The sequence below is a fragment of the Photobacterium aquimaris genome (assembly GCF_002954455.1).
In the GTDB taxonomy this organism is placed as follows: Bacteria; Pseudomonadota; Gammaproteobacteria; order Enterobacterales; family Vibrionaceae; genus Photobacterium; species Photobacterium aquimaris.
The window spans coordinates 60,986-118,656 of sequence record NZ_MSCC01000002.1 but is presented as its reverse complement, the minus strand read 5'-3'; the positions used below and the strand labels follow the sequence as shown (position 1 = coordinate 118,656).

51 protein-coding genes, 1 tRNA gene and 1 pseudogene (1 of these 53 cut by a window edge) are annotated in these 57,671 nt (G+C 37.3%); 30 read left to right on the top strand and 23 right to left on the bottom strand.

The features are described from left to right. Positions 1–783 carry the 5' portion of an argininosuccinate synthase-related protein gene (locus BTN98_RS11590; protein WP_060996740.1) on the bottom strand. The gene continues 438 nt to the left of window position 1, outside the view, so only the first 783 of its 1,221 coding nucleotides appear in the window; it begins with the start codon at positions 781–783; its stop codon lies beyond the left edge, outside the window. 117 nt (positions 784–900) lie between these two features. On the opposite strand from BTN98_RS11590, the gene BTN98_RS11585 reads away from it, so the two are divergent. Continuing rightward, positions 901–1,839, top strand: a complete 939-nt coding sequence (locus BTN98_RS11585; RefSeq protein WP_060996739.1) for a LysR family transcriptional regulator — start codon at positions 901–903, stop codon at positions 1,837–1,839. Positions 1,840–2,582: 743 nt separating this feature from the next. On the opposite strand, the gene BTN98_RS11580 is transcribed toward BTN98_RS11585, so the two are convergent. Further along, the gene (locus BTN98_RS11580) at positions 2,583–3,089 is read right to left on the bottom strand and encodes a M48 metallopeptidase family protein (RefSeq protein ID WP_060996738.1); all 507 of its coding nucleotides are present in this window, start codon (positions 3,087–3,089) and stop codon (positions 2,583–2,585) included. 121 nt (positions 3,090–3,210) lie between these two features. Between BTN98_RS11580 and BTN98_RS11575 the strand changes: the two genes are divergently transcribed. The 3 genes from BTN98_RS11575 to BTN98_RS11565 all read left to right on the top strand — a co-directional run bounded on the left by BTN98_RS11575 (position 3,211) and on the right by BTN98_RS11565 (position 4,935). Beyond that, on the top strand, positions 3,211–3,660 hold the full coding sequence (locus tag BTN98_RS11575) for a methyltransferase family protein (protein ID WP_060996737.1): 450 nt from the start codon (positions 3,211–3,213) through the stop codon (positions 3,658–3,660). Positions 3,661–3,777: 117 nt separating this feature from the next. Continuing rightward, positions 3,778–4,311, top strand: a complete 534-nt coding sequence (gene mog, locus BTN98_RS11570; RefSeq protein ID WP_060996736.1) for a molybdopterin adenylyltransferase — start codon at positions 3,778–3,780, stop codon at positions 4,309–4,311. Between the two features lie 348 nt (positions 4,312–4,659). Further along, positions 4,660–4,935, top strand: coding sequence for a hypothetical protein (locus BTN98_RS11565; RefSeq protein ID WP_060996735.1), 276 nt, complete (start codon positions 4,660–4,662; stop codon positions 4,933–4,935). Between the two features lie 424 nt (positions 4,936–5,359). Here BTN98_RS11565 and BTN98_RS11560 read toward each other — a convergent pair whose 3' ends face one another. Then, a complete protein-coding gene (locus BTN98_RS11560) occupies positions 5,360–5,851 on the bottom strand; it encodes a CreA family protein (RefSeq protein ID WP_060996734.1) in 492 nt (163 codons plus the stop codon). 389 nt (positions 5,852–6,240) lie between these two features. Between BTN98_RS11560 and BTN98_RS11555 the strand changes: the two genes are divergently transcribed. Beyond that, entirely contained in the window at positions 6,241–6,576 is a 336-nt protein-coding gene (locus tag BTN98_RS11555; RefSeq protein ID WP_060996733.1) for a hypothetical protein, read from the top strand. Between the two features lie 104 nt (positions 6,577–6,680). Here BTN98_RS11555 and BTN98_RS11550 read toward each other — a convergent pair whose 3' ends face one another. The 4 genes from BTN98_RS11550 to BTN98_RS11535 form a co-directional block, all read right to left on the bottom strand. Next, on the bottom strand, positions 6,681–7,706 hold the full coding sequence (locus tag BTN98_RS11550) for a hypothetical protein (protein WP_105030013.1): 1,026 nt from the start codon (positions 7,704–7,706) through the stop codon (positions 6,681–6,683). 143 nt (positions 7,707–7,849) lie between these two features. Continuing rightward, a complete protein-coding gene (locus BTN98_RS11545; protein WP_060996731.1) occupies positions 7,850–8,155 on the bottom strand; it encodes a DUF1289 domain-containing protein in 306 nt (101 codons plus the stop codon). 126 nt (positions 8,156–8,281) lie between these two features. After that, complete coding sequence (locus BTN98_RS11540) at positions 8,282–8,821, bottom strand: GNAT family N-acetyltransferase (RefSeq protein ID WP_060996730.1); 540 nt, start codon at positions 8,819–8,821, stop codon at positions 8,282–8,284. Between the two features lie 963 nt (positions 8,822–9,784). Beyond that, positions 9,785–10,345, bottom strand: coding sequence for a hypothetical protein (locus BTN98_RS11535; RefSeq protein WP_060996729.1), 561 nt, complete (start codon positions 10,343–10,345; stop codon positions 9,785–9,787). Between the two features lie 140 nt (positions 10,346–10,485). Here BTN98_RS11535 and BTN98_RS11530 point away from each other — a divergent pair, with 140 nt between their 5' ends. The 7 genes from BTN98_RS11530 to cspE all read left to right on the top strand — a co-directional run bounded on the left by BTN98_RS11530 (position 10,486) and on the right by cspE (position 18,245). Beyond that, on the top strand, positions 10,486–10,968 hold the full coding sequence (locus BTN98_RS11530; RefSeq protein ID WP_060996728.1) for a transcription elongation factor: 483 nt from the start codon (positions 10,486–10,488) through the stop codon (positions 10,966–10,968). A gap of 148 nt (positions 10,969–11,116) precedes the next feature. Then, entirely contained in the window at positions 11,117–13,942 is a 2,826-nt protein-coding gene (locus BTN98_RS11525) for an FAD-binding and (Fe-S)-binding domain-containing protein (protein WP_060996935.1), read from the top strand. A 500-nt stretch (positions 13,943–14,442) separates the two neighbouring features. Next, positions 14,443–15,489 carry an HlyD family secretion protein gene (locus tag BTN98_RS11520; protein ID WP_060996727.1) on the top strand — a complete coding sequence of 349 codons (1,047 nt, stop codon included), beginning with the start codon at positions 14,443–14,445 and terminating at the stop codon, positions 15,487–15,489. Beyond that, positions 15,489–17,009, top strand: coding sequence for a DHA2 family efflux MFS transporter permease subunit (locus BTN98_RS11515; protein WP_060996726.1), 1,521 nt, complete (start codon positions 15,489–15,491; stop codon positions 17,007–17,009). The genes BTN98_RS11520 and BTN98_RS11515 overlap by 1 nt, the downstream gene beginning before the upstream one ends. Positions 17,010–17,237: 228 nt before the next feature. Beyond that, positions 17,238–17,328 (top strand) — tRNA-Ser (locus tag BTN98_RS11510). Between the two features lie 167 nt (positions 17,329–17,495). Next, entirely contained in the window at positions 17,496–17,723 is a 228-nt protein-coding gene (locus BTN98_RS11505) for a hypothetical protein (protein ID WP_060996725.1), read from the top strand. A 309-nt stretch (positions 17,724–18,032) separates the two neighbouring features. Next, positions 18,033–18,245 carry a transcription antiterminator/RNA stability regulator CspE gene (cspE, locus tag BTN98_RS11500; protein WP_036791338.1) on the top strand — a complete coding sequence of 71 codons (213 nt, stop codon included), beginning with the start codon at positions 18,033–18,035 and terminating at the stop codon, positions 18,243–18,245. Between the two features lie 654 nt (positions 18,246–18,899). Here the strand turns inward: cspE and BTN98_RS11495 are convergent. After that, positions 18,900–19,454, bottom strand: a complete 555-nt coding sequence (locus BTN98_RS11495; RefSeq protein WP_174545310.1) for a YbhB/YbcL family Raf kinase inhibitor-like protein — start codon at positions 19,452–19,454, stop codon at positions 18,900–18,902. Positions 19,455–19,616: 162 nt separating this feature from the next. Here BTN98_RS11495 and BTN98_RS11490 point away from each other — a divergent pair, with 162 nt between their 5' ends. Further along, a complete protein-coding gene (locus tag BTN98_RS11490) occupies positions 19,617–20,534 on the top strand; it encodes a LysR family transcriptional regulator (RefSeq protein ID WP_060996724.1) in 918 nt (305 codons plus the stop codon). A 13-nt stretch (positions 20,535–20,547) separates the two neighbouring features. On the opposite strand, the gene BTN98_RS20320 is transcribed toward BTN98_RS11490, so the two are convergent. After that, positions 20,548–20,700 carry a hypothetical protein gene (locus tag BTN98_RS20320; RefSeq protein WP_156451824.1) on the bottom strand — a complete coding sequence of 51 codons (153 nt, stop codon included), beginning with the start codon at positions 20,698–20,700 and terminating at the stop codon, positions 20,548–20,550. Beyond that, the gene (locus BTN98_RS11485; RefSeq protein WP_105030011.1) at positions 20,700–21,092 is read right to left on the bottom strand and encodes a hypothetical protein; all 393 of its coding nucleotides are present in this window, start codon (positions 21,090–21,092) and stop codon (positions 20,700–20,702) included. The genes BTN98_RS20320 and BTN98_RS11485 overlap by 1 nt, the downstream gene beginning before the upstream one ends. 226 nt (positions 21,093–21,318) lie before the next feature. On the opposite strand from BTN98_RS11485, the gene rpoS reads away from it, so the two are divergent. The 3 genes from rpoS (at position 21,319) to BTN98_RS11470 (ending at position 23,749) form a co-directional block, all read left to right on the top strand. Further along, on the top strand, positions 21,319–22,173 hold the full coding sequence (gene rpoS / locus BTN98_RS11480; protein WP_060996722.1) for an RNA polymerase sigma factor RpoS: 855 nt from the start codon (positions 21,319–21,321) through the stop codon (positions 22,171–22,173). 187 nt (positions 22,174–22,360) lie between these two features. Beyond that, entirely contained in the window at positions 22,361–22,873 is a 513-nt protein-coding gene (locus tag BTN98_RS11475) for a hypothetical protein (RefSeq protein ID WP_060996721.1), read from the top strand. A 324-nt stretch (positions 22,874–23,197) separates the two neighbouring features. Continuing rightward, entirely contained in the window at positions 23,198–23,749 is a 552-nt protein-coding gene (locus BTN98_RS11470; protein WP_174545311.1) for a hypothetical protein, read from the top strand. Positions 23,750–23,889: 140 nt separating this feature from the next. On the opposite strand, the gene BTN98_RS11465 is transcribed toward BTN98_RS11470, so the two are convergent. Further along, the gene (locus BTN98_RS11465; RefSeq protein WP_036791321.1) at positions 23,890–24,291 is read right to left on the bottom strand and encodes an H-NS family histone-like protein; all 402 of its coding nucleotides are present in this window, start codon (positions 24,289–24,291) and stop codon (positions 23,890–23,892) included. Positions 24,292–24,892: 601 nt separating this feature from the next. Between BTN98_RS11465 and BTN98_RS11460 the strand changes: the two genes are divergently transcribed. Then, positions 24,893–26,806, top strand: coding sequence for a BCCT family transporter (locus BTN98_RS11460; RefSeq protein WP_082732090.1), 1,914 nt, complete (start codon positions 24,893–24,895; stop codon positions 26,804–26,806). Positions 26,807–26,898: 92 nt separating this feature from the next. On the opposite strand, the gene BTN98_RS11455 is transcribed toward BTN98_RS11460, so the two are convergent. Together BTN98_RS11455 and BTN98_RS11450 are read right to left on the bottom strand one after the other, a co-directional pair. Next, positions 26,899–27,537 carry a helix-turn-helix domain-containing protein gene (locus BTN98_RS11455; protein WP_060996719.1) on the bottom strand — a complete coding sequence of 213 codons (639 nt, stop codon included), beginning with the start codon at positions 27,535–27,537 and terminating at the stop codon, positions 26,899–26,901. Between the two features lie 403 nt (positions 27,538–27,940). After that, entirely contained in the window at positions 27,941–28,189 is a 249-nt protein-coding gene (locus BTN98_RS11450; protein ID WP_060996932.1) for an Ogr/Delta-like zinc finger protein, read from the bottom strand. A gap of 656 nt (positions 28,190–28,845) precedes the next feature. Between BTN98_RS11450 and BTN98_RS11440 the strand changes: the two genes are divergently transcribed. The 8 genes from BTN98_RS11440 to BTN98_RS11405 all read left to right on the top strand — a co-directional run bounded on the left by BTN98_RS11440 (position 28,846) and on the right by BTN98_RS11405 (position 42,072). Beyond that, a complete protein-coding gene (locus BTN98_RS11440) occupies positions 28,846–29,415 on the top strand; it encodes a lysozyme (protein WP_060996717.1) in 570 nt (189 codons plus the stop codon). An 11-nt stretch (positions 29,416–29,426) separates the two neighbouring features. After that, positions 29,427–29,744 (top strand): hypothetical protein, encoded by a 318-nt coding sequence (locus tag BTN98_RS11435; RefSeq protein WP_060996716.1) that lies wholly within the window; start codon positions 29,427–29,429, stop codon positions 29,742–29,744. Further along, a complete protein-coding gene (gene lysC, locus BTN98_RS11430; protein ID WP_197432869.1) occupies positions 29,719–29,946 on the top strand; it encodes an Rz1-like lysis system protein LysC in 228 nt (75 codons plus the stop codon). The genes BTN98_RS11435 and lysC overlap by 26 nt, the downstream gene beginning before the upstream one ends. Positions 29,947–29,962: 16 nt before the next feature. Next, the gene (locus BTN98_RS11425; protein ID WP_060996714.1) at positions 29,963–32,707 is read left to right on the top strand and encodes a hypothetical protein; all 2,745 of its coding nucleotides are present in this window, start codon (positions 29,963–29,965) and stop codon (positions 32,705–32,707) included. Positions 32,708–33,031: 324 nt separating this feature from the next. Further along, a complete protein-coding gene (locus BTN98_RS11420; protein ID WP_060996713.1) occupies positions 33,032–35,968 on the top strand; it encodes a phage tail-collar fiber domain-containing protein in 2,937 nt (978 codons plus the stop codon). A 734-nt stretch (positions 35,969–36,702) separates the two neighbouring features. Next, positions 36,703–39,963, top strand: coding sequence for a M66 family metalloprotease (locus tag BTN98_RS11415; protein WP_060996712.1), 3,261 nt, complete (start codon positions 36,703–36,705; stop codon positions 39,961–39,963). 152 nt (positions 39,964–40,115) lie between these two features. Further along, positions 40,116–40,367 carry a DUF2999 family protein gene (locus tag BTN98_RS11410; RefSeq protein WP_036791291.1) on the top strand — a complete coding sequence of 84 codons (252 nt, stop codon included), beginning with the start codon at positions 40,116–40,118 and terminating at the stop codon, positions 40,365–40,367. A 106-nt stretch (positions 40,368–40,473) separates the two neighbouring features. Further along, a complete protein-coding gene (locus BTN98_RS11405) occupies positions 40,474–42,072 on the top strand; it encodes an MOSC domain-containing protein (RefSeq protein WP_060996711.1) in 1,599 nt (532 codons plus the stop codon). A gap of 30 nt (positions 42,073–42,102) precedes the next feature. On the opposite strand, the gene BTN98_RS11400 is transcribed toward BTN98_RS11405, so the two are convergent. Genes BTN98_RS11400 through BTN98_RS11390 form a run of 3 tightly spaced genes read right to left on the bottom strand, consistent with a single transcriptional unit; the run spans position 42,103 to position 46,111 of the window. Next, complete coding sequence (locus BTN98_RS11400; protein WP_060996710.1) at positions 42,103–42,777, bottom strand: polyphosphate polymerase domain-containing protein; 675 nt, start codon at positions 42,775–42,777, stop codon at positions 42,103–42,105. Beyond that, positions 42,774–45,386 carry a CotH kinase family protein gene (locus BTN98_RS11395; protein ID WP_060996709.1) on the bottom strand — a complete coding sequence of 871 codons (2,613 nt, stop codon included), beginning with the start codon at positions 45,384–45,386 and terminating at the stop codon, positions 42,774–42,776. Before BTN98_RS11395 ends, BTN98_RS11400 begins: the two co-directional genes overlap by 4 nt. A gap of 2 nt (positions 45,387–45,388) precedes the next feature. Further along, a complete protein-coding gene (locus BTN98_RS11390) occupies positions 45,389–46,111 on the bottom strand; it encodes a DUF4956 domain-containing protein (protein WP_060996708.1) in 723 nt (240 codons plus the stop codon). 342 nt (positions 46,112–46,453) lie between these two features. Here BTN98_RS11390 and BTN98_RS20315 point away from each other — a divergent pair, with 342 nt between their 5' ends. Then, positions 46,454–46,591, top strand: a complete 138-nt coding sequence (locus tag BTN98_RS20315) for a hypothetical protein (protein WP_156451823.1) — start codon at positions 46,454–46,456, stop codon at positions 46,589–46,591. A gap of 318 nt (positions 46,592–46,909) precedes the next feature. On the opposite strand, the gene BTN98_RS11385 is transcribed toward BTN98_RS20315, so the two are convergent. Next, entirely contained in the window at positions 46,910–47,953 is a 1,044-nt protein-coding gene (locus BTN98_RS11385) for a GMP reductase (RefSeq protein ID WP_060996707.1), read from the bottom strand. A 469-nt stretch (positions 47,954–48,422) separates the two neighbouring features. Here BTN98_RS11385 and BTN98_RS11380 point away from each other — a divergent pair, with 469 nt between their 5' ends. Next, positions 48,423–48,725: a hypothetical protein gene (locus BTN98_RS11380; protein WP_240616118.1), complete on the top strand. Its 303-nt coding sequence runs from the start codon at positions 48,423–48,425 to the stop codon at positions 48,723–48,725. Positions 48,726–48,805: 80 nt separating this feature from the next. Here BTN98_RS11380 and BTN98_RS11375 read toward each other — a convergent pair whose 3' ends face one another. Then, entirely contained in the window at positions 48,806–49,843 is a 1,038-nt protein-coding gene (locus BTN98_RS11375; protein ID WP_060996706.1) for an AraC family transcriptional regulator, read from the bottom strand. Between the two features lie 190 nt (positions 49,844–50,033). Here BTN98_RS11375 and BTN98_RS11370 point away from each other — a divergent pair, with 190 nt between their 5' ends. After that, entirely contained in the window at positions 50,034–50,372 is a 339-nt protein-coding gene (locus BTN98_RS11370) for a hypothetical protein (RefSeq protein ID WP_060996705.1), read from the top strand. 1 nt (position 50,373) lies between these two features. Then, entirely contained in the window at positions 50,374–51,597 is a 1,224-nt protein-coding gene (locus tag BTN98_RS11365; RefSeq protein ID WP_060996704.1) for an HlyD family secretion protein, read from the top strand. A 104-nt stretch (positions 51,598–51,701) separates the two neighbouring features. Here the strand turns inward: BTN98_RS11365 and BTN98_RS11360 are convergent, their stop codons facing one another. Both BTN98_RS11360 and BTN98_RS11355 read right to left on the bottom strand, forming a co-directional pair. Continuing rightward, positions 51,702–52,874, bottom strand: coding sequence for a cation:proton antiporter (locus BTN98_RS11360; protein WP_060996703.1), 1,173 nt, complete (start codon positions 52,872–52,874; stop codon positions 51,702–51,704). Between the two features lie 29 nt (positions 52,875–52,903). Further along, a complete protein-coding gene (locus tag BTN98_RS11355; RefSeq protein WP_060996702.1) occupies positions 52,904–53,227 on the bottom strand; it encodes a hypothetical protein in 324 nt (107 codons plus the stop codon). A gap of 309 nt (positions 53,228–53,536) precedes the next feature. On the opposite strand from BTN98_RS11355, the gene BTN98_RS11350 reads away from it, so the two are divergent. Beyond that, positions 53,537–53,842 (top strand): hypothetical protein, encoded by a 306-nt coding sequence (locus BTN98_RS11350; protein ID WP_065190261.1) that lies wholly within the window; start codon positions 53,537–53,539, stop codon positions 53,840–53,842. Positions 53,843–53,924: 82 nt separating this feature from the next. On the opposite strand, the gene sstT is transcribed toward BTN98_RS11350, so the two are convergent. The 3 genes and pseudogenes from sstT to BTN98_RS11335 form a co-directional block, all read right to left on the bottom strand. Then, the gene (gene sstT, locus BTN98_RS11345) at positions 53,925–55,166 is read right to left on the bottom strand and encodes a serine/threonine transporter SstT (protein WP_060996700.1); all 1,242 of its coding nucleotides are present in this window, start codon (positions 55,164–55,166) and stop codon (positions 53,925–53,927) included. 400 nt (positions 55,167–55,566) lie between these two features. Continuing rightward, positions 55,567–57,243 carry a BatD family protein gene (locus BTN98_RS11340; protein WP_060996699.1) on the bottom strand — a complete coding sequence of 559 codons (1,677 nt, stop codon included), beginning with the start codon at positions 57,241–57,243 and terminating at the stop codon, positions 55,567–55,569. A 14-nt stretch (positions 57,244–57,257) separates the two neighbouring features. Further along, positions 57,258–57,671 (bottom strand): annotated as a pseudogene (locus BTN98_RS11335) (hypothetical protein); the annotation flags it as partial.

The window sequence follows — 57,671 nt, the reverse complement described above, 5'->3', positions numbered from 1 at the left end:
AATGTGCTTGTTGAGGTATTCCACCATCTTAATTAATGGCATCACAGTGCCATTAACTCGGGTCGGCATGCCCTTTTGAAATGTAATTGAGACGGAGTGATTGCTGTCTGCCAATTGAAAGTCTGGATTCCAGACTGCCCAATGAAACAATGATTCATACAATATGAAATTCTCTGGGTTATCTAAAACACCTGACTCAAACTCACGGCACCAGAGGTTGGAATCACCACTGACGTTTCGCCCTGAAAATTCAAACAACCCTGACATAGAAAGGTTGGCTATTTTTTCTTCTCGGGAGATCGCAGAGTACTCATAAGGGGAGCCGTAAAAGCCCTCAAACCCACTACGTTCAATGGCCCCATTTAGCCTGCGCAGGCTGTTCTGTGATTGATTGGCGGTATGAATAATCGCGCCACAATTCAGTTTATTTGCAATCTCAACGGCATGCTTGATAATGACTGGTCGAGAAAGAGAAGAGCTGACCGGATAATCACCCAGGTACATCGCCTGAGCTTGAATTGCTGACACAATGGAGTGCTCCACAAAACTTTGCCTTCCGTCTTCAATGATCAGGTCCACACCATAATGATCGGCTATATGAGAGAGCGACTTTGAATCAATACCGTCGCCCATATCGACCGCCAATGCGGTTACTTTTACATTAGAATCCTTCAGAAGTTCCAATAAGTAAGTGCTGTCTAAACTACCGCTGAACAGGGTTAATATATGTTCTACTTGTCCGTTGAGAGCTGAAATATCAGCAATACTTCTGATTTTCTTCATCGTTTATCCTTAAACTTTTTAGTGTTTGGAAATGAATCCCTATCAAATTGACAATGATGATTATAATTAGATACATTTAAGGAACAATACACCCCAAAAGCAAAGGATATTTGCACAGTGAACAATAATGAGGTAATTCCCCTTCTGCCCGAAATGGCTGTATTTGTTGTCGTTGTTGAAGAAGGCGGTTTCTCAAAAGCAGGTAAAAAACTGGGACTCGCGCCTTCCTCAATCAGCCGATCGGTCAATCGACTGGAAAAAGGTCTTCATACAAAGCTGCTGGAGCGTACTACTCGACAGGTGAAAATGAGCACTGCCGGGACGGAGGTATATACACAGTGCAAATCCATGCTGGAATCCGCCAAGCTAGCCGTCAAAACGGTTCAAAGCACCCAGGATGAAGCTATTGGCGTACTCAGAGTGGCGGCACCGAAGGCATTCGCCAAGCAAATCCTGTCACCATTGCTACTGGATTTTATGGCTGAGTATCCAAAGATCACGATTCACTTCAAGGTATCGGACCTCTATATCGATCTGATTGGAGAGGAAATTGATGTCATTTTCAGGCTGACGGATCAGCCAATCGAAGGGCTTATTTCAAAATCACTAACGCGTACCCAATTGATGATGTGCGCCAGCCCAGACTATATAGAGCAATTTGGAGAACCTGGTCATCCCGATGATCTTGAACACCATCAATGCATTGCGCTGGGTGAACAGGCTGGTGATAACGAATGGCGGCTGACAAGCGCAAACCAAACCACCATCGTTAAAGCAAACAATCGCATGTCGGTGAATCACACTGAAATCCGAAAAGAAGCCGTGCTGCGGAATCTAGGGATCGCCATCTTCCCAGATTTCACTGTTCAACCAGAATTACGAAGAGGCACATTGGTCCAGATTCTGCCCGACTGGCACATAGCTGGGAATTATTCAGGAGAGGTAATCCTTCAATATGCTCAATCCCGCTATATTCCTTATCAACTGCGATTATTTGTTGACTATATGTCTGAGCGATTATCAAAGCTCAGTTTTAATAAGATTGTGCCAGAGTAGACCATCTGTTTTAAAAGGGGGTAGTGATAAAGAGCCGATAGAAGCTTGCGGTTCACTAGGGCCCGCTTCGTCTAACGTATGAGATGATTTACTAGTGAGAGCGACGGGCCGGTTGTCGAAGGACATTAAACATTGCTCGCTTCAACTAAACTGTAATCATTTACAAGAAAGCTTGTTCGTTATCGAAGTGTCAAAGTACGCACACAAAACAAAGGTATCACTATGTAGTGGATGAGTTGATTTGGGTAAAGGATATGAGGATTTGCCATACCTCTGATTATCCATTAAATACTAATTTAGCAAAAATCACTGACTCATTTGTGTCCAAAAATGAGCTAACTTAAATGCCAAGCCCCAACCCCGTCATTCCCTACAGTGAATGCCCGCGAGGGCGATAGGGAATCTATTGTCCATGCGTTGTAGAATTTATATTTAGCCGTAAACGTAATGTGTTTCACTGGCGTCTTTAGGGCTCGATCACGGGTTGAGTAGATCACGGATAGTTTCGTTCCTCAACTTCCGAGATGACGGACATTGGGCAGAGTACATGCCAAGCCCCAATCCGTCATTCCCTACAGTGAATGCCCGCGAGGGCGATAGGGAATCTATTGTCCACGCGTTGTAGGGTTTATATTTAGCCATAAAACGTAATGTGTTTCATCGGCGTCTTTAAGGCTCGAGTAGATCACGGACATTGGGCTGAGTAAATACCAAACCCAACGATCGTGATGTTCTACAATAGACTAATCATATATTGGCCCAATCAGATCTAAATGGGTGAGATATAAACGCATATCTAGCTCCAACTGATGATAATTAGGCTCCATATGACAGCAAAGTTGGTAAAAAGCTTTGTTGTGATCTTTTTCCCTCAAGTGCGCCAGCTCATGCACCACAATCATTCGTAAAAAAGGCAGGGGAGCTTGCTTAAATACCGTCGCAATTCTAATTTCATGCTTGGCTTTAAGTTTATTGCCATGGACACGTGAAATGAATGTGTGTAGGCCGAGTGCATGATTGATCACATTAATTTTATTGTCGTAACCAACTTTACTGATGGGGGCTGATTTTTTTAAATATTGGTTTTTCAGCTCAATCACATAATCGTATAACGCTTTTTCAGTTTTAATCGTGTGCGGTGTCGGATAACGGTTAAGCAATAATGTCTTAAGTTGATCTTTTTCTATTAACTGTTGAACTTGATCAACAAGGTGAGACGGATAACCTTGAATGTACTTGAGCTGTTGCATAACCAATATGACTCTTAACCAAAAGGGTTATGCTATAAGCTGGCAACTATCGAGGCAACCTTATTATTAGGTAATATGAGCTCAATCGCCGTTAAATTCAGGCGATAAGTAAGGATAAATTATGCTGTCTTTAAAAATCCCTCCTCCAGTACTGGCTGCTATAGCGTTATTGATGATATATGGCTGCGTATTATTTATGCCGGTGTGGCAATTTAAGCCACTTTGGAGTGTCGCGGTACTGTTAATGATTATTGCCATCATTATTGGATTGTTATCAATGTCAGTATTTGCCAGAGTTAACACTACTATCAGTCCTTTTACACCACAAGCAACCACTCAGTTAGTGACTACAGGAATATACCAATATAGCCGTAACCCTATGTATTTAAGTTTGTTGTTATTACTTATTGCTGCAGTATTTATTGGGGGCGAATTATCAGCAGCTATGGTGGTGATTGTTTTTATTGCAACGGTAAATCAGCTTCAGATTAAGCCAGAGGAAAAGGTATTACTGAATTTGTTTGGGAATGATTATCGCCGCTATTGTCAGCACGTTAGGCGCTGGTTATGAATATAGGTATTATTAATGATTACCATCTTACTGATTTGCATACACTGTTTAGCCATTAATAATGCTATAAATGTTATGCTTAGCAGTAAGATTGCGTTTAAACAAATGAGGTAACACATGAGTAAGGCAAAAATTGGTATTGTAACTGTGAGCGATCGTGCAAGTGCCGGTGTTTACGAAGATATTTCAGGACAAGCAATCATTGATACATTAAATGATTATCTTACATCAGAGTGGGAGCCTGTTTATCAAGTTATTCCTGATGAGCAAGACGTGATTGAGAGTACGTTGATTGACTTGGCTGATAATCAAAACTGTAGCCTGATCGTTACTACTGGCGGAACAGGGCCAGCTAAGCGTGATGTTACGCCTGAAGCAACAGAAGCTGTTTGTGATCGTATGATGCCAGGTTTTGGTGAGTTAATGCGTGCAGAATCGCTAAAATTTGTACCTACAGCTATTTTATCTCGTCAAACAGCAGGACTTCGTGGTGATAGTTTAATTATCAATTTACCGGGTAAGCCAAAATCTATTCGTGAATGTTTAGATGCAGTATTCCCTGCTGTACCTTACTGTCTTGATTTGATGGATGGCCCATTTCTTGTGTGTGATGAAAGTGTAATTAAACCATTTCGTCCAAAGCAAAAATAAAATAGGCCACAATAAAAAAGCGACAATATTTTGTCGCTTTTTTATATCCGTTATATTACGTGATCTTTATTTAGAACGGATAATTTGAATCAATGTCACAAAATAGGAAATAAATTATTAATATATACAGTGTTCAATAATTATAATTTAGCAATAGTTAGCTGTTATTTGTTTTTTTTATTTATTTTCAAATGCTTATATTATTATAAAAAATAAACCCATATATTTGGTGAATTATTGAGTCATCTATTTACACCCTTGGTGAATTGTTTTTTTCCGTTATTTGTAATATTCTCATGCGAAGTTTTACTTTTAGTCACAGATAAGTGTTATAGCGTGAGTTTGAATATGGATGTTAAACAAAGTTGGGGTTTTATTTCTATCTCTCTAGGTGTGATTTCTCTTTTATGGGGAATGGTTTCATTGAGTGGTATGGTTGGTCAAGAACATGTTTTTACTGAAATGGGCTCATTTCTGACCATGACAGGATCTGATTTGTACAATAATACTTATGCTGAAAATATATTAGCAGCCGAGCGCCACAAAAACTTTGTTGTGTTATTAGTCGGTATTACGATGGCAATTATTGGCTCTTTGTTAATGAAAAATCGTTTGTTTAAGTAATAAATAATATTTCAGTCATATTTATTGTTTAATAAATGTGGCTGATAATCATAATAAATGTAAGATTATCGTTATTCCTCTGTGCTAACATATCCTTTCTTTTGATATAAAAAATCTACCAACACAATATTATAAATATCTTAATTTTTATTATTTATATTTCAGTTATCGATTTTATAACGAATAAATATTCTTTTGTAGATAATGTTGATTACAATAATAAACATGATCCGAAGTTAACGTCAAAAGTTTCATGTACAGTTATTCATTCGTAAAAGATTAAATAAACAGAGTTAATCTTTATCGATTGGATTGCACTATATAAAAAATAAATTGAGAATCTTGGATTTGTTTTTTATATGGGCATGGTGGATTTTTGAAAAATCGCTTCTTAATCAAATGGTTAAGAAGCGGTAATGTGCTATTATTGAATATCTGTTGTCGTCGCTGGTGTATGGGCAACGTATGCTTTTGTACCCCAAAGAGGCACGGTTGATAAACTGTGTTTATAACTACCTGTTGTTGTTTTGGTTGAATATGATAAATACATTAAGGTTTCTGATTTAGGATCATAAATTCGACGTATCTTCATTGTTTTAAAGAAAATACTTTTAGATTTCTTAAAGACAACCTCGCCAGATTTTGATTTATCAATTTTCGCTATCATCTCTGGTGTTATTTCTCCGGTTTGACGGCATGAAATAGATGAGTCTGAAGGATCCGCTAAACTCAAATCTGCTTCGATGCTAGCAATATGACAAGTAACACCAGGTACAACAGGATCGACCAATGTGTTTAACTTGATATCCTTAGTTGTAAACATACCTAAAGAAACATCGCCAACCTCATTATCAGAACAACCACTCAGTGTTAATGCGATAGCAATCGAACTGGCAATCAATAAACTTTTTTGCATATAAGCTCCCTGTTAAATGAACGGTATCATTTAAAAATATTTAAATATGATTTGTTATTATGACGCTAAGTTATACGCGAAAAAGCGCTGTTTTTCATCATTCTCTTTCAAATATGATATTTGTCAGTAATAAATTGCGGTGTGGATATACTTTATTTCAAATAAATATAAAATAATTAAAAAAAGACAATAACGGTTTAAGTTATTGATAATAATTGTTTTTTGTGTGTCTTGATGGTTTTTTTATGCGATGAATTAATAGGGTTTAAATGATTTTTATTAAAAATGGTCTTTTCAATAGCAACAATAACACATAGGATGAATGTAACAGCAATGTTACTATTAATAATTATCAACGGATGATTATTACTGATTATGAGGAGGATATGATGTCAAATATTCTTGCGTTTCCAGTAAAAGAACAGCCTCGAGATCGTACGCCGTTAGAATTAATTGTTGAACAAGAACTGTTGGATTTAGGTGCTGATATCTACATGATTAATGTTGTCATTCAACGAATGGAAAAATTTTTAGCGCTTGCTTCATTTGAGTTTGATTTAAAAATGCAAGTGTCTAAAAACTGTTTAGATGAAATGAATCAAAATGTATTCCCAGTGATTTCTGATATGCAAGCGTCAATGAGGGATACGATGAATGAAATGTTAACTGAACGTGTATTGCATGAGATTCGTTTATATAATTTAGAAAGGCACGCAGTTAAATAATACATGGCTTATTTTTTTAGTTTTACAATATGTGCAACAAATAATCAAAAACGCCGCTGTTTAATATTTATTATTATAGCGGCTTTTTTATTAGTTTTTATGGCCTAATTGCCAAATTTTTCTGCTCGACTACCTATTATCCAGAAGCTTAACGCTAATATCGCAAAAAATACGGCTTTATGAAGTGTGCCCCAAAAATACTCAAAATAACGGCTATATAAACATAACAATAAAAAGATGATGCCAAAGGCTCTTATGAGTGGATTATTATTTTTAATGCCATAATAAATAGCACTTAAGGTGACCAATAGCATCGTTACGCTCCAGCCCCATAATTCAATCTGTTTAATGTGTGACCAAGCACTTAAACTATCATAATTACCAAAAATAGTTAGCATCCACAACGCATTGAAAAAATACAGCAATCCCATAAATAGCGTAGATTCTTGAAGAAATAACAATCGAGAGTGACGTTTTAAGGCAACACTCGCAGATATAATGAACATGCCAACAATGGTAAATCGTGAGGGAATATTCATTCCCCAAAAGAGGTAGTGATTCTGAGCGAGATAAGAGGTTTCAGTTAACACCAATAATCCAATACCAATTAGTGCAAATAACCACACTAATACCGAGCGTAGTTGGATACCGACGATAAGGTAGATGATAGTAGGCAGAAGAATAAAAATACTCTCACGCCAATGAAGTGCTATTGTGATATGGCTTAAAAATACACTCGTTACAGCTGTTATCAGCACACCAAAAAAGAACACCGCTTCATTACTAACGGTTTTTTGTGGATAACGCTGTCGCCGTTTGACGCCGAAATAAAACAGACCAGCTGCAATTATGGCGCTAATAAAGGCGAGCACACTTGCAGGCGTATTGATAATACGCGATATCAGTGCAATTAAATAATCGTCAGCAATGAGTAATATAACGGATAAAATAAAACATGCTATAGCGACCCAAAATGAATAAACAGCCAGTAGCTTCCAATCAAAACTAATCACATCATAGCTGTGACGTAGTTTCTGAGCTTGTTGGTTATCAATCAGTTGTTGTTGCTGCCATTGAGTAATGGTGTCGTTAAGGAATTGTCCTTGCCGTTTATTAACTTTCATATCCATGTGAATTCCAGATAACATCAATCGCATATATACGTTGTGTCATCTTATTGGTATCGTTAAAAAGTAGAGCAGATAATTGTAACTGATTAGTATGATATTTTTAGCGTAAACATTGTAAGTAAAAGAAGATTAATAACTCAATATTATAGTATTGGTTGTGATGATAAACAGTGTCGACATAAGCAAGTAGCCACGGAACCTGGTAATGTTTGGCGCGGTTCAATATTAAAACACCAGCATGTGGCTTTGCCAGCCTTGATATCACATTGCGCTGGTTGTTGGCATTGTGGGCACTGGTGAGTTGCTTTAATCGCTTTAATGTCAGCCATGATCGCCAGTTGTTGCTGTTCTGGATAGGCTATCCAGTGGCTGATTTCTGACATTGTTCGTAAGCAGCCACCGCATATTCCTGCATTATTTTTACATTTAGCGACACATGGTGATTTCACAATAATTACCTATTAACGACTCGATGAATAAAGGTAATATGCTAACGGTTTATAGTGATAAATGCTACTTTGCTTATCTAATGACATTCATAGTGATCAATCACATTTTATGTGTTGCTATAACAACTATGAAGCTGTTTGTTTAAGTAATTCATAAATCGCAATATCATCTTGTAATAAGTGATGACTTGGAAATGTTAGCGCAGTAACATTTTTCATGCCGATTTTTAGCATCACATTTTCAGGGCCTGAAACAGTCTTTAAATGTCGGCCATACAGATGCTCTAAATTAAGTTTATTGAAGCCATAGTCTTTAATCCGTTCTACCGCCTCAGTACAGTAACCGTTACCCCAATATGGCACGCCAATCCAATAGCCAAGCTGGGCACTATTTTCATTAATATTTTCTAATCCTGCGCAGCCGATAAGTTGATGATTACTTTTTAGGGTAATAGCGAAAATAGCTGATTGTTTGCTATACCATCCAGCTAAATGTTTGCCTATCCACTTTCCAGCCATACCATCAGAATAGGGATGTGGAACGCTGATGGTACCGTTAGCAATATCAACACTACCAGCAAGTCGCTGTATCTTGGTTGCATCTGATAACTCTAATGGGCGAAGAATTAAGCGTTCTGTTGTTAACAGTGGTTGCATTTTATTCATAATAATATACTCACAAGCATAGCTAAATATTGCTATTAACCAATAAATTTGAATTAATTTATAGGACTACGATCAATGATTTGATGACTAGTGTGGTGAAATAGTGAAATCTGTGCAGTCACGCTTAATTATTAGAGCGATGTGATCTGTTATCTTTACTAGCACAAAAGCGACAACTGATCTGAGTGAGGATTCTGACATATCGCTCAATTAGTTGTTTTTTCTTATATAGCAATATGTTAAGTTAAACTAAACGCAACAATTAAAAAATAAATACTCATATCATTAAAAAAAAGACTTACAGTAGTTGTCAAATAGCAAAAACATAATTATATTAACTATGTTGATATAAATCGTTAGGTGAAATTAGCTTTAAAAAAATTAGAAAGTCTTTGTTTATATTCTTTTCTTAATTATCCTCCACGAAAATTATCATCATTATATTTATTCACAACGGAACTTATTAATAGAAGTTGTTGTCATAAATAAAAAAATTGTTCATCATAATTCAATTAATATGTCATTGTAATGTCATACCAAATTGGTTAACTAGAACACGAATAGTCGAGTAAGAAGGGTATTAATATATAGTGATATCAACCTTACTCATTGGGAAATATATGAGAGGTTTATAATGAAAACACGTAGTCGCAGACAGTGGTTTTACCATAAAAATCAAACAACTAAAGTTGTTAAAGCTTAAAAGCTGGAAAACATTTCTTTATCGATGATAAAGCAATGAATACATTTAATTATCCTCTAATTAAATGTTTGTTGAAAATTGTTCATAACAAATATCAACCGCAAAGTGGCCAGGGATAAACATTCGTATTGTAAAATTTCTGGCTAACTTATACTCCTTTTTTATAATCAATTATTAAGTTTATTTACCTATCAAAAAGCAAACGTTTGCCTTGGTGTTGAGTTTTTAGTTATTAATGGTATTTAATGCATGTTTATTAATTATCTATATATATTGCCACCAATAATCAGATCGCTTGGAATCGACGTAAGTGGAATATTACCTATATAAATATTACCGTCGACAACCAGTTTATTTGGAAGCGCATTAAGCTGACTGTTTTGGATAAATAAATCACCTTTAACATATAAGTTGTCGGGTAGTTTTTTGAGCTGAGTATGGGCAACGCTAAGATCGCCATAGACTTGTAAACCAAAATTAAGCTCCTTAATTTTAGAGTAAGCAAGATTGATGTAGCCATCGACTTTAAGCGCTAATGGTAAATACTCAATATGGCTATAGGCTAAATTAAGATTACCTTTAATGGTAAGGCTTAATGGTAAATATTTAATTTGGCTACTTTCAAGATTCAGATCCCCATTTACAACAAGGGGATCGGGTAAGCGAATGTCACCACTGTATTTTAGCGAAAGATTACCATAACTATCTAGATAATTAAGTAAATGGGTTGGAGTTAGTGCTAACGCTGGTTGAGTGGTAATTAACACTCCGATTAGGCATAACAGCCAGTTATAACGATACATATTGAGAGTCGTAACCATTTTTAATCATGAATGAGTGTTTATCGGATGATTGGCTTATTACTTTAGTTTTTGATGATATTTAATGTTCGAGAACGTTGCTGTTTGTGCTTATATTCAATGTATAATCAGCGCCCATTTGGCTAATAGGTTGATAATAAATGAACAAGCAAGTGTTACTTGAGCGTATTGAGGCACAGTTAGAACAGACATTACAAATAGCAACTGAAGCTGCAATGCGTGCTTATAATACCGCGACAGATGATGAAAATGTTGCGGAAAATAAATACGATACTTTTGCATTAGAAGCGTCGTATCTTGCTCATGGTCAAGCTCAGCGAGTGGCTGAATGTAAAGCTGACATTAGTGCTTATCAGCATTTATTTGCCACAATGCCTACTCAACAAACGACCATTGTTGTTGGCCATTTAGTGTCTTTAGAAGATCAACAAGGGCATGCTAAGAAGGTGTTTTTAGGGCCGGCGGCAGGAGGCTTAAAATTTATGATTAATAATGAGGAAGTCATAACCGTGACACCGAGCTCACCTTTTGGTGAAGCATTGCTTGGTCGAGAAATCGATGAAGAGATAGATATCCATATCGGCGGTAATGTTCTATGGTTTGATGTGATGAGTATTGAGTAATTACCTGATTATTTGATTTTAATCATCATCATAGTAAAAATGTGAATTAGTAACGGTTATCATCGCCTTTATAGCAGTAGAATTATCCATTCCGAAGTGAAATACCGAGCATAAAGTTTATGCCTATTACTAATAAAGCGAGGCTATGATGCAACCTGCTTATGCTAATTTAATCGAGCAATTACGCCTTCAAATAGATGAAAAAAGGATTATTACTGATCCTACGTTGATGTTGGCTTATGGTACTGACGCGAGTTTTTATCGTTTGTTACCACAAATGGTTTTACAGCTTGATACACTTGATGAAGTTATCTTTGCGATTAAAGCGTGTTATGAACATCAAATTCCAATGACGTTTCGTGCTGCAGGGACGAGCCTATCAGGTCAAGCACAGTCAGATTCAGTCTTAATTACATTAACTCGTCGTTGGCGAGATTATAAAGTGCTTAATGATGGCGCTCAGATATGGTTACAACCCGGCATCATTGGCGCGGAAGCGAATACAATATTAGCGTCATTTGGTCGAAAAATTGGTCCCGATCCTGGTTCTATTAATAGCTGTAAGATCGGCGGCATTGTGGCAAATAATGCCTCTGGTATGTGTTGTGGCACTTCGCAAAATAGCTACCGTACTATTGCAGGAATGACAGTAGTACTTGCTGATGGAACGCTATTAAACACTTTAGATCTCAATAGCATTACAGCGTTTAAAAAAACGCATGCTGCAATGATCGACGAGCTGATGTTATTGGTCAGCGAATGTCAGGCTAATAGTGTACTTGCAGATAAAATTCGCCATAAATACCGCTTAAAAAATACCACAGGTTATAGTTTAAATGCTTTGGTAGATTTTGATGATCCAATTGATGTATTACAGCATCTATTTATTGGTTCAGAGGGCACGTTGGGTTTTATTGCTGATGTGACTTATAACACGGTAATTAATCATCAATTTAAGGCATCGGGACTGTTTGTGTTTGCTGATATTGAGCAAACATGTTTAGCGGTGAGTCAATTAAGTAAAACACGAGTCGCAGCTGTCGAGTTAATGGATAACCGTTCATTAGCGTCAGTGGCAGCAAAGCCAGGAATGCCTGCCTTTATTGCTCAACTAGGGGCTGATGGTAATACAGAAGCTGCCGCATTATTGATTGAGCTACATGCTGAAAATGAACAAGATTTACTTCTTCAGGCAGAGGGAATCCAACAGATTATCAATGCATTCTCTCCGATTGAGCAAGTTGATTTTAGTCGTGATGCAACGATCTGTGAACAATTGTGGGGTATTCGTAAAGAGTTATTTCCCGCTGTTGGTGCCGTCCGAGAAAGTGGCACAACGGTTATTATTGAAGATGTTGCTTTCCCTATTGCGCAGTTAGCGCCAGCTGTGCGTGATTTACAACAATTGTTTGTCCAATTTGATTATCATGAAGCGATTATTTTTGGTCATGCGTTAGCGGGTAATTTGCATTTTGTATTTACCCAATCATTTGATACTCAAGCTGAAATTGAACGCTATAGTGCATTTATGGATGCAGTTGCTGAGCTTGTGGCGGTTGAATATCAAGGTTCATTAAAGGCAGAGCATGGCACTGGACGTAATATGGCGCCATTTATTGAACTTGAATGGGGCTATGCTGGTTATCAATTAATGCTCGCGATTAAAGGAGTGTTTGATCCTCGCGGAGTATTAAATCCAGGGGTGATTATAAATGCTGATAAACAATCACATATTAAAAACTTAAAAGCGATGCCTGTTGCTGATGAGCTTATCGATAAATGTGTTGAATGTGGTTTTTGTGAACCTGTGTGCCCATCGCGTAATTTATCATTAACTCCACGCCAGCGTAATACGGTGTATCGTGAAATATCGCGCTTACGGCGTAGTAATGAAGATCCTCAACGGTTAGCAGCGATGGAAAAAACATACCGTTATTATGGGTTAGATACTTGTGCGGCAACTGGATTGTGCGCTGAACGTTGTCCTGTTGGAATTAATACCGGTGATTTAGTTCGTAAGTTACGTCAAAATCATACTGAAAAAGCGAAGAAAATTGCCTCATGGACAGCCGATCATTTTGCAACAGTCACAGCATCTGCAAAAGTAGGGCTAACTGTAGCGAGCAAGATGCATAAAGCTTTAGGCACAAATAGAATGCGCAAGCTAACGCAACAAGCTTATCAACTTTCAGGGCATAAAGTTCCGCAATGGACTCCGCATATGCCTTTGCCTGCAGCTAAAATAATCACACCTGTTATTAGTGGTATAACAAAAGAGCGGGTGGTGTATTTTCCTAGTTGTGCCGCTAGAAATATGGGAACTGAGGTAAATGCACTCGATAAACGCCCGTTGACGGAAGTAACGATTTCTTTGCTTGAAAAAGCAGGATATGAAGTCATATTGCCAGATGATCTCAATAATCAATGCTGCGGTATGCCATATATTAGTAAAGGTTTTCCAGAAACGGCACAAGTTAAAGCCCAACAACTTGAACAAGCATTATGGCAAGCATCTCATCAAGGGCAATATCCTGTACTAATGGATACCAGTCCATGTGCTAGTACCAGTAAGCAGTCTTTACGCAATGATATTACTATTTATGAGCCATTTAAATTTGTGGCTGATTTTGTATTACCAAGATTAACAATCACACCACAGCAAGAGCCTGTAATGTTGCATATTACCTGTACGTCACGTCGTCAGGGATTAGCGTCTGTTATTGAACGTGTAACTAGAGCATGTGCAACAGAGGTAATTATTCCTGATGATATTACTTGTTGCGGTTTTGCTGGTGATAAAGGTTTTACGAAACCAGAACTTAATGCGAGCGCGTTAGCACCATTAAAAGCACAAGTGCCTCAAGGATGTCATGAAGGTTATTCAAATAGTCGAACTTGTGAGATCGGCTTATCTGAACATAGTGGTATTGAATATCGTTCAATTTTATATTTAGTCGATAAAGTTAGCCATTAGCATTTATCGTTAATCGTTCGACACTCCTCGCTACTTTAATTAAATAGCGAGGAGTTTTAGTGTTCTTTTATTGGTACGAGTTGCTGTAGTGGTTTTATGTCAGTACAGATTATATTCATTTAAGCTATAATGGTAAAAATGGAGTTTAAGTTTTTATAATTAAATGGTAATAATAAAACTATTAAACTTTCATGTATTTTAGCTATTTAGGAAGGGAAAAGAGCCAAATTAATGTATTTACTCTAATTCATTAGGTCAATGCTTTAAAATGACGCTTTACTTGACCCAATTATACCCTCCGCCACATTGGCACTGACTTGAAAGCCTCTGCTCACAAGCCTATTATTTCAATACGTTAATTATTGTGGTTATGTTTATAACAATACAGTTGCATGGTTATTAATATGTATTAGTTATGACTAGACGAACTTTTTTTGGCTTAATAATTTCTATCATCTAGACTCAAATTTAGCTAAGTGTTAGCTAAATAGGATAAATTCATGGCAACGACAGATACGACTCCAATTGAACAACCTAATCCAGCAACTAAATCAAATAAATTTCGTAATATTTTTATTTTTATTGTTATTGCTGCGGTTTTAGGTACCGCTGGATATTTTTATACTCGTCATCAAAAACTATATCCAAGTACTGATGATGCGTATATCCACGCCAATATTCTTTACGTTGCACCACAAATAAGTGGCAAGGTACTCAGTGTTAATGTTGAAAACTATCAACATGTAGCTGAGGGGGATTTGTTAGTTAAGATTGATCCTGCGCCTTATGAAATCCAGTTAGAGCAAGCGAAAGCTGCTTATGAAGTTGCGACTCAACAAAATAAAGCTACCGATGATGCAATTTTAGCGGCGAGCGCAAATGTACGAGCAGCTGATGCTAACCTTGTTGACGTTCAAAAAACGTATCACCGTGTTATGGATTTAGTGAACCGAAAATTGTTGCCGTTACAACAAGGTGATGATGTAAAAGCGAAGTTAGCCAGCGCTCAAACAAACCTTGAAGCCGCACGTGCAAAAATGTCACAACTGATTAATCAACAAGGTGCTAAAGGCGATGAAGCACCACAAGTAAAACAAGCAGCAGCGGCATTAAGCCAAGCAACGTTAAACTTATCGTACACTAATATTTATGCGCCGTATGACGGTAAGCTAGGTAAAGTGAGTGTGCGTCCTGGTAGTGTTGTTTCTCCTGGTTTGGCGATGATGCCATTAATTGAAGATAACACAGCATGGCTGCAAGCTAACTATAAAGAGAAAGATATCGGCTTATTGAAAGTAGGCATGACAGCGACAGTGGTGTTAGATATGTACCCAGATGTGACCTATCAAGGTCAGGTTGAGGCACTGTCTCCTGCGAGTGGTTCATCTTTTTCATTATTGCCACCTGAAAATGCCACTGGTAACTGGGTTAAAGTTCCTCAACGTTTTCCTGTGCGTGTCAAATTTACAGATTTGAAAAATAAGCCATTATTGCGTGTTGGTGCGAGTGCTGACGTCACTATTGATACCCAATCAGAGACCAACTAATGAGTCAGTCAGTCACACCAGCTAATCGTACATGGATTACCTTAGCCGTTATGTTATCAGCAATCATGGTATTGCTGGATATGACGATTGCCAACGTTGCACTACCGCATATGATGGGTGCATTAGGGGTTACATCTGAGCAGGTGACATGGGTACTTACTTCTTACTCTATGGCTGAAGCTATTTGTATACCACTTGCGAGTTATTTTGCGCTTAAGTTTGGTGTGCGGAGATTATTGTTAGTATCTGTGGTTGGCTTTATTGTCACTTCTGCTTTGTGTGGTCAAGCTGATAGTCTGGCTGAAATGGTAACTTTCCGTATCATGCAAGGTGCATTTGGTGCGTCAGTTATTCCACTTGCACAATCAACCATGGTGCAAATTTACCCTGCTAGCGAGCGTGGTAAAGCAATGGCGTTGTTCAGTGTTGGTATTCTACTTGGCCCTATTTTAGGTCCTACGGTAGGCGGTATTATCACTGAAAATATGGATTGGCGTTGGATTTTTTACGTCAATGTGCCTGTTGGTGCCTTATGTCTAACATTGGTTTATATGTTCGTTAAAATTGATGGCAAAGGTGAGTCTAAATTAGACTGGCCATTAGTTATCGGTATGACGGTAGGTATCGGTTTATTACAAATGGTACTTGATAGAGGTAATGAAGAAGGATGGTTTGAGTCTAATTTTATTCTATTTTCATTGATTATAAGTGCCATTTCTTGGGTGTTCTTTATTGTACGTTCATGGCGAACCAAAGGCGATGTTGCTCCAATGTGGCTATTAAAAGACCGTAACCTTGCGGTGTCATGTTTGATCATGGCTGGCTTTTCGATGGGACTGTTTGGTATTACTCAGTTACAACCGATGATGTTAGAGCAATTATTACATTACCCCGTCGAAATGACAGGATTTGTAATGGCGCCGCGTGGATTAACTTCTGCGATTGTATTGTTGGTGATGGCACAATATATGGATCGTTTAGATCCAAGAATGCTGGTGGCGGTTGGACTTGGGTTTAGTATTTTTGGTACTTACCTGATGATGCAGTACTCAATGGAAATCAATTTATATTGGGTACTCATCCCATCAATCATTCAAGGCATGGGGATGGGGTTAGTGTTTGCACCATTGAGTCAAATGGCATATCGAACCCTAGAAGCCAAATATGCTGTTGGTGGAGCGGTGATGTATAACCTATGTCGAACCATTGGTAGTTCATTTGGTATCTCAATTGTAAATACCTACTTTAGCCGAACTCAACAGCGTGAATGGCATGCATTAGGAGCTGATATAAGCGCCACTAATCCAATATTACAACAACAGGCAATGCAGCATCATACAACGGTTACTGATCCTAACTTTATTGCTCAAGTCAGTGCGTTATTACATCAACAATCGACATTACTGGCCTTTGTATATACATTTGGTTTTTTAATGTTTTCTTATGTTGCGTTGTTGCCTTTATTAGCCTTGTATAGGTTTAAGAAAAAAGCTCCAGCAGCGGCGGTGAATTCTCATTAATACTGATTAGTATCATGAGTCAGCAATAAAAAAAGGTAGAATACTGAGTACCGCCTAAAAACCATGTGCTGATGTTCGTATATTGGTTGTTTTACTAGCACCAGGTTGGTTGCTAACTATGCGTTATTGTTGTTATTTTTTCTTTTTGGTTAAAAATATACCTGTCGGTAAGGTTGGATTATATTTTGCCTTTACAGACTAAGTTGTGGTGGTTACTATAGCTGCCATGGAGAGATGGCTGAGTGGTTGAAAGCACCGGTCTTGAAAACCGGCATACGTTTATAGCGTATCTAGGGTTCAAATCCCTATCTCTCCGCCACCTTTGAAGCCTCGTCTTATATGACGGGGTTTTTTTATTGCTCCTCTTTAATTTTCTCCTCTGTTATTAAATTCTATACATATCAATACATACTAATCGAACCTGATGCTAATTTTAATTTGGTGTCGACGCCGAAATAGATATATGAGCCCTTCAATGATAATTTAATGCAACTTTGTCTGATTATCTATACTACAGAGGAATTCCGTAAGCATATTCAAGATGTTGGGGCGGCTCCTCAATATGAAGGTGTGGATAAATACCTGAAATTTGGCGATCAACTTGATAGTCTTGCTAAAGAGTGGGAAAAAGATGCAATTAAGATTTGGGATGAAGAAGGGGATGGTGAGCAATATACAGCAGAACATAAATGTTATACCTGTGGCGGCAAGTAATTCATAATAATTTGGTATTATTTTTATGAGATAATATTAAATTATGTTTAATTGTAATTATATTTTCATATGAAGCGATTGTTTGAATAAAAAACTTTACAGGTAATGCGTTTTATGTGACAATTAATTTACTCTGTAGCTAGAGTAATTGATTGAGAATTAAGTAAAAGAAAAACCCTTAGAAACATCTTCGTTATTGTTGTGTACACTAGTGTTTCCCTTCGCTTTATCATCATCATATTAAATTATTCAAGCTTCAGTGCATCGCACTTTGCGATAATTTTAAAGAATTTATATAAGGGACACAAAATGTCTAACAAATCAACTGGTCTAGTAAAGTGGTTTAACGAAGAGAAAGGTTTTGGTTTCATTACTCAAGACAACGGCGGTGCTGACGTATTCGTTCACTTCCGTGCTATCGCTTCTGAAGGCTTCAAAACTCTTGCTGAAGGCCAGAAAGTGTCTTTTGAAGTAGAGCAAGGCCAAAAAGGTCTTCAAGCTGCAAACGTTGTAGCTCTATAATTTTATAGTTAATCTATAAAGTTAATATTGGCGTAAATAACTATGTTATTTGCGCCTTTTATATTTTTAAGTCTTTTATTTCTCATTATTCATTCTTTCCTCGCTTTACATTTCTAGCTTATTTTCAATTTAGCATAATGATTATATTTTCTTGTTGATATTAAATTATTCATGACGAGGAGATGTTTAATCAACGACTAAACTAAACATCTCTCTATAAGCAAAATAATTTAATCAATATCATGGGCATTTTTTATTAACGTGATGATAGTGTGAGTAAACATTTACTTACTCTATGACTCAGTTAACTTCATTAAACGATCGTCATAAGAACAAATTATGCTAATGACATCTTTTTTGAAGCGGTGAAGACAGTAGTAGACGGCTTGTAGCTGTTGGATTAGCGATGATATTGTCTTCGAATTCAGATGGATAAACGGCATCTATTATTATTTATAGTACAATATACCGTATGTGTGGTGAAGCAATTTTGCTACTATGAAAACAGACAGAATAATATTTTGCACACTTGCGGTATAGCTGACAGAAATAAAATAGAGAAAAGAACCATATACGAAGTAAAGTCATATAGTTATGTAGAGAACAGGCAAAAAAATACCACTCTAAAGAGTGGTATTTAGTGTTTAATCGTTTTTATCGTGCGTTAGTTGGTGCAACAAGGCGTGCTTTACCGATAACGTGAGCAAGAATGTTATATCCTGCTAGTGCTGGTGATGCATTTTCAGGTAATTTAATATTCGCTGTATTTAATGCATAAACAGTGATTTGATAATTATGTGGTTTTGCGTTTGGTGGTGGGCACGCGCCACCAAAACCTTTAAAGCCAAAGTCATTAGTAACCATGCTAGCGCCTTTAGGTAGATCTTTACCACCAACGGCACCAGCACCTTCAGCTAAAGAGTGCACATCAGCTGGAATGTTAATCACGCTCCAATGCCACCAACCACTACCTGTTGGTGCATCAGGATCATACATAGTAACAGCAAAACTTTTTGTTCCTGCAGGCACATCTGTCCAGCTTAACTGCGGAGATTCATTTTTACCTGTACAGCCCCATTGGTTAAATAGCTGTTGATTATTCAGTGTTTGATCATTGGTAACATTCTGACTCGTTAATGTCATTGCTGCTTGTGACATGAAAGAGGGTAATGCAAAAAGCAGTGCTACAGCAATTGTTTTAAATTTCATCATTTCACCTGTAATAGAGCTAAAATTTTCGTTATTTAACAACTTATAATTATTAAATATTAGTGTAAAACCTTTAATGGTTATAATGTAGCATTACTTACAATAGCTCAAATCAATAAAAATACATCAATAGTTGAGAAAAAATACTCTAAAGGATAAAACGTGAGATCATTGCCTCCATTAAAAGGTATTATTTATTTTGAAGCCTCAGCTAGGCTACAAAGCTTTAAATTAGCAGCTGAGGAGTTATTTGTAACACCGGGAGCGGTGAGCCACCAAATTCAGACACTTGAAGAATTTATTGGGCAAAAGCTATTTATTCGTCAGCATCGAGGAATAAAATTAACCAACGCTGGTATACGTTATTTTAATCGTATTTCACTTATTTTAAAGGATTTAGATCAAGCTACAACAGATATTGGATTTGTAACAAAAACGCAAAAATTAATTGTATCTATTCCACCAACATTATTAAATAAGTGGTTATTACCACGGCTTAATTATAGTTATTTAACTGATAATTCCATTGCTATTGTTTTTATTGATACTATTGAAACATTAGATTTGAATAAAGAAAATATTGATTTATCAATACGTTACTGTATTGATGTGCCAAAAGAAAAGTATCATCGGTTATTATTTCAAGAACAAATGATTGCAGTTTGCGCACCAAATTATATTAATAAACCGTTAGATGATCTTGCAGATGAAAGGTTAGCAAGCTGTACGTTGATTGAAACAACAAATAGATTAATTCAGTGGGATTTGGTTTTAGCTAATAATAATATAAAACCCTATTCTAATCAGAGTAAAATATATTTTCAAAACTCTATGCATACTATTGAGGCGGCAATACAAGGTATTGGTATTGCTTTTGTTAATCGTCTTTTTGTTGAGTCATATTTAGACCAAGGCGTACTGATAGAGGCTATTAATATGACTGTTATACAGGAAAAAGTGCCTGGTTATTATTTAGTAAGTAATTATGAAAAAATGCAAAATCCAGCGACTCAACTTCTTTATAAAGAAATTGAGTCGTATGTTAATAATGATATAACTATTGCTGCTTTTGATAACTAATTACGAGAGGGCTTTATTCAGCATGCATAGCTATATCAGTAATTGCTTCATCATTTTCAATATTCTCAAGTAGTGATCTTAATAATAATATCGCTTGTGTTAGTGAATATTCTTCATGACATACTAATGACTTAATTTGTTGTTTATAATCAGATAATTTTCTCATTATTTGGCCTTATAAACATCAGTCGTGAGCTTGGTTGTGTAGTTCTCACCAAGTAATTTATCTCGAGCAGCTGACCATGCGTTGGCATAACATATTGCTAATTTGGCTTTGTCTGCTCTTTTGATTGGTCCTTGATCAATAGTATTTTTTTGATCATTACATTGTGTATTTATTTTTGTGTTATATACATTTCCTTGATCGGTAAGATTATAAACTTGATCTTTGGCATTTTTTTTTCGCTTGTTGTAAGCAGTCAATAAGCCTTGTTCATCAAAATTGGGATTAGTGACACATGATTGTACAACAATAGAATTTGTTGCATTAGCTGCTGTTGAAAATAATGCACTAAGAGTAACTGTAATTAAAAGTGCTTTTGTGAAAAGAGATGACATATATATTTACTCACTAATTCATATTATTATTCATTAAATAATATACTTAAAACGCATAAAGTAAATGTGGGAACTGATGATTAAGTAGGAAGTTGTATTGAGATTAAGTTTTATTATGAGCATGAATAAACTAATGGTTAAATATTGCAATTAATTGTTGCGAATTACGTGCAATTGTAATTACTATGTAACCAGTAACTAACAACTAATTGCTCAGGGATGGTATATGCAAGAAGTGGCATTTGAAAGCGATGTGGTTCGTCTTTATCTAAATGAGATATCACTTAAACCGCTGTTAACTAAATCAGATGAAATCCTTTATAGTCGTAAGTCATTACTTGGTGATGAAAGTGCTAAATGTGTTCTTATTGAGTCAAACTTGAGATTGGTTGTTAGTTTAGCCAAAAAATATCGAGCGTCGACTTTATTATTGAGTGATTTAATTGATGAAGGAAATATTGGTTTAATTACGGCCGTTGAGAAATTTGATCCTGAGAAAGGTTTTCGGTTCTCTACTTATGCATCATGGTGGATAAAACAAACAATTGAACGTGCAATCCATAATCAAAGTCGTACTATTCGATTGCCAGTTCATGTATCAAAAGAAGTTAACACTATCTTACGTGCTCATCGCGATTTAATGTCTAAAAATAATAATGAGCCATCTCCGGAAGAGATCGCTGATTACTTGAAGCGCGATGTAAGTGAAGTTTCATTTTTAATGACAAATAATTTGAATGTTTTATCTTTTGAACAAACAGCGAATGACGACGATAATCATTCGTTATCGTATTTTGTCGCCGATGAAAACGCCAGTCTAGATAAAGAATTAGAAACCAATGACTTGCAAATGATTACTAAAAAAGTATTGTCTAAATTAAGTGAACGCGATCGTGAAATAATTTGTCGCCGTTTTGGATTATTGGGATACGAGCCACAAACATTACAAGAAGTAGCTGATGCTGTAGGGTTAACTCGTGAACGGATTCGTCAATTACAAATAAAAAATCTGATGCGACTAAAGCGTTCTTTAGCTAACGATAACTATGATATGGAAATGTTGTTTTCAGTATCAGCATAAACCATGATGATATATAGATAATAAGGATGATTGCTATCATCCTTATTTTATATTTGTGATATACAATAGCGATCATAAATACACAGTTATGCTCCATATCTGCAGATTGAAGTTTTGTCTAAGAAGCATATTATAAAATTATAAATAGCGATCAATCTTTATTATTCATAATTTTAGGAGTGTTGTTATGCCAATTACCGATGAAACATGTGAACATTCAGAATTACTTAATGCATTAATATCTCGTCAATCATTATTATCGACTAACAGAATGCAATCTATTGTTTATGCGGCAGCATTAGCTTGTCAGAACAAGAATGTATTACGCATGATTCAACACCTCATTGGTGAGGTGACGCCTAATCAGCGTCAAGATATTCATCATGCAGTTGTGAGGATGGCTGCGACGAATGCTTACTATATGGCTATGCATAGTATTGATTTAAATTGTAATGTTTCTAATGCAATGCAGTTAACACCATTAAAAGAATTAGATGTTGAAGATAAAACAAGTTATTACTACGCCTGCATTGCTGCTTGTCTGGTTAATAAAGGTTACAGTTGTTTAAGTAATCATATTACGCTTTTACGTAGTTGTGATGAATCTGATGAGTCAATTAATATGGCCTTAAGGTTGGTTGCTTCAGTGTTAACTATGTGTCAATCAAACTTTAGTAATGAGTACTTTTTAGATAAATAATAGTAAAAAACGGAAATAATATTGATACATAAAAAAGCTGCTAATTATTTAGCATTTTATGTATTGAGAGGTAAGAACCAGAATCTAAGCAATGTAATTAGTCTAATAGTGCTAATGAAGGGAAATATAGCAAGTACTTGATAGCTAAGCGATATAAAAGAGTAAATTAACATTATACCTTGATGTAATAATATATGGTCATATGATACTATTCACTATAATATTTGTGTTATTCCATTTTATATATGGATATACATTAAATATTAATGTCATAAACTATTATAATCACCATTAATCGTTAATGGTATGTTGAGAGATGTTGCTGTGATTGATCTGTTAAAAGATATCTTAGGATGGACATCAGTGGTGTTTTATATATTAATTACAATATTTAACACCATGAAAGTTACTCGTTATGCTGCTTTTGCTTCTGCAGCGAATGATACAATATGGTCTATATTGATGGGATGGTGGCCAAAAGTTATCCTTAACTTATCGGTTACAGCCATTAATTTATACCGATATTTTAAAGATTTTACTCAAACAGCAAAGATTATTATTCAACTATTAGCTGCAGTAATGATTGCTGGTATATCCTATATTGTTTATGTTGCCGTTCATGCTTTTATTGCAGAGCCAACGTTAGCAGTAGGATTACAGTTTGTTGATCTTGGTGTGATTGTTATTGCACTATATATGACCGAGTTAAAAAAATATCGATTATTGATGTTGCTATCAGGCTTTGTTGGTATGGTCGGTTATTTTGGTAACCCACAGATGATGATCATTAAAGCACTGGTTATTATCATTATGAGCTATAAGTTGTTTACAACACGTAATGATACACCAGAGCAGCAAGCGGCAGAAAATAAGTAACTTTTAATAGATTATAGCTATTGTCTCGTACTGCTTTATTGGTTTAAAACCATTGATATAAAAAACGCTCATTATGAAATACAATGAGCGTTTTTTGGCATTTACTTAATATCATCTACTTAATATAAGTAGATGATGTATTAAATTTCAAAGCTAGCTAGAGCATCGCCATTATCAAGCAATTGTTGTAGTGCTTTAGGTGTGCGGCCTTGACCTGTCCACGTTTTCTCATCGCCATTTTCATCAACGAATTTGTATTTAGCTGGACGAGCTGCACGCTTTTTCTTTGTTTTTGGGCTGTCGCCAATTAATGCAATTAATTCTTCAGGTGTAATACCTTCAGCTGCAAGCATATCACGGTATTTCTGCAGTTTGGCTTCTTGTTCTTTATTTTCTGCTTTAGCTGCTTCTTCTTCCACACGGCGTTCTTCAACGACTTGAGTGAACTTTTGTAGGCCTTCTTGCAGATCTTCAATAGACATTTCACGCGCTTGAGCTCTCAAAGAGCGTAGATTTAAAAGAGTTTCAATCATGTTATTAATTCTAAATAAAAGTAATTTTGCCTATTGTACTTAACTTTTATAATAAGACACTAAAAATAGTTACTATTATTGTAACTAAATCTCATTTTTTTTATATTGTCGTATTACAGTAATTTTTTATTTTATTGATAAATAGAATCTAACTCAAACGACTATTATTTGTAGGTTATTAATACGGCTATTTACAGTGATAAAAAACTAAAATTATAATAATGATATTCAAATGATAGAGAATGTGTATGTTATACATTATAAGCTCTAAGCTTATAAATATTAGCGATGAAACGTTAACTGAAGTTATATTTGGTTAATAATATGGTACTTGTTTGATATTTTTTGCTTAAAAATAATCAATATGCAATATATAAGTTTATATCGAGATCGATACCAATGTATTTATTTGTTTCTATTTGTAACGGTAGAACGCTAACTTTGATTGTTAATGCACCAGATAGTTGATTTTTTCCTTAAATGTTTTTTTTTTAGTCTTGTATCAAAAAATTTCATCATTACCATAACAGATGTTATTTGTGTCTTTAGTGTTAAAAGAACATCATGTATGTAACTTTTTATGGATGATATATAGCAGTAAGGATATCGTTTGAGTACATTACGTAAAAATTTCGAGCTAATTGATAAGCCAACATTTTTTGGTGCAATAGCAATGCTGATCTCAGTGGTTGTTCCACTACTTTTATTCCCCAAAGAAGGCGCAGAATGGATTGCTGTCGCTAAAACTTTTATGACAGACAAACTAGGCTTTTTATATTTAGCACTAGGTATGGCTGCTTTCTTTTTTATGATTTACATCGTTTTTTCTGATATTGGCCAAATTAAATTGGGCGATGCAGATGAAGAACCAGAGTTTAAGACGGCATCATGGGCTGCAATGTTATTTTGTGGTGGTATCGGTGCAAGTATTCTTTACTGGGGTGCTATCGAATGGGCTTATTATTACCAAAGTCCACCATTCCAATTAGCACCAGGTAGCGAAGAAGCTGTACGCTGGGCTGCAACCTATGGTGTTTTCCACTGGGGACCTATTGCATGGTGTATTTACCTTGTACCAGCAGTGCCAATTGCTTATTTCTTTTATGTTCGTAAACAGCCAGTATTGAAAGTATCAGCTGCATTAATGCCAGTAATTGGTGAAGCACGCAGTCACGGCTGGGTAGGTAAAGTAATTGATGTACTGTTCATTTTTGGTTTATTAGGTGGTGGTGCTACAACATTAGGTTTAGCCGCACCATTGATAACTGAGGGCGCACATTACCTTTTTGGTACACCTAAAAATACAGAAACTCAAATTATTGTTCTTCTTTTATGTACTTGTATTTTTGGTTATTCTGCTTATGCAGGTATGGAAAAAGGCATTAAAGTATTAAGTAATATCAACTTCTGGGGCGCGTTAGGTTTATTGGCCTTTATTTTAGCTGTTGGACCGACGATCTTTATGTTAGAAACGGGCTTAGATTCATTAGGTCGTATGCTTTCTAACTTCTTTATTATGGCAACGTGGGCTGAACCTTTTGGTGGCTACGGTACCTTTGAAGATACGCACTTCCCACAAGATTGGACTATTTTCTACTGGGCATGGTGGTTAGTGTTTGCACCAAGTATGGGCTTATTTATCGCACGTATTTCACGCGGCCGTACAATTAAGCAAATGGTGACAGGCTCTATTTTTTTTGGCTCGATGGGATGCTTCCTGTTCTTCATGGTTCTGGGTAACTACGGTTTATCGTTACAATTATCAGGCGCGCTTGATGTGGTTGGTATTTTGAATGCAGAAGGTGCAACCAAAGCAATCTTCTCTATTCTTGAGCAGTTACCATTTAGTACGCTTGTAATTACTGTATTTACGCTATTATGTTTAATTTTTACAGCAACAACGTTTGACTCTATTTCATATATTCTTGCTTCTGTTGTTCAAAATGATGTAACAGAAGAGCCTATGCGTTGGAACCGTTTGTTCTGGGCATTTGCAATGTCGTTCATGCCATCAGTATTGATGTTTATGGGAGGACTAGCCACACTGCAAACAGCTGCAATTGTTGGTGGTTTACCATTGTTGTTCATTACCGTTATGTTAATGATTTCAGCAGTAAAAGCCGCATCGCTTGACTTGAGTCATCAAAATGGTTACGAAGATCCAGTGATCAATATTGAAGAACTACCTGATGTTGATCCATGGTCAAAAGAAGGTATAGCGCTAGCGAAGTTTGAACAACTAAAAGATGTGGCGATTGAAGCTGCTGATGCTGAGCGTGATGCACTAAATGCTATTTGGAAAATTAAGAAAACAATTCGAGCACAAGCGTTAGCAAGTGGTGCTGATGCCGGTGAGGTTCCTCAAGAATTAGCTGAAGAACTGCACCGTCTAACCACAGAAGCAATGGCTGCGAAAGAAGCTAAACTTGAAGCTTCCGAATTAGCTCAAGAAGCACGAAGCGTCTTTAATGATATTTTAAAGCAGAAAGAAGAAATGCTAGAGCTTGAAGCCCAAAAAGCATAGATAGCATTAAATTGATTTAAACACGTCATAAGGCGATCTTCGGATCGCCTTTTTTTTGTTTTTTAAACAGTGGTGATGGTAGATGGTGATAGTTAAACATGCTCAATTGAGATAATTACTTTGCCAACAATATCAATATCATTTTGGGCTATCGTTATTGAAGATTTGCCAAAATGTAATACCAGCTGATTAGCGGGTAAACGTTGAATATCATTAATCGACATTAATTGGTCGATACTAATGAGGTAATTTCCGCTAATTGGTAACGTGTCATTTTTGTCGATGATCAACGTTGCTGTCGCTGTCTGTAATGCGATTAATAATGGAGATTCATTACTTGATTGCTTAAGTAAGGCTTGGTCGAAAGATAAAACTGGTAATGGTGTAAGTTTGCCTGATTTTAATTGGTAATGAGGCAGTATTAGTATGTCTGAATTAGCTTCAGTTATTGATGTTTGGAGATGAGGAAATGCTTCTCCCTCATTTAATAATAACCAATGCAGAGATACTCCCGTTGAAAGATGAGAACGAATAGCGATTTCAAATGGTGTCGTTTCTCGAGAGTGCCATGTTGATACAGTGCCGCGTGGAATATTAAATACATCAGCAAGATCTTGATATTCATCAATGTCTAATACTGAACATAATTTTGATGTAACGGCTTTACCACCAAGATATTGGTAAGACGAAAGAGACGTAACATGAGATTTATGTGTTGAATTAGGTTTCATTTTGGGCGATTAACCATATCAAAGTAATGGGATAACAACTGATTAAGTATCTAATAGCGTAATTAACACATCAGTAAAAAAGTTTAGCTATAAGGTTGGTGTGATGTGTTTTGTGTTAATTATACAGTTAGTTTATGTGTTGACGTGGAAATTTACGAATACTTAGTTAAAAGTGAAATCTATAGCATATTGTAAGGTTAATATTTGACAGATTTGACTCGTTTACATCAAGTTTGATGGCAAATTTTTTTGAGTGAGATTCATTTATTACATACAATGTAAAAGTATATTTTATACTTACTAAAAGTAATGGTTCTGCCTGTTACCTTTACAATCACCGTTAAAAAATATGATTGCAGTTATAAACAGCATTAAAGCGGAACGAATAACGTTCCGCATAAGTTTATATTGTTAGCATATGATGAAGCTCTTTCACTTTTTCTGGTGGCATTGTTTTAACTAAAGCAATAACAAGTTCATTTACGTTTTTAGCAGATGGACTGATGGTATGACTAAAGCCTAAAGACATCACAAAAGTATGCCCACATTCAGGATCTGAACATGAACAATATAAATCTGCTGCTGCATTTGAAAACCAGTTTGTTTTATTAATACGTGCTTTTTCGCCACACTGAGTACAATGAATACGCATTGCCATTTGAATTACCTATTTAATATTGAAGGCAAAAATTCAAGAATCATTGATGTAAACAATGTCATTACCCACAAAGAGCTAAAATATTGTGAGCCTTTAGCTCGATATAGATAAGCTTAGATTTTTGCTTTTATGGGAATGATAGGGATTACCTACCGCTATTAACCTCGATCTGCTGCATTTTAGTGAATGAGATGTCAGTTAATTGCTTAATTCTGTCATAAAAACACTACCCTTATACCAAATGGTCAATTGAAATTCGGATTCATTCGGATTTTCACTCTTTTCCGAATTTTTCATAACGACAATTGATGCATTGCTCTGTCAAATGAATGATAATCATCTCATCAAGTAACCCACTGGAGTAACCGGAAATACCAATATTGAGACTTACATCATTGGAGATAGATATTGGGGCAAAATCCCTATTTACTTCAAATAAACAAGGAATTATAAGATGTATGAGTTATTGGATTGGCTAGTAAATAAAATGGTGTTCGTAGTTTTTGTTATCATCGGCCATTTTCAATTCATGACAATAGAAGCTTGGTCTTTAATTGTTTCATTTTGTATGGGAGTCTTCGCTTTATCGTTGAGTTATTGGCATAAGAAAATTATGCAACAAATTGCTCGCGAAAGAGGAGTGTCCATTTATGAATAAATTAAAACCAATTTTATGCTCAATTACTGCAGTGATAGCACTTTTTGGTGATGGTGGAATAGGGAATAGTACATTACCAATCGGCAATGTTGTTATTGCTGGCGAAAGCCAAGGAAAATTAAAATTAACACCAAAAGGATTAAGATTAATAGGAGACTATGAAGGTTGTAGGTTAGATAGTTATCGTTGTCCTGCTGGTTATAAAACAAATGGTATTGGTAACATTCATAATATAACCACTGATATAATAGATAATGAACAAGTAGCAAGAGATTGGGTGTTAAATATTCAGCAGGCAGAGTCGTGTTTAAATAATATTCTAGGGATGAATAATATTACGCAAGGACAGTATGATGCTTTAACATCATTTATCTTTAATACTGGCTGCACACGATTTTTAAAAAATAAAGATCTTACAGCAACAAAAATATCCACTTATGTAAGAGCTGGAAAGTTTTCACATGCTTGTTTGCAATTATCTCACTGGGTTTATGGTGGAGGTAAAAAGTTAAAGGGCTTAGTGAAAAGACGGAAGTCAGAATATTTACGGTGTATAGAATAGGATATTCATTTATGCGGATATTATTATTATCAGTTGTTTTGGTTTTATTAGTTAAAAATGAATATATGGATCGTAAATTAGAATCTCTTATTATTGAACGAAATGAAGTTATTACAATAAATAAGTCACATACAGAAACGTTTAAATTATTAGAAGATCAAAAAGAAGAAAATAATGATTTATTATTACAGCGGGAACAACGCAGACTCAAACAAGCTGAGAATAGTGTTGTTACAACGGAGGCTTTAAATAACCTTTTGTATGAAAAAGAAAAATATCATAACAACTGGCCTGGTGATGTTATTGATTGGTTGCAGCAACCGTATTGAACCAACGCGAGTGGAGATTATTAAGGTATTACCAGAGCCTTGGTTAATTACAGCATGTAATAAACCTAAAATGACAGGAAAAACACCAGTACAAACTATTGCAGAAGATTTACCTCGATTAAAAAACGCATTATCTAATTGTGCCAAACAAGTCGATGATTATCTTCAATGGTATGAAAAACAAAAAACAAAAAATATATAATATAAAGGAATTAAGCATGCCTACTGAGATTAATAAGAACCTAAAAAATACCACATTAAACACTGAAAATTATATTACTGCTATTGTTGATGGTAATATTAATATTAATACTTTTCCTACTGATAGTACCACAATGAGACTGGGTGGTTCATCACAGCCGAATATTCCATCATGGGCTACCTATGGCAATATGTTATCACTAGTTTCGCCTGGGGCTGATACAGCTATTCAAATATTGAGTGGTTATGATAATGAACATATTGGTTTCCGCAGTGGCAGTAAAAAAACACTCCCTAGTCGTGAGTTTGTAAAGTTTTTCCATGAAAATAATTGCCCAACAGCAGAGCAAGTGGGTGCAGCTGTCGCATTAACTAATAGCCAACCAGGTTTGGTTTATAATATGCGTAGTGATGGCACTTGGACAGAGGCTATCAGCGATGCTCCTCATGATAATAAACAATATGTGCGTGAAAATGGCAATTGGACGCAAGTAACTTCCGTACCTGATGACAATGTTGGCGTTGATAAACCGCTATGGGTTGAAGCTAGCTCAATGGGTATTGTTTATAATGATGCCAAAAAAGCCGCCGCTAATGCCTCGATATTAAAAAATGCAGCAGCTAAGCAAGTGGTGCGATTAGCATTTACCGATAACGTGTATTTTGATACGACAGGAGGTGAAATTGTTATTCGCTATGGCTTAGAGTTTCATGGTTGTTTAGGTAAAAAGATTCACTGGGTGGGCTCACCAATAACAACTAATGGTGACGATTGTTTAAGTGCGATGACGATGCCTAACGTTGCTGAAATGCCATATTACTATGAAACTAATTGTTACCATGTTACAACCGGTAAACTGAATTTTATTGAAGGTGATGGTTGGGGTGGTTACCGTGGCATTATTTCACGTGATTGTAATTATGATGGTAGCTTCCGTTACAAATTCTTAGGTAAAGAGCAGCATCCAACTAAAGGTAATCCAAATTCATCAACCAATTCCTTTAAAGGTGATTATGCTGGTTTTGGTGAAGTTATTTTTGATAATCTGACGCTAACTAACTCACGCCACCAAGCATTTTTAGGCGCGAATCAGTTTCCTTATGAGCGCATTGTATTTAGAAATGTGGTTATGCGAAATTGTAGCCGAGGTCTTTACTCTGGTGGTATTACTAATACCCACCCGTGGTATTTAGATGTTCAAAAAGCAATGCGTAATATGGTGGTTGAAGGTCTTGATTGGGAAAATAGTGCTGATTTTTGGGCGGGTGAAGATAATAATTCCGGTGCCTATATCACATCGTTATTGTGGGAAGGTAACCGTTTAATCTTTACTAATGCGCGTATTCGTGGTGTTAAAGTTCGATCACATGCAAATAATAACGGTGCTCGAGCGTTGTCACCGGTTTATCTTGGTGGTATTCGTGCTGAAATGCGTGATTGTGAAACCGTGAATATGTATAACTTTAAGTCTGATGGTAGTACCAATACCTGTATATTCTTGAAAAAAGTACGTAATGCATTGATTAATAATATAGAGCACCGCTTTGAAGAGAATTTCTTTAGTGATATGGAAGCCGATTTCGGTGTTACTGTTGATAATACTCAAGGAACATTTATTTCATACTCGCCAGAGCCAGGTGCGCCTTGGGATGACAGTGTTAATTATGGTAGTGAGCCTGCTGAGTCCATTATTATTCGTAATGTGAAGTGTTGGCTGCCTAAATTGTTACGTACTGCTGATATATCGACTCAGATTGTTGGTAGCTATGAAATAACCGATTGTGATTTTGAGTCACCAGATAACGGTTATAACAGTGATGGTCGTATGTCAGGTGCCTTTACATTCCTTACTGTCAATTGGTGGGATAACAGTAAATATTCAAGTGATAACCAAATGGTTAACCGTCGTGCGATATTTAAAGGTAACCGTGTTTATACACCTAATAATACTGCCGGTAAATTAGCCTATATTAACATTCGTGATATGCGCCAGCATCGTAATGGAGGTTATATCATTGATATTAGTAACAATGATATTACAGCAAATTGCCTTAAAGAGTTACAATTGACTTGTAATTCAGGAGCGGAGTTTAAAACTCAAGACTGTATTATTAATCAGATTACATTGAATAACCGTGTTCATATTGTGAATTCAACTCAAAACGATGTGACACCACGACACGATGTTTTTGTAGCTGGCAATAAAGTACCCAAGGTTATCCGTTTAGATATGGGGGGTAATTATAGTTCAACAGCGAAGAATGCATTACTTGGTCGTATTCAGCAAAATGTGTTTGGTGTTGATATGACAACCGGTAAGTTCCGTATGACATATGCTGAAGTCGCAGGCTCTACACCGGGAATTATACTTATGAATGCTACTCGCCCAAGTAACGGTTGTTTGCAGAATAAAACCCATGACTATAACGGTACAATGACCACGAAAGCTGGCTGTTTTGATTTCTATGCCCGTATTGAAATTAGTAATGTCAATATAGAAAAAGAGACATGCACCATTGGTTATTTCCATCCATCAACTAAAAAATGGACTCAAACACAATGGGATGCTACTAAAAATGATAGTAGCTTTGAAATTATGATTAATAGTAAAGATCGCTTTGGTAATGACAGCGAAAGCTCGCCACTTAAAGCACGTATTGGTCGTCGTTCAAGTGCATTAACCTTGATGCTATACCCTAGCTATGGTGATAGCGATTATGCTTCAGTATTAGATGTAGAATTAAATATTAATCAATATTAAGTTAAAATAAAGATTATTCAAAGGCGTATTAATAATACGCCTTTTTTTATTCGCTACATTAAGATTGTTTTATTATAGCAATAATATTTAATTGATGGTGTTAATTAATCTATGTCAATAATTGTTAATATTAATTCAACGCAGTAGTATTTAACAATAACTTTCGCTATATTGAAAAAAACACCATCGTAATAAATAATCTATAATAATTTTAGCGGTATTTAATTACTTTTATTCATACATTTTAGTGACAATATAGAACTTTGTTCTATATATATTAGCTATGAATTGAAGGGCTATTAATACAAAATAGTAGGTAAATTAATGAGTAAAGTAGATTCAATAAGCAATGATAATAGCAAAGGCATTTCTCGCCGTTCTTTTTTAAGAAATACAACAATGATAGCGGGCGGCGCTACGGCTGGTATGTTTATTCCGGGTGTTATTGATAAGACTAATGCACTTGATTTAATGAAGCATTCAAATCAACCAGAAGTCATTATCACAGCTAAAGGTCGAGCACTTATTGCTAAAATGCAAGCTGAAAAAAAAATCTTGCTGATTGACTCAATGATTTTCGCTTACAAAGCTAACCTCGGTAAAGCGCCTACAGAAAATGAACAATTACAGCCTAATGATATTGTTCATAATGCCAAAATTCAGCAACAAATTAGATTATCTGAAAATGCAATTGCGCTTTCAACAACTCTTGATAGTGATGTCGGCCCGTTTAAATTTAACTGGAGCTGTTTATATTGTAGTGAATATGACACGATTATTGCCGTTACTTATCCTAAATTAACCACTAAAACGGTTGATGGCCCTGGGGTTAAAGGCAATACATTAATTCGCTCATTTATTTTGAGTTATGATGATATTGCTCAAATAACCAATAGTGCCGTGATGGCAGTAAGTCCTAATTTTGTGGCACATCAACGACTAAATAATGTTGAGAATTCAGCATTACAAGCCATTATTGATCAACAAGGTCAAGATTGGTTTATTAAAAATGGCTTTATGGTATTACCTTTTGAAGGTGTATATAAAGTTATGGCAGGTGTGGCGTATATTTCAGGTCACCGTATTGAATTAGAACATAGCCGTATAATTGATGTTGCAAATAAACCATTTTATATTTATGTTGATGCCTACAAAAATAATAACGATCCTGATGGTTTAGATACTAAATTTAATATTATTGCTTCAACTAAAGATTTAAATAATTATGTGAATACTGATGGTGTTCATCATTATTATTGTAAGCTTTGTCAAGTAATGGCAGATGGAACCGTTAGTGACTTACGTCCTCAAAATACGGTGGTTGATAAAGGTTGGGCTGAAGCGCAAGATCATCAAGCCATTGAAAGTGTATCCGGCCTTAAAATTTACCCGATTAGTCGTAATTTAGCGGTAAATGACACCATTCCTGAAGGCTATAATGGTTTACGCATCAATGATAAAATTTATCGTGTTATTTGTCATGGTACCGTCAATGAGATAGATGCAAATGCTACTTTTGTTATTGTGAATAAACACAAATACTTTTTACAGCCTTGTATTGAAGGTCAAAGTTTTTATTCGATCGATAACCTTGAGCATTATGAACCGTTATCTGATTGGGGCGATAAAATAAATTACGCTGCTGAAATCTGTCGTAAAGGTGGTCTTATTTTATGGATCCCAAATAAAACCTATCAGTTTAATAAAACCATCGTATTAAAAGATATTAATGTGCAATGGGATGGCACATTAGAATTGTGCAGCAACGTTATTGGTATTGTTTTTAAATATAACGTTAATTTGGTTGGTAACCCTTTTATTATCCGTTCTCGTTCACTAGAGCATTTTGATAAAGCAATGGTGATGTTAACCTCATCGAAAGAAAAAATTAACGGTAAATGGAAAACAAAAGGCTGTGTTGAAAATAAAATATCGCAGTTAAATATTCTTAATGGATGGATTGATTACCAAACATTCTCCAACGGTAAAGTATTAGATAGCACCAAATTAACCGGACGTGGTTTAGTGTTATTAGCGGGTAGTTGGACTGCAGGTTTAACTGAACAACGCGCACATGAATATGTGTGGCGTAACTTTGTATCTGATGTCTATGTTGATGGTTTTGAGCAACCTTATGTTCTAGAAGCTGTGATTGATGATATTACCCCTAATCGTTGGATAACATGGGTTAACGGTAATAAGTTACATAACTTGTGTGCGCGTCGATTCCGTCAAGGGTTTACTGTTATCTCTCCCTTGCTACGACCTAACGGTAAGATTGGCGGCGAAGTTGCAGGTAATACCTGTGCTAGTCTTGATTTCCAATGGTCACGTTACAGCACAGAGAGTTTTCTAGTGTGTGAAGGGCGTAATAATAAATTTGAACTTATGGGCTGGGATGCGCCTAAAACTGCCACCAATACCATTAAATTTTTACGAGGTAATACCTTCCCACCGGGCTATGGTGAAGCTGCTGGTAATATTGTTGAACTGTATGGCGCGACGCTACGTCACTTGAATGGCAGTGATTTATCACCATTAGTGTATGAATCAAACCCTGGTCTTAACACCTTTATTGCAGAGGGTTTTCAGGGGCGTAATTTAATGCCTGAGTCATCACCACCAACAGTCGGTTCTACCTTAACCAATAGCTATATCCCTAAATTGGATAATTTTTTAGCGTTTATTAACGATCGTCCCGGTTGTCATGTAAAGCTATTTAAGAACGGTCATATTCAAACGAAAGTCGATCTCGCACCGATGTTTGATTTTAATCCTGAATCCGCTGTGCGATTAGCTGTGAAAAAAGGTGATGAATACAAGGTGGTGATTTCGCTAGAAAATGCGATTAATCATTTTAATATGGCTGGCAGTACGCTTGGTTATAATAATTTAACTTCAGGCAAGATTGAGATCGATTTACATGATCGACATAAGCAATCTGTCTACTCATCAAAACAGACATTAAAAACCGCCAATGTTACTGGGTTTATTAACGCGACTAATATTAAAACGATTGTTATTACTTACAGCGGCTTTGATCGCGACGGTAAACTCAATATCAGTTCTATTTATGGTCAAACATACAATAGAAATGCGGCGCAAGGTGTGATGACAGCCGATGGTGCATGTTGGATGCAAGACGATATAAAAATCAACAAAGCAGGGGCAGGGGTTGTTATTCGTGATGAGGTGAATGGTCAACTTTATCGAATTGCGATTGCTAATGGCGAGCTAAAATTAGCACCAGTCAATAAATAATCCGGTATTTCTATTGAGCCGCTCATTTGTAGCGGCTTTTTTTTATCTCAATATTGGAAACGTTCATAAAAGTGATAGTTCACTATACGAAACAGAGTATGAAGGCAACAAGGGTAGAACAGTGGTAGGGAGAATATGCATCGTAACTTATAATCACTTGGTAAAAATGTTTTTATCAAATATGCATTATTCTCTTTAAGAATAAGTTTATTATTAACAGCTACGTCAATAATGATAAATTCTATTTTATGAAAAAAGTATCCTCCGCCGTAACAGCGAAATTATCTATCCTTTCTAAAGCACTTTTGATAATTAACCTGATTTTTTTAATCTCTGATTTTAGTCTTTTTATATTATATGGCAGCATGTTAGCACTACTTTGTAGTTGGTTTATGATGGCTAACATCATGTCAATTAAATATAAAATTAATATACTCTATAAAGATCATGTTGTTATTGGCTATCTGCGTTGCGCTTTTATTCCTTTTTCTGTTGTAAGAGATGCTAAAATTTACTATCAATACTAGATTGTCAATGCTGGATATTTAGGTCAGGCATGATTATGTGATGTATTTATCACTTCGGTAAATTATTTTGCTTATGATGGATATTTAGATGTGATCTTTGGTGAAAATTTGTTTTTTTTAAATTTGTTAGCTGAATGTAAAGATTTATTTTTGTATTAAATTAACTTCATATATATTTGTTATGGTTATCATAATTAAGGGATATATATGAATATTAAGCGTATTGCTGTGGCTGTTAGTGCATTGTTATGTGGTTATTCGAATGCAAGTTTTGCGACGTCGAATACACAAACTGAAGCTGTGCAACAACTTGAACAAATGAAAGAAAAAGTATTGCAGCGGGTGGTTGAAACTAAAAAACTCATTGAAGATCAGGCCAATATTGAGATTCGTGATGGCAAGCGTTTTCTTAAATACAATGGTTATTTATATTCAATAACATCTAATAATTTACCTTCTTTTATGCCTTTTGTGGATGGTTTTGACTATGCAGATCGTTCAGCTGAGGCAATGTTTGATTTTATTCAAGCGCCATGGAAATTAGTCAACCAGATGGATGGCGTTTATATTTATAATGACCAATTTGGCTCTAACTATATGGAGCATATGGATGAAGATAAGCAGTGTAATGTGCAATATCTTGTTGGCGATAAGGATTTAGTCAGTACAGCGACCAAAGACTGTTTACCTTACAATGCTGCTTTAATTGATGCTCATGGTTTTATTGATGATCAACCTATTGTTAATCATCTTAATGGTGATTTTGCCGCACAAATACGTTTTATTCAAAACCAAACGGCAGAACCTTCTGCTAATGATGAAAAAGATCAACAGCGTATAGTCTCTCAACGTGAAGCTTTATTAGTTTTAACACCAATGGTTAACGACGAACCGAAAAGTATTGCGTTAAAAATTTATAAAGATGGCGTGTTACTTGAAAATCGTAAAATGACGAATCCTCTGCAAATTTTAGAATCAGACCGTTCTCAGCAAGATGATCGTAAAGATGTTGTTTATTCAAAACGATCATTTACGACAGTATTACCGTGGAATTGGGTTGAGCAAGGGTTGAGCTTACAGTTTGAAACCGATAATGGTTTAAGTGGTGAATTAGCTGCTGATGATATTGATTTTGCAGCCCCTGCTCATCTTGATTTGCCTATGATTCGAATTGGTATGTTAACTGATCCGCCGGCAGCAAAATCACTTGAACTAAAAACTGCGCATTATGGTTCTGAATTATTCCAACGTTTTCCGCTCGCATCGATGACGATCAGCCATTATTTGCCGATTAAACTTGATAAAGTTGTGATGTCTAACGGTGATATCAAAACCGAATATAGTGAATATGCATCACCAGGTGTTCACAGCGGTGATATGCGAGAAGATATTACCAAGTCTCTTATTCAATTGGGTATCGCAAATTCTAATTATGGTGTAGCAAGTTCAGGTGCAAGCCAATGGCAAGCGGGTAATTATCCAGCAATTGTTATGGGTCATTCTATTGGCCGTTATAAAAATGATAAAGGTGAGGTTGGTGTTTATACTCATGGCTTATCAGGCGGTAATGGCATGGTATTACTTTCTAATACGACAGGTAATGAGGTTACCCATGAAATTGGTCATGCGCTAAGTATGGGCCATTATCCTGGTGGTTATGCAAATGCAACACATGGAGCAACCACCGGTTGGGGCTATGATGCGTACCGTGGGTATATGACTGACAATCTTAATTGGCAGTCAAATGTCGACGGTGAATATGCTTACGGCAATATCATGGTTACACCATATAAAACACATTATGGTTATGGCACCGATCCAATGGGCGGCGGTGGTTTTGATTCATCAACCTCAAATTATCCATTATTTACCGGTTATTCATCAAAGCGTATTCAGCACTATTTAGAGAGCAAAGATTACCTTGATGCTACATCAACCAGTGGTTACAAGCATTGGAATGCAGTGACTCAACAGTTTGAAGCTGTTGCAATGACGACCAAGCTAAAACCTGTTCAGCAAGATGTTGATGTGATGACAGTGGTGGGCTTTTATGATCCACTGATGACCAACACCAGCTATATTTATCCTGCGCTATATGGTAGTTCTGGTAATGTGTATGACTTGCCACAGCCTATTGCTGGTCAGTGTTGGGCGACAGTCATCTATGGCGATAATTCAGAGCAAATCATTGGTCTTGAAGGTGCTCGTAAAAATAGTGGTCTAAGTAATAAACTTCATTTTAACTTAGCGCGTGATCGCAACCCACAGACAGTAACAGTGGAATGTCCTCAAATAAGTTTAGAAACAATCGTTCGTGATGAGTTATTAACTCACTATGGTCAGGAGCGTTTTTATACGTGGGGTGAAAACAACCGTTGGGGCGAAGTTGGTGATGTATTTGAATATCAACGTAATGGCCGTATTGAGTTATTTGAATTGAAGTCTAAACATTACTGGTATTTCCCGAGCGCAGGTGAATCTAATGGCGAGTGGGCGTTTGTTGGTTATCTTGATCAAATCATCATCGACAAGCAACCAACGATCGACTTTGATGCGTTAGGTCGTGTCACAGTTGATAGCCGTACTTTTACTACTAATACTGAATACCCAGCTAAAGCAGTAACAATAGGTAAAGGTCAGGGCTATGATTTAGCTATTGAATCACAACCGTTATTTACCGATCAAAGCGATTTAGAACACCTTGATTTTGAAACTATTAATCAGTTTGACCTCTGGGTCGCAGATCGTTATGGAAACGGTGAGCTTAATAATGGCGTAACTCAGAAACGTAAACGTGTTGGTGCCGTCTATGTTCATGTAAATACTGAACTAAAAACCCGTGATTATTTCTTAATGAAAACAATCACAGCAGGTGAGTTCCCAACCGAACATCACAGTAATAATGATTGGAAATACTTAGGCTCGGCTGAGTCTTATGTCAATTTTGATTTCAATCCACTTAAATTGAATCGTCAAAACTTGTCAAATATTGAACGTATCAAAAATTACTTTGAACAGTCAGCGTTATTTACATGGGATCAACGAGCGACTACCTCGTGGGATACATCAAACAGCGCAGTGTTTATTAATCCAACGGCAGAAGGTGTTAATGAATACTTTATTCAAAGAACGCCAGCGCAAGGTGGTGAATTCCCAACCAATAAAGCCTCAAATCGTGATTGGATATATTTAGCTGATGATAATTCGCTTAATCAATTAATACTTGAAATGGGTACCAGCCAAGCGGTATTTGAGCAATTAGCACTGGATTGGTATAAACAAGACAGTTTTGGTAATTGGGGCGACAATGGTAAAAAAGGCAATGTTGGTGATATTTATGATTATCACTTCCATGATGGAAAAACCCATTATTACCGCTTAAAGACCACCAGTTATAGTTACTTCCCTTGGCCATCTGAATCACCAGATCCAAGTAATGGTCATTGGCAATACATTAGTCATTACTAACCGTGATAACGGCTGAGTAAGATCATGATAAAACCGTATTTAGCATCGTTTAACGTTGTTATTTAAGGTTTTTTTATTGATGGTGCAACAAGGGGGCAGCAAATGTTAAACTGGTGCCTATTCCATTGAATGTTTACAAAAAAGGTAGTGTCATGAACCCGATTATTGCGTTGTTGAAAGAGAATAATATTAGTGATGAGCAGATCAACAGTATTTTCCAAACATTAACTCAAAACCCTCTTGCAGCAATGGCAACCATTAGCCAGCTAGGTTTACCACAAGATAAACTGCAAATGCTAATGGCACAAGTTATGCAAAATCCAGCGCTGATTAAAGAAGCAGTTGAAGAGCTAGGATTAGACTTTTCAAAAGTAGAAGCAGCAAAAGAGCAACTTCAAAAATAAGTTTGCTAATAACTAAATACCTAAGGTCGCATATAGCTTATATAATAGGGCTGAGCGACCTTTTTTATGGGCGCAATAATTATTAATAGCCCAAAAGGACATTATTATGCTGCCACACTCAACTATTGAACAATTGCGTTATGGTCGCGTAAGTAGTCAAGCTTACTTTTTTAGAACGGCTATTGAAAAAACACCCGCGAATACGGTTAGCGTTACCTTATTGGGATTAGAGGGTGATGAGCAAGCGGAATCATTTCATGGTGGTGTTGAGCGCGCAGTGCTGCAATTTGATTATGATTATTATGCCGAGCTGCAGCACACGTTTCCGAAGTCCGCGTCTTTATTTGTTAGTGGTGGCTATGGCGAAAACCTAGTTGTTGCTGGTATGAATGAGCATAATATCTGTATTGGCGATAAAATTGCTGTAGGTACAGTGGTGTTAGAAGTTGCGCAGCCAAGACAGCCTTGTTTTAAGCTTAATCACCGTTTTAATGAGCCGACTATTTCGCGTTATTCACAGAATAATAATAAAACAGGTTGGTTTTATCGTGTATTGCAAGCGGGTCAAATTAGCGTAAACGATCAAATACGCGTCATTGAACGTCCTTATCCACAGTGGACAATTGCCAATGTGCAGCATTATTTATATGTTGAAACTGATAATTTAGCCGCTACTACTGAACTGGCGGCATTGCCTGAATTAGGTGCGGAAGTGAAAGGCGTATTTCAACATCGTCTTGAAACTAACGAGGTTGAAGACTGGCACTCGCGCCTTGAAAGTTTAATTAAACTTGAAATGCGAGTAGTTAAAATAGTCGAAGAATCTGCCACCATTAAACGCTTTTATTTAAGTCGTACTGATCTTGGCGCTTTGCCTCCATTCAGTGCTGGCGCGCACATCACCCTTAAATTACCCAATGGGTTAAAACGCAGTTATTCATTGTGTGATTCTACTGTTGAAGGGGTATATCAAATTGCAGTGCAGCAAGCGCGAGATAGCCAAGGTGGCTCACAATATATGCACCAGCAACTAAAAGTAGGTGACGTATTATCAGTGTATGAACCGACTAATTTCTTTGAAATGGCACGTGATAAACATCATCTCTTTGTTGCAGCAGGGATTGGGATCACGCCGTTTCTTTCGATGATCGATGAAGCAATAGCGCATCAAGAACAGTTTGAATTGCATTATTGTGTTGATAACATCGATGATTACCCGTTTAAGCATGAGCTATCAGCGTATGCCGCTAATATTCACCTTTATACGTCGGCCCAGCGACTTGATTTAGCGCAACTGCTAAATACTCATCAGCGCGGTTCACATGTTTATAGCTGTGGTAGTCCAGCTTTCGTACAGTTAGTGCGTGATAATGCGAGCCATTGGCATGACAATAATGTTCATTTTGAAAACTTTAGTCCCGCTGAACATGCTGATGATAATGCATTTACTGCTATCGTTTCGCAGGCTGGAACGGAGGTTGAATTTAGCGTTAGTGCCAAACAGTCATTACTTGATGCCATAAGAGCACATGGATTACGTCTTGATTCAGCTTGTGAAACCGGCACTTGTGGTCGCTGTAAGGTAAAATATAGCGGTGATGTTGATCATCGAGATACGGTGTTATCAGCACGAGAGCGACAAACCTATATGACCCCTTGTGTTTCACGCGCTAAAAGCGGAGTGTTAAAGCTTGAATTAGCCTAAATCATAGTCTTACGAGTAAGATTAACTGATTTATAACCAAATTAGCTGTCGAATAGCATTCACGTATTTTGAATGACGTGAAGGGCGTAGCGGGCATGATCCAACTAAACGTGATAATGCCTGTTCGTTGTCGGCAGCGGTTTTTATTTCAAGTAGCACATATTCGCCTAAGCGAGTGGCATGGCTAAAATTGGCACCATCAAAATAGCGTTGGTCATAACATTCCATATTACGATCAAACGTTAGCCTTAATTTACCATCCGCTGAAATATAATAATCGCGCTGATAACGAATGATCACAATTGGACTTTGCTCGTTACCGATAGTGGCTTGAATATCTGCAGGAAGGGTAACAAAGTATTGCTGTAATACGCGCGACCAGCAAGGGTTATCTGGTTGCCAATCAAAGCTAACCGGGTGCTGTATTTTCCAGCCTTTACCGCCACGGCGGTATTTATGTTCAAGCATGGCATTGGTAGGGCGAGCGAGTTGATGGTACCAACGCAGGCGGGTTTTCTTACGTTCGCTGATGCCACTTAAGTTTTCTTGGTAACGATCTAAAAACGGATTATCAAGGTATAAGCTATTAATATAACGTGTTTCATAATGACGATGAAACAGTAACGGATGCAAGGTTAACCAATTCTCTAGCAGTTGTAAGCGATTTAATGGAATCGGTATTTTAACTTCAAAACGTGAATTCATTGCGGTTTATCCGGTTTCATAATGGTGTTGTAAAGCTGGCTGACATTGAGTTTTTGTGGCGTAACCGCTTGACCATCAATGACTAAACTATTACCTGTTGCTGCCATGACTTTATGTTTACAATCAGTACATTGCCAGTTATTAACCGTGACAGTTGCACCGTCAAAGAGGTTCTTTTTGCGGTAACTCATTAAGCCATAATAGTGAATATTGCGGCCACGGATATTGAAGGCGTCGATCTGGGAGCCATCTTTAGCGACTAAACCAATATTTGCATCACTAATCGCAATATCTGTCGCCGTGATCTGGCTCTGTTCTCCCACTGAAATGGCTTTATCGCGAATATGGCTAAACTCAAGCTTAGTTAATGTTAATATTGAGCCACTGACATCAATCCCATCCCCACCAGAGCGAGCGCCGATATGATCAAAGCGGCTATTACTAATGCTGCCACGGCAGAAATCGCAATCAAAGCCATCAGATAGAATGTGACTCAAGGTTAAGTGATTAATATTAATTTCACTGTTAACAATATTTAACGCATCTTCGGTGTGGTTATGGTGTATTTGCGCCTGGTTGATCTCAACCTTAGTATTAATAAAACTGATTGCTCCGCGTGGACGCCAAAGCCCTTGTTTTGGGCTACCAACATCAGCAATATTGACATGCTTTACTACGCTCGGTATTGCCGTTGGCGTTGAAAAAACTACGACTCCCGCCCAAGGTTGATGGTTGTTTGCGCTCAGTGCAACAGGTGCTGTTGCGGTTCCGTTAATGGTCAGGTGTCCAAAGACCATGATCCCAGCTTGTGGCTCAAACACTAACTCCGTACCAGCAGTAATTATCAGCTGCCAGTTGGCTGGAGTGCGTAATCTGTGCTTTATATGCCACCGACCAGCAGGGATTTTCCAATAATCATTACCAACTTCAATAAATGGGTAGTCACTCAGATTGGGCTGGTTTAAAGGCCGTGGCAAAAACGGAGCTTGCAATTGCTGCGGAATTAAGCGCACTTTAGCTAAGGTTGCCGTAGGTGTCGCGGTGCTAACTTCAACTGAATCTATGCTGTGGGGAAGCTTGAGAGTAAGTGTTTGCTCTGGCTGTAGCTCTAAAGGTAACTGACTATTGGCTTCTTCTATGGCAATGGGTTGATTAGCTGAATTAAAACCGACCAACCGCTGCACATATAACGATGCTTGAGTTGGATTAGTAATGGTTAACTGCTGTTGATGGTTATAAAAGCTTGCTAACTCCCATAACGGTGTCGCTCGCATAGCGGTCATATTAAGATGATATTCAGCCGCGAGTGGCTTTATTAAATTGCAATTATGGCTGCGGTATTGCTGCTGTAAGCAAGTGATCTGAGTGGTTAACAGTGAGCTATCAAACCACGGTGTCAGTGGGGCACTGCCATCTAGCATCGCCCGTTGAGCGTGCTGAATGGTATTTAAATGTTGCTGTAAGTCACCTGATTTGATTAGGGCTGCTAACCTCTGCAATGCCGCTTGATAATGGCGCTCAACTTCAGAGTCAGCACGCATTGTTTTGCTGATTAGTAATGTTTCACTGGGTGGGCGGATTAACAATTGGTGGCGACTCGGTGATATTGCAACATCACTTTGAATCGGCTCTAGTTTTGCTGTATGTGGATTATAATACCAACGCCAATTATTCCATGTCAGTGCATGCCATGCGCCCCAAACATCAACTGTTGCCAGATATTGACCTAATAGTTGGCTGTCAAAAACATCACTGGCACTGCGGTTACCATTAATAAAATCACTCAGTAGAGTTAATGCTAATTGACGTTGATAATTAAGCTCCAATTTACGGCTGATGCGTTTTTGTTGGATAACTCGAGGTGTTAATTGGCGGCTTACATGATTATTTTCAATCTGTTGTGAATTAAGATCGAGGCGTAAGATCATCCCTTCAGTTCTGTTATGGGTCGCGAGTAAATCTTGGCCAAATCCTTGTTCGTGGTACATCACTCCCCAATCATCGCCATTAACGATCACTTTAACTGGGGTGTATTGCGGAGAAATAATATTAAACTTGGCTAAGTGTAGCGTTTGTGCAAAAAGTACCGGCCCTTGATGTACTCGCACATGCGGACTAATAAGCGCAAAACGTTGTGAGTCTAAGATGGCATGTTGTTTTTTTAGATCAACTTTTAGCGACCACCGCTGATGACTACTAACATGATCAAGCAGATCACCTTGTAAGCGAACATCGGCATTAAAGCTCTTATTATTAAAGGCTATTTTAGCGGGTACTTGCGCTCTTATGGCAGGGATAGCACCTTGCTCAATCGCTTGCTGACGGTTATCTGCCAGTTTTTTCCATTCAGGATAATCAATATCAACCATGATCACGGGTAACTGATGATTGGCATACAACCAACGCATAGGAGCATGCAATATATCCGTTGTCAGCTGGTGGATTTTAGTCGTTGGTGTACTCGAAAGAGCAACATAACCTGAGTGGATTAATTGGGTTTTAAAATAGCTAATAGAGGGCAATGCGAGTACAAGGATCATAATACTAACAACAGTAATTACAATCCGTTCGGTAGCGGTTAATCCGTGTTTATTCGGCGTAAGCTTCACCGTTATACTCCAGCAATATTGTGTTGTTCAAGCAATGAGATCCTAATCGTAGGAAAGCGTTGCTTTAATAATGCGAGGCAGTGGTCTAGTTGTTCTACTTCTGTGGCGGTAATAAAAAACGTCGCACTAAAGCTATGTTTATCACAATCAAAACGTCTTAGTTCTAAGCGCTCACTATGGCTGGCAAGCAAGTGTTTTAGCTCATTTACTGATACCGTGATTTCATCTTCGCTATGATCGTTTATCGATAAAAATAGTCCTTGTTCTTGGGCAACGTCGATATTGTGACGTTTAGTCCATGTTACTAACACTAAGGTGACGGCGCAGGCTAATAGAGCTGCTAATGTTTGTCCTGCACCTAAAGCCACCGCAATACCAATGTTTAAAAACAGGTAGATTAACTCTTCAGGCTCTTTAATTGGGGTTCGAAAACGCACAATAGACAGTGCGCCGACAAGCCCTAAGGCTAAAGCGAGTGATGCTTTAACAACGGTAATAATTAAAATAACGGTTAGCATTAACAACGGAAATAAACGCGAGAAGTCTTGGCGGTTACAAAAAGCAGAAGAGTAATGCCGAAAATGGATACCAATAATAGATGCTAATCCAAAACCTAATAATAAGTTAAGTAACAGCGCCCACAACTGCACACTAGCATAAGGAAAAAACAGGTTTTTAATATCCTGCGGCAATAAAGTGAGCAATACCGGATCGATAGCATCCATAATCTTACCCTCCAAATTCGATCTCTTCAGAGTGTAGAACAGGCATAATTAATAAATTGTCTAATAGTTAATACCTTAGATTTGGTCGTATTTTGTTATAGGCTAAACGCTTGATTAATGGTTTAGTGCCGATTTGTAAACTGAATATTTTACTCAGCATTGGTATAACTTTATCGCATGGTGTAAATGTTTTTTACTAATTACGTGACTAACGCATTAATATCACTGTAATTATTATGTATGTCATAGCGATAAATATAGAGGTAAGTAACGGGCTGAATAAGTATATATTGTTGATTGGTATGTTTTGCTGAAAATAGAGGGACACAAAGGAGGCCGCCTATGTCAGAAATAAAACCAATTTATGTATGTGAGGTCTGTGGTGAATCAGAATACCTTGAAGGTGACCATACGATTATTTGTATTTGTGGGCATATTCAATCAATTCCTGATGATGAAACGATGTTTGATAGTGCGTAACGTAATCTCATGCCAGAGTGAGGGCTGTATCTTACTCTGGTTTTTTTATTGCTTTTAAGGCTATAGCTATCATACATGATGTCTGTTGGCTTAAATCCCATTACGGTATATGTGACGCTGTCACTTTTTACAGAATTTGAGATTTACTCAACGCGTGATCAGTAGATTCCCTATCGCCCTCGCGATCTTGCACTATATTCAATAACAGTTGTTGTTGAAAAAGAATAAAAAAAGCCAGAGTAAGAACAGTGTCTTTACTCTGGCCTAATATTGCTTTTAAAACTTAATACGCAAGTAATTGCTCAGTATCAAGTAAGCTTATTCTTTACCGTAAACGTTATTTTCTTGCTCTTGTACACGGATGAATGTTGTGCGTTTTGTTAGTTCTTTAAGTTGCGCTGCACCAACATAAGTACAAGTAGAACGTACGCCGCCCATGATGTCTTGAATCGTGTGTTCAACTGAACCACGGTAAGGCAATAATACCGTTTTACCTTCAGCTGCGCGGTATGTTGCAACCCCACCTGAGTGCTTGTCCATCGCGCTCTGGCTCGACATGCCGTAGAACTTCATGAACTGCTTACCGTCTTGCTCGATAACTTCACCGTTGCTTTCAGTGTGACCTGCAAGCATACCGCCAAGCATCACGAAATCAGCGCCGCCGCCAAACGCTTTTGCTACATCACCTGCACATGCACAACCACCGTCACCGACAATACGACCACCAAGGCCGTGAGCAGCATCAGCACATTCAATGATAGCTGAAAGCTGAGGGTAACCTACGCCAGTTTTAACACGGGTAGTACATACAGAACCTGGGCCAATACCGACTTTAACAATATCAGCGCCAGCAAGAATTAACTCTTCAACCATATCACCAGTAACAACGTTACCCGCACTGATGACTTTATCTGGGAACTGTGCGCGCACACGCTCAACGTACTCAACAAGGTGCTCAGAGTAACCATTAGCAATATCAATACAGATAAAGATAATGTCGTTAGTTAGCGCCATGATGTCTTTAGTTTTTTGAAAATCAGCTTCAGACGTACCGGTTGATACCATTACGTTGTTTAATACTGATGCATCGTTAGCACTAATGAATTCTGCCCATTGCTCAACAGTGTAATGCTTATGAATAGCTGTCATTACTTTATGCTGTGATAACGCGATTGCCATATCAAAACTACCAACTGAATCCATATTAGCAGCAATAATTGGCACGCCTGACCATTGACGGCCACTATGTTTGAATGTAAAATCACGGGTTAAATCAACTTGAGAGCGACTTTTCAACGTTGAGCGTTTTGGACGAAATAAAACATCTTTAAAGCCTAACTTTAGATCTTGTTCGATACGCATGATTTGTATTCCTTACAAATTAATAGAATGCAGCCCTCGTAAAAATCGTTACTGGCAGGTAACTTTTTTTGCTGTTTAGCGGGCGCAAAAAAACCGGAGCGTTGGCAGACGTTCCGGTTTTCAGCATTATAGGCAGAGATTTTTCAAACACAACCCCTAAAATGTAAATAAATATATCTCAATGAGAATAGATTTATTCATAATCCTCACTTTTTTATTATTAATCCCTTATTTTTTTATCATATTTTAATTTTAAACTGTTCATAAGAGCTGCATAATTTATGTAATTGATGAGTTTGAAATAATTCAAATTGTTATTGGTATCTCTTTTTTTAAGGTCTATGATTGAATTTTGGGATAACTTAAAGCATTAACTGGGCTGTGGAAGGTTTGACTTGTTGTTGAGAAGAAGAAAGAAAAAAATCAGTTTCCTGTTGATTTTTATGGTGAAGAAGGAAGTTGGCGGTTTGTGATCCGCGCAATGCGTCAAGATGAAATTATTGATGCAATGTATTGGTGTGCACATATTTCATGCCATCGAAAAGACTATGATTTACTTCATATGGCGAGCGATAAATTTGATTGTCGTTATAATTACTCAACATCAGATCCATCAGATCTTCAATTTGGTTTAAGTGGTACACCGCTTAAAGTGACTATGATGGGGCCGATTGTATTGATATCGACGATCAAAGAACGTTTTGTTGATGCAGAAATAAAACCCCAACCTCAACAATCGACATCAAATAAATTAGTCCATGCAATGGCATAAATGTGACAGTGTGGTCACAAGAAAACGCTAAATAATCGATATTATTTAGCGTTTTTTATATTTTTTAAGTTATATAGCACTTAATTGAGACTACGTTCTAAGAGCTGATGTTGATATTGGGCTGGAGTTAAGCCCCGATTACGTTTAAAAGCTTTATTAAAACTTTGAACATTGCTGTAACCCAGTAGTGTCGCTATAGCGGGAATACTCGTACCTGACAGCATATATTTTATGGCGACATTGCATAAAATATAATTGGTAGTGCCGGTGAATGTCCAACCATAATCATGTAATTGGCGTTGTAATTGGCGTTGTAATTGGCGTTGTAATTGTTGCCGCGATAAACCAACTTTTTCCGCTGCAAAATCAAGGGTTGGATAGCCGTAGTAACGTGAATAGTTAATGATTTCAAACATAACTTTAGCGATATCTTGTGGCTGTGGCATATTGAGCAAATCATCAAGTTGTAAATTTGACACTAAAATAGGTTTGATTATTGGTAATGGACGTTGATTACCATGCTCTAATATCGACAGATTAAGCCATACCTTGGTCGCCGCTGCTTGCCATGTAATAGGACACCCAAAAAACTGTTGAATGGCAGGATCTGTGATTTCAGGGCCATATAACTCGACTTTTATCGGCACATAATCATCCCCCATATAATTACGGCTAACTTGCGTGAATAAAATAGCGACTTTGAGACTATCAAAGCTAGCGCCATTACCATGTGCATAGCTGTTGTTATATACCCACTTGACGATCTTCCCCGATTGCTCCCCATGATAAGACGCTCCGCCTTGTAAGCACGAAATGCCATAGTTAATGCGGCGAAAGGCTAACGCAAGATCTGGACAACTAACATACCAATTACCAAGTGCGCCAATATTTTCAAAGCTAAGATCGGCTGCCAGTTTGATCATATAAGTGGGATCGCCGGTTAATTCTTCAATCTGTTCTAGCCAATGCAAATAATCATTAAAAGGAATTAACGATGTCGGCTCTTTGAGCAGTTGGGCGGGAATACCTAACTCAGTAAGACGGATGCCATAGTGCTTTTGTAAGCCGAGTTCTAATGGTTTGAGGTAAGCGGTACGAATAAAAGCAATATTTATCATTAGTATCCTCATCGCGATAACGATATTGAGTGAGTATTCATTATCGAACACGGCTAGTTGTGGACTGATTATATCAAAATGTAGCTATTTTTAATTTAATCAGACTCTAATTGTGTTGTTAGTGTGAGCTATCTCCACAATGGCTGTATTCATCACTGCATGAGTGATGGCTTTTGAATCGGAGATGTAAATGAGTTTATTGAGTATGCCTTTTGTTGGTACCAATGTTGATACGGTATTAAGTGTCTTTGCTGGGGTGGTATTGATTGCCACTGTTGCTGCGGTGGCAATAGGTTTTTGGAAAATACATGAATTACCAATCCATAAAGCGTCGACTAAAGAGCATCATCAAATAGGCTTAATAACAGCATTAACGTGGATAGGCTTTGTTTGGCATTGGGTATGGGTATTAGCGGTGATTATTGCGTTTGTTGATGGTGAGCAAGCATTGCGTCGTCTGCGTGATATTTGGCATGGCGATCGTATTCCTGCACCTATTGTTGAACCGACTAATACTGAGGAGAAATAGCATGTTAGAAGGTTTAGCTGTATGGGCTTTGTTTATTTATTTACTGCGTTTAGTGGGCATGCCTTGGAATAAATTCACCCAATCTTTTGCGTATATTGGCGGTGGTAGTTGGTTGGTGTTTGTGTGGTTTGGATTAATTACTTATGCGCCGATGGATTTATCTGGTGGCTCGTTAGTGCAGTCACCTCACGTGCAATTACGACCAGCATCGACGTCGATTAATGGTCGTGTGAAAGCGATTTATGTTGAGCCAAATAGCAAAGTGACTCAAGGCCAATTAGTGTATGAGTTAGAGCCTGAGCCATATGAAATTGCACTTAACAAAGCTCAAGCAAGCCTTGAGGCTGCTAAAGTTGCTCGCAAAATGGCAGAGCAAGATATTGAAATGGCACAAGCCTCAGCAACAGCTGCAGTGAAAGATATTGATATCGCGACCAAGCAATTAGTGGCAGCAAAGGCTGATCACCAGTTAAAAAGTGCGATGCTTGCTCGTTATGTGAAACAAAATAATGTTGTAAAACATACTGTCACAGCAAGTATGTTAGATGAACAGCGCACCGCAGTTGCAGTGGCTAAATCTCAACAAGTGATGTTGGAGTCACAAATTGAAAAGGCGCATATTGCCGTTAAAAAAGCACAACTAAGTATAGAAAAAGCACAATTAAGCGTGAATAGTCGCGATGTTGATGTTGTGACTGCGAAAGAAAATGTCGCTAAAGCACAATGGGATTTAGACAATACCAAGGTGTATGCGCCAGCAGATGGATTTGTCACTAACTTCATTATGCGTGAAGGGCAGTTTGTCGGCTCTGTGCCACGGATCCAAATGTATACCGATGAAAAATATGTGCTGATGCGGGTTAACCATCAAGCTATTCGTAATGTTAAACCCGGGCAGATGGCAGAGTTTGCCTCAGCTGTCTACCCTGGTAAAGTATTTGCTGCTGAAGTCGAAGGTATTGTTGAAGCAACGGGTGAGTCACAGGGTAATTTAATTGGCCGTGAAACAAATGTACGCCAAACAACAGGCGCAAATATTGCCAATAAACATCATTTTGTACGCTTAAAACTATATGAAACCGAAGATTATGATATTCCTGTAGGCTCGGTTGGACTTGCGTGGGTGAGTGCTGAAAAACCGATTAGTTTTCTGGGTTTTCTCGATGTTATTCGTGGCATTATTATTCGAATGAAAGCACAAGTATTCTATGTTTGGTCAATGTAACTGTAAGTAAAATATTATAATAATAACGTTTGTATTCCGGTTCACCCGCCACTGTTTATTCAGTGGCAGGTTTTTTTATACCTCAAGGAGAGCAATCATTGGGGTTAATCTTTACGTAGATTATTCACCATTGATATCGGGGTTGGATAGCGACGTACAATCCAATAGGTTGAAATAACAAAGGTCGTAATAGTGACGGTTTCGATGAAGGTTTTTCCTTGATCTGACAATAAACCTTGAGTGACAGCGGCATACACTAGCAGCAATGAAAACTCGCTGGCTTGACTTAATCGTGCCCGTAACTCAACATTTTTACTCTGGTTTTCATGGGCCAATATTAGTGCTATTTTAAATCCCCATGCTTTAATACGAATTAAGCAGATACCAAAAATAATTCCCAAAACTGTATAGATATCACTGTCCCATAGATTGATTTTGGCACCGATAGCAAAGAAAAATAAGATCAGGAAAAACTCGCGCAAGGGTTTGAGATGAACCGCAATTGCTTGTGATACCGGGCTGACAGCAAGAGTGATGCCAGCGATAAATGCCCCTGTTTCATAAGATAGCCCAATACTGTCACTTAAAACAGCCCATAAAAAACACCAGGCTAATGTTGCGATAAAACTGTATTCCTGAATAACATCAAACTGTTTTAATAGCGGCAGCATAATGTATTTAACCGCAAAGTAAGCGCTGATGATGATAGCGAGTAATTTAATGATTAATACGCTTAAACTAAGCGTGAGGCTCTGGTGAGTATCGATATTAAGTAGCAGTAATACACTGATAGCAATAATGTCTTGCATCAGTAAGATGCTGGTCATTATTTCTCCCATGCGTAAATGGTGAAGGGTTGTGGTTGGAATTAATTTTAGCCCAATCACGGTGCTAGAAAACATCATTGCTGCCGCAGTAATTAACCCGTCACTAACGCTAAGGTTGATTAACAGCGCAAATAAAAAGCCACTAATAAAAAATAGTGAACAACTGACAAGGGTGATGACCGCACTTTGTTTAAAGAGGTGTAATAGTCGCTGAGGTTGAAGATTTAAGCCGAGAATAAACAGCAATAGAATAACGCCAAGATGGCCCATTTGACTAATGCTGGTGGCATTAGTCACCAGTTGTAGCCCATATGGACCAATAACAATCCCTGTAAAGATATAAGCAAGAATAATAGGTTGGCGAGTATAAAGAAACAAACTGCTAAAAATAGCGGTGACAATGATAATGCTACAGAGCTCAGTGATTATGCTGGTTAAATGTTCAAGCATATGACCTCTATTGTTTTTTTGTTGTTACGTTAAAACTCGCTGCGACTGTAATGTTGGTAGTGATTAATAATATCAGCGATGAGTTCAGGCTCTGAAAAATCGTCGACAAAATAGCGCTGCTGGTCGTTTTTGATAAAGACCTCAAGATGGGTGTTATCACCATCGACACTGGGAATAAAATGAATAGCATATTCATAAGGCAATTGCTTGTCGTTAGTGATTACTAATCTAAATCGACGATCGATACAGAAAATATCAGTAAAATAACCCGCGGCTGAAAGCTGTTTGCTTGCTTTAGTTACGGCTGATTTTGCGATGGTGTAACCAGTATGATGCGCAGTGATAGTCGCCATGACGAAGCCCTCTTTTAACGATGTTGAGGATAGGACGTTAGGGGTAACGTTTGTCTATATCAGACGATTTTATCGGGCGTAGACATAGAGTTACCAACTAAATAATTCAATCATCGTCATTAGATTTTTTCATCAATATTGAAATTTCGATATTTGCTTCATTTATTCGAATAACGACCAGATTAAGTATTAAAATGCAATAATAATAGCCTTTTTTGGTTTTTATTATTACATTTTAGTCTGAAATCGATGCTTTTGTAGGTAATATTTGCATAATAAGAATGAATATTATATTTAGAGGTATTAATAATGCGACAAAGAACTTTTTGCTTTATGCCGTTAATTGTATTGCTTACGACCTCGACAGTTGTACATGCTGAAGGTGGACTCAAAAAATTGCATCAAGTCAATAAACAGCTTTCTCATATTGAAAATGCTGTTAATGGTACTCAGAATAAATATAACAATACTCAAAGAACCATTAATGAAGTTAAAAATGGTACTTATGCTGAGAAAAGTGTTAAGCGAGCAGTAACAAAGAAGAAGAAAAAAGCGGTTAATAGTCTGATTAATCATTCTAATAACGTTATTCGTAAAGCAACTAATAGTAATTAATTATCATAGTGTTATAAAGAAATGTGGCTATCATTTGATAGCCGCATTTTTATGTCGTGTTGTTATATTGTTAGCAATGTACTTATGATTTTTGTAGGAGTACTTTTGCTTGTTTACGCTCTGCTGCAAGGCATGCTGCGGCAGTAAATACCACATCTGTCGAACTGTTGAGCGCTGTTTCTGCAGAATCTTGAATAACACCAATAATAAAGCCTACCGCAACAACTTGCATTGCAACTTCATTTGGAATGCCGAATAAGCTTGCTGCTAATGGAATTAATAGTAGTGAGCCACCGGCAACACCTGATGCACCACATGCAGAAACGGCTGCAACCACACTCAGTAATACTGCTGTTGCAAGATCAACTTCAATACCTAATGTATGCACAGCAGCCAAGGTTAAAATAGTGATGGTAATTGCCGCACCACCCATATTAATCGTCGCCCCTAAAGGAATTGAAACTGAGTAAGTATCTTCGTGTAGATTCAGATCTTTACATAAGCGCATGTTGACTGGAATATTTGCAGCTGAACTACGGGTAAAGAAGGCAGTAATACCACTTTCACGTATACAGCGGAAAACCAGTGGGTAAGGGTTAGCTTTGATTTTAGCAAATACAATAATAGGGTTAACAACTAATGCGATAATTGCCATTGAACCAAGTAATACAGCTAATAAATGTGCATAGCCTAATAATGCCGTAAAGCCTGTTTGAGCAAAGGTATGAGCAACAAGACCAAAAATACCGATGGGTGCAAGACGAATAATAAAGCGTACGATTAATGTTACGCCATCAGACATATCTTGGAAAACTTGCTTAGTCGCATCGCTTGCTTGGTGTAATGAAAAACCAAGTGCGATAGCCCATGCCAAAATACCAATAAAGTTACCAGTCATTAAGGCATTGATTGGATTATCAACAATCTTAAAGAACAATGAATTAATAACTTCAGCAATACCTTCTGGTGGTGCAATTGAGGTTGTATTAGTAACGAGCGTTAAAGTGGTAGGAAAAAGAAAGCTCATTGCTACGGCGGTAAAGGCTGCTAATAATGTTCCTAATAAATAAAGGAAAATAATTGGCTTCATATTGGTATGAGTGCCTTTTTTTTGGTTAGCAATCGATGATGCTACCAAAATAAATACTAATATAGGTGCAACTGCTTTTAATGCGGCAACAAATAGCCCACCTAAAAAGCTAATATTTAGTGCTGAAGAGGGAGAAATGACGGCTAAAGCAACACCCGCTACAATACCGATTAATATTTGTATAACTAAGCTGCCATTAGCGACCCTGGCAAGAAAAGGTTGTGATTGACTCATAGTTGATCCTGCATTTTTTATTGTTGTGTTTAGAGTTTTATATTTTGTAACAGAAACATTTTTTTAACAGGATCTGTTTCAAATAGCCAGTATTCTTTTAATAAGCATAGTTATTGCTATTTTTTAACAAACATTATTACGTTGCGGTCACATTTAAATATCAAAATGAGCAATTTTATTGCGATATGTCACGTAAATAAAAAATATGAATAAAAATGCAAGTGATAACAATGCGCTAGCTGATAGTGGGTTTTTATTCTAAATAGTAACAAATGTAAGCTTTGCTTACATTTTCTTACCGGTGACAGAGTAAATTTTGAGGTGTTTTTTGCGGGAATGAGTGATTAATAATAGTGAGGATGATGAGGCTATTAATATAGCCTCATCAGCTGTTGTGGTGTTATTGAGGATCTAGGCTCGTCAATGTTTTCGACGTATGTTTTATCGTCTTGAGTTGTTTGACTTGCGTTAATAATGTCAACAATGTTTGATTATTCCACGGACTATTAAGTACTGAATAATGGCTCGCCATCATCGCGTTAACTTCATCATCAAGTTGCTGTAACAGCTGTGGTTGACTCATAAGCTGTGAGTACTGCTGTTGACGCCATTGTTGATAATACGTTTGTACTTTAATTGGATCGTTATTATTAATCGCTGCTTTAAGTGCGGTAGCTATATCTGGGTTTTGTGTTGTAGCGATTGCCGCTGTAACCACTGGTTGCTGACGCTTTTTAACCAATAACACTAATGTGATTAGCCATAAAATAGCACACGCTAGTGTTGTCCATGGCCATATACCCGCAGAGGCCATCGTTTTTATTGGTTGGGTGGAAGCAGTAGTTGGTGGTGTCATCGCTGCTGGTGGTGAAAATTGACTATTTGCGGTTGGATCCGCTGTTACATTTAGCGTTAATCCTTTGATTTCACTTTGCTGCTGTTTAGCTGTAGTGGTATTCCACCAATTAATTGAAAGTGGTGGTAGTGCAATATTACCCGCTTGGCGAGGAATAATGACTTGCTTTAAGATCATCACACTGTAGCCATTTTCTGTACGGTATTCAGGTTTTTCATTGTAAATACGTACGGTATCAGGGTAGGTAAGGTTGATATTTGGCATATTACTTTGAGCAACATCTTTAATGCGCAAAGTAATAGTGCGTGTTATTGGCTCACCGACTTTAGTGGTAATCTCATTTTGGTTAGAAACTTGAGGTTGCCATGTTTGTTGTAATTGTAAATCAGGCGTAGGCAGCCATAGCCCTTTGTAATCTGCAGGTTTAGGTTTGATCGTTAAGCTAATATCTCTCGCATTTTTATTTACGGGTACTGTAATACCAGAGCTAAAGCCATTGGCTCCACGAACAGCACTGCCACTGAACGTTGGACCATGAATAACGATGTTACCTGCTTTTTGCGCCGTAAGTTGATAGTTACGAGTGATCACTAAATAACGACGACCATTTTGGACGATATTATTTTGTGCATCTTGACCGACTTGTGATACCGCTAACCCATCACCAGACGGTGCACTTAATGAAGCTTGGGACAGTTGCTCACCAATAAAAATCTTAACTCGATAATTAATACTTTCGCCGACATAGACCGTATTTTTATCAATTTCAGCCGTCATACGAACATTAGATTGATCGGTATTGGCAGTATTATTAGTTTGACTGCTTTTTAAGACTGTAATAGTGATCGGTGTTGTTTGCGAACCACCAATTTTAAAAGCAGGTATCGTCGCAGTACCGACCTTTTTAGCCGCAATAGCGATTGTCCAGGTAGTATTACGTGACATAGTGCCGTTAATTAATGATGTCGAACTGCTAACACTAGGTTGACCATATGCAAAATCAGGGCTCAATATACTAAAATCGACACTATCAGGATTGATAGCGGTATCAACGGATACTGATAATTGAAACACTTGATTTACGGCGACAACGTTTTTAGACACCGTCGCTTGTGCTTGGGCAGCCATTGCTTGTAGTGGCAATAATGCTACCACCATGGTTAGAAGTAATAACCATGGCGAGAGGCACTTTTTAGCCCAATTTGTTTGATTTACTGACATTCTCATTTTCTCTATTACCATGATTTATTACTTTGCAGCTGTTCAGCTCTTTGCTGTGCTTGCAACATTAATTGAGCGCGAATTAACTCTGCCGTATCGTCTGGAACTTGCTCAAGTTTTTTCAATATAGGGTTACTAACTGAAAGCACTTGCTGCTGGTCACCATTTGGCTTGCCTTGCTGCATTGTTACTGCTGATGGCTGGTTATCGTCTTTGTTACCGTCTTGCTGATCTTGTTTTTGCTGTTGCGCTTGCTGGCTTAATGCTTGCTGTGCATTATCCTTCGCTTGCTGTTTTTTCTCAGCTTCACTCATTGATTGTGGTTGGTTTCTTTGTTGCCCCAACTGCTGATTTGTCTGTTGTTGGTCTTTGTTACCTTGCTGACCTTGTTGCTGTTGGTCTTTGTTGCCTTGCTGACCTTGTTGCTG

Coding starts and splice junctions, on each gene's coding strand:
- rpoS (WP_060996722.1), top strand. CDS start 21,319: ATGCAAGAAGTGGCATTTGAAAGCGATGTGGTTCGTCTTTATCTAAAT.
- BTN98_RS11505 (WP_060996725.1), top strand. CDS start 17,496: ATGCAACTTTGTCTGATTATCTATACTACAGAGGAATTCCGTAAGCAT.
- BTN98_RS11560 (WP_060996734.1), bottom strand. CDS start 5,851: ATGCAAAAAAGTTTATTGATTGCCAGTTCGATTGCTATCGCATTAACA.
- mog (WP_060996736.1), top strand. CDS start 3,778: ATGAGTAAGGCAAAAATTGGTATTGTAACTGTGAGCGATCGTGCAAGT.
- BTN98_RS11535 (WP_060996729.1), bottom strand. CDS start 10,345: ATGGTTACGACTCTCAATATGTATCGTTATAACTGGCTGTTATGCCTA.
- BTN98_RS11530 (WP_060996728.1), top strand. CDS start 10,486: ATGAACAAGCAAGTGTTACTTGAGCGTATTGAGGCACAGTTAGAACAG.
- BTN98_RS11375 (WP_060996706.1), bottom strand. CDS start 49,843: ATGATAAATATTGCTTTTATTCGTACCGCTTACCTCAAACCATTAGAA.
- BTN98_RS11360 (WP_060996703.1), bottom strand. CDS start 52,874: ATGCTTGAACATTTAACCAGCATAATCACTGAGCTCTGTAGCATTATC.
- BTN98_RS11385 (WP_060996707.1), bottom strand. CDS start 47,953: ATGCGTATCGAACAAGATCTAAAGTTAGGCTTTAAAGATGTTTTATTT.
- BTN98_RS11440 (WP_060996717.1), top strand. CDS start 28,846: ATGAATAAATTAAAACCAATTTTATGCTCAATTACTGCAGTGATAGCA.
- BTN98_RS11355 (WP_060996702.1), bottom strand. CDS start 53,227: ATGGCGACTATCACTGCGCATCATACTGGTTACACCATCGCAAAATCA.
- BTN98_RS11415 (WP_060996712.1), top strand. CDS start 36,703: ATGAATATTAAGCGTATTGCTGTGGCTGTTAGTGCATTGTTATGTGGT.
- BTN98_RS11410 (WP_036791291.1), top strand. CDS start 40,116: ATGAACCCGATTATTGCGTTGTTGAAAGAGAATAATATTAGTGATGAG.
- BTN98_RS11455 (WP_060996719.1), bottom strand. CDS start 27,537: ATGAAACCTAATTCAACACATAAATCTCATGTTACGTCTCTTTCGTCT.
- BTN98_RS11405 (WP_060996711.1), top strand. CDS start 40,474: ATGCTGCCACACTCAACTATTGAACAATTGCGTTATGGTCGCGTAAGT.
- BTN98_RS11580 (WP_060996738.1), bottom strand. CDS start 3,089: ATGCAACAGCTCAAGTACATTCAAGGTTATCCGTCTCACCTTGTTGAT.
- BTN98_RS11475 (WP_060996721.1), top strand. CDS start 22,361: ATGCCAATTACCGATGAAACATGTGAACATTCAGAATTACTTAATGCA.
- BTN98_RS11495 (WP_174545310.1), bottom strand. CDS start 19,454: ATGAAATTTAAAACAATTGCTGTAGCACTGCTTTTTGCATTACCCTCT.
- BTN98_RS11350 (WP_065190261.1), top strand. CDS start 53,537: ATGCGACAAAGAACTTTTTGCTTTATGCCGTTAATTGTATTGCTTACG.
- BTN98_RS11520 (WP_060996727.1), top strand. CDS start 14,443: ATGGCAACGACAGATACGACTCCAATTGAACAACCTAATCCAGCAACT.
- BTN98_RS11540 (WP_060996730.1), bottom strand. CDS start 8,821: ATGAATAAAATGCAACCACTGTTAACAACAGAACGCTTAATTCTTCGC.
- BTN98_RS20320 (WP_156451824.1), bottom strand. CDS start 20,700: ATGAGAAAATTATCTGATTATAAACAACAAATTAAGTCATTAGTATGT.
- BTN98_RS11550 (WP_105030013.1), bottom strand. CDS start 7,706: ATGGATATGAAAGTTAATAAACGGCAAGGACAATTCCTTAACGACACC.
- BTN98_RS11450 (WP_060996932.1), bottom strand. CDS start 28,189: ATGCGTATTCATTGTACTCAGTGTGGCGAAAAAGCACGTATTAATAAA.
- BTN98_RS11575 (WP_060996737.1), top strand. CDS start 3,211: ATGCTGTCTTTAAAAATCCCTCCTCCAGTACTGGCTGCTATAGCGTTA.
- cspE (WP_036791338.1), top strand. CDS start 18,033: ATGTCTAACAAATCAACTGGTCTAGTAAAGTGGTTTAACGAAGAGAAA.
- BTN98_RS11525 (WP_060996935.1), top strand. CDS start 11,117: ATGCAACCTGCTTATGCTAATTTAATCGAGCAATTACGCCTTCAAATA.
- BTN98_RS11340 (WP_060996699.1), bottom strand. CDS start 57,243: ATGTCAGTAAATCAAACAAATTGGGCTAAAAAGTGCCTCTCGCCATGG.
- BTN98_RS11400 (WP_060996710.1), bottom strand. CDS start 42,777: ATGAATTCACGTTTTGAAGTTAAAATACCGATTCCATTAAATCGCTTA.
- BTN98_RS20315 (WP_156451823.1), top strand. CDS start 46,454: ATGTCAGAAATAAAACCAATTTATGTATGTGAGGTCTGTGGTGAATCA.
- BTN98_RS11565 (WP_060996735.1), top strand. CDS start 4,660: ATGGATGTTAAACAAAGTTGGGGTTTTATTTCTATCTCTCTAGGTGTG.
- BTN98_RS11485 (WP_105030011.1), bottom strand. CDS start 21,092: ATGTCATCTCTTTTCACAAAAGCACTTTTAATTACAGTTACTCTTAGT.
- BTN98_RS11390 (WP_060996708.1), bottom strand. CDS start 46,111: ATGGATGCTATCGATCCGGTATTGCTCACTTTATTGCCGCAGGATATT.
- BTN98_RS11420 (WP_060996713.1), top strand. CDS start 33,032: ATGAGTAAAGTAGATTCAATAAGCAATGATAATAGCAAAGGCATTTCT.
- BTN98_RS11515 (WP_060996726.1), top strand. CDS start 15,489: ATGAGTCAGTCAGTCACACCAGCTAATCGTACATGGATTACCTTAGCC.
- BTN98_RS11425 (WP_060996714.1), top strand. CDS start 29,963: ATGCCTACTGAGATTAATAAGAACCTAAAAAATACCACATTAAACACT.
- BTN98_RS11365 (WP_060996704.1), top strand. CDS start 50,374: ATGTTAGAAGGTTTAGCTGTATGGGCTTTGTTTATTTATTTACTGCGT.
- BTN98_RS11555 (WP_060996733.1), top strand. CDS start 6,241: ATGTCAAATATTCTTGCGTTTCCAGTAAAAGAACAGCCTCGAGATCGT.
- sstT (WP_060996700.1), bottom strand. CDS start 55,166: ATGAGTCAATCACAACCTTTTCTTGCCAGGGTCGCTAATGGCAGCTTA.
- BTN98_RS11370 (WP_060996705.1), top strand. CDS start 50,034: ATGAGTTTATTGAGTATGCCTTTTGTTGGTACCAATGTTGATACGGTA.
- BTN98_RS11435 (WP_060996716.1), top strand. CDS start 29,427: ATGCGGATATTATTATTATCAGTTGTTTTGGTTTTATTAGTTAAAAAT.